Here is a 49,805-nt window from a genome sequence, read left to right on the forward strand (position 1 = left end):
GATATTTTGAGTCTCGGCGTTTTTTTGTACCTTTTTTGCCGATTTTCAATTCATCTTAGCGAGCCCAATACCTACCTAGTTTCTCATGGTTCATATCTAGCAAGGTTTTTGGCTTTTTTTAACCGTCGAACTCACGTTAAATTAAACTTGAATCAAGTGTGTACAAAAGATTAGATTTTTATCCGGTGGGTATCACAGCGTCGAAAACTTGTTACCCACCGATACCACTTTTATCAAGAGGTAATTCTATTCTATGTTTACGCGTTCTGAACTTGAAATCAAAACCATCCAGGAATTACGTGACTTATGCCGTAGATATGGCATCAAGCCAACTGGTAACGCAGGTTACAAAACCTCATTCATAACATCCTTGATGGCGTTTCCATACTTAGCACTTCAACAGATGAAGGAACACAGGGGTTTAAAGCCACTTGGTTTTGCAAATTTTCAGTCCTTTGCTTCTGGACTAGATGAAATAGGAATACCCACAGACGAGCAATCGGCTTTAATTCGCATCACAATGGAAGGGCGTAAGATGAGCTACCCAGAACGTTATGAGCAATCACAGTTAATGAACTTGTACAAAGCTAAGTTGCTACTTGAGCAAGTCATTGATTTGTTGAATCAGTAAAAAATGGGGCGGGCAAGATGTTATTGGTGTCAAGTTAAGTACTTTATATCTTGCACCAGGCGACTGGAAGTCGCGGCTACACAGGCAAAACCCGCCTACGCGGGTTGAAAACCTTGATTTTTCCTTAGTCCGCGCAGGCGGTGAGTCCAGCGCTGCGGTTTCCCTCCGCAGGCGACTGGCGAACCCGGAGGGACTTCGTTTGTATAGCCGCGATTTCTAATCGCTGGGGCTAGGTGCAAGATGTGAACCTACAGAATCTCTCTTGACTTTCTTCTCTCCGCGCTCTCTGCGTCTTGGCGATTCGTTTGCAACCATTGAATAATTTCCCCAGGCAATTCCTGCTTACTTCTACTACTCACATCAATACAAACATGCCTAGTAATTGCCTTAGCAACCACCACTTTTGTAACAGAAATTTCGTAATTTACTTCAAACTTATCAAGACCCAATTTTTGGGGAATCAAACTAATTACTAAACTGTCCCCACAAAACATCGGGCGAAAAAAATCTACATTAGCATGAACAATGGGAAAACCTACAGATGGATTGGTAAAAAAATCTTTGAGATTAATACCTGATGCTCTTAAGGATTCTTCATAAGCTTCATGACAAATTCCTAAAACATTAGCAAAATAAACTACTCCAGCAGCGTCGGTATCTTGAAAACGAACGATGCGATTGTAAGTGAAAGACATTTTTGAAAATTAAAAATGTAAAAAGAGCAGGCTTATAGCTTGCTCTATGAATTAATTTTACTGTAAAAACAAAATTTATCACTTCAAAGGGTAATATATATCCTCAGAACTAGGATTGAGGTAAGGGCGCTGCAAATCAATTAAATGTTGTGCAAAATGCCCATCGATTATTTTCATCCTCTCTTCAATTGCATTCTTACCTTTTTGCCAAGCTTCTAACAAAGCATTAGCTACAATTTGGCAGCGGTTCATACCAAAACTTTCCCGCGCTGCAAATTTTTGAGTTGGTTCTTCCGCCAAACCCAGCCCAGGTGCTAAAAACTTGGTGAACAAAGGAATTTCAGCTTGAAAATAGGATTGATGCTCTGTATACACAGCTTGAAGGATTTTGTGGATAGCTGGATAGTCGTGACGTTCAAAATAGAGTAACCCTGAGTCATAGCGTCCGTATGCACAGGGATTGTAAAGAACCTGAAATGTAAAGGGAATGGCAGCTGCATTTAGTTGCTGCGTCAAACTATCCATGAGCGCGATCGCACCAGATGCAGCGAAATTAAAATAGATTCTTCCTGTACCTAGATCGGTGTCTGGGGTACTCTGCTTTTCCTGTCCGATATTGCTCAATGCTAGGTAAAAGCCGTTTTGCAGCCGATTTTTAGGCATCCAAATGGCGACTGATTCACCAGCTTTGGTAGATTTTTTACTCGGTTTGAGATGGCAATCTGGCTCAATATATAACGTCAAACCACCTTTAGTCACTGCCATACTACCATCAGGTTCTTGGCGCAACACTTGCCAACTAGGGTCAAAATAACCTCTACCGTGATTGCTAGCGTGCAGTTGCTCGTAAAATTCCCAATCAATTTCCAACATAGAATTGTTTTCTAGATTTTGGTATGTTGGGCGATTGGCAGTATCAGTTTTGGCAGATAGAACACTTTGCAGAGAACCATTGTGATAGATTCCATGCAGGAAATTTCGCAGTAATAGAGTCAGATATTTATGTTGGAGAGCAGTAGAATTTTGCTGAAATCTTTCAGCAACTTTAGTCGGCAGGGAAAAAGGTTGATAACTAGGATGGTAAATACAAAAATTTGGCTCAATCTGGATATTGTTAGCAATGTCGAACAGAGAATTTAGCAGTGTATTGGTAGAAGAATCTAGCATTATTCAATTCAGAACTCAAAATTTATAATTAAAAATTAGACGCAGATTATTTATATGTGTGTTCGCCAAGCATTAACCAAGAGAATAATGACAAATTCAAAATTCAAAATGCAATATTCACGATTTTGCTTTTTGAATTGTTCAGCTTTTTCTTGTTAACAACCACGCAGGCGAGTTTTTTCGTAATAAAGACGAACTAACTGTTGCTCTTTTTCCGGCTGAGGAAGTTGATGCAGCTTAGCCACAGGACTGACGATTTCTGATTCACTGATGCCGAAAATACTCATCACAGATTGCTCAGGTATGGTGAGGAGATTTTTAGCTACCTGAAGCATATAAATGTCAGCATTGTCAAAGCATTTGTGACACTTAATCGTTTCTTGAATCTGATTAATCAGTGTCAGTCCCGCAAACTGGATAACTCGCACCAGAAAGTCACTACGGTAATCCAAAATCATCGGAAAAGCATTCAAATAAGCCCGAATAAGAGCTAGCAGTGAAGGTTGAATAACTTCTAGCGGTGTCATCGCCAGATGCAAAGATTCTTCTAACTCAATGGAGGAATCTACTACAAGGCTCTTAAGCCAAATTCCTAAATAGCTTGCTAGTAGAGTTCCTAAATCAAAAGCTGGATCTCCCCAACTACAAGCTTCCCAATCAATCAACCTCACTAGACAATTGTCTAATTTGTTCCAACGAGAATGAATTAAGATGTTGCTTAATTTCAAGTCGTTGTGAGTCAAGCAGCAGGGTTGCCATTCATAAGCCAAATCTGCGATCGCAGATTCTAAACTTTCATAACGCTGGTAAAGAACATAAAATTTCAGCGCATCCGTGGGAACCATACCAAAAATTTCGGGGCTAATTGACCCTATCCCTTGTGCCGGATTATAAAAATTATACCTAAATTCTCCTTCAGGAGCAGCGGACATAAAATCACGATATTCTCGGCGTTGGAAGGTAGCACGATGTAGCCCCGCTAAGGTAGCACCAATAGCAGTAGCAATCTCCGTGGGAAAAATATCCTGATGGCGATAAAATTTGCCAAGTTCCACATATTCACTTAAGTAGTTGCGGACAAGGATAGAATTTTCCTCGTCAAAATGCTGTATTAATGGTGCGATCGCAGAAATGTTACCTAGAACTGGAAACTGCTGAAGCAATTGGTGAAACAGCCACTCATTAAAAAATTCATGAGGAATTCCATCATGTTCAACACTACGTTTTTGTTTAACCAGCAGTTTGCTATTACCTGCTATCACCAGTAAATTCAAATTCTTCTTGCCACTTTCTGGCAACTCAGATGCATCTAATAAACCATCTTCTGAGCTGCACAGACATTCATCTTGCAGATACTGGATAACGTTGTGAGAAGACAATGGTAATAACATGTATTATGTCCTACTTCGTAAAATTGCTGAGAAAATTACCTAACGTCCAGATTGATTCAGCTTTGGCAGTTTCGGTAGACAGCAACAACTTTGCAAATAACAATAACGATCGCTCCCATTTATTAATATCTCATCTATCTAATAAAATCCTGCCAAAATGGCAATATAAGCTTTATTTTTACTTTAAATTCTACGGTACACACTATCAAATCTTTAAAATTATTTAGTTACTTACTTACATAGTTCTAAAGTTTTTAGTCAAGATTTTGTCGTAGTGACCTATCCAGATTTTTGGAGATAGAGAAAAACGAACGGTTAATTAATGACATAATTTTTACCAACTAAATTCAGTAGCCAGCAAAATCCCAAATCCAATAATATTATTAGCCGTCAAGCTAGATCCAGTAAAGTATTGCTGCCAATAGTCCATAGTTCTTTCCAGCGTTCCAGGGCACTTCTGGATGGCATCAATATAACTTGTTTGTAATTTAGGCAACATTATTCTTCTTTTTGCAATGAACAATTGAATTACAGTGCTTTACTGCTTTTTAGAATTAGAAATTTTGTGCCATCGACTAAACAACTTACCAAAAAACTGTCTTCAGGTGGATGTTTTTTGATAACAAGTATTTACTTCTCAATCAGAATTTTTTCGGATCTTGAGATAATATTGCTAAATGCAGCATAAACAACTATTCATGTCATGGCGAGCGTGGCTTCTCATACTCCGTTCAGCAAAGCTGTTCTCGTAGAGAAGGGTTAGTAGAACCTCTTAGCTCCTCAACCCTGTGTAAACGAAATGCAATATTATTTTTATTTATCATTACAAATTGAAAAAAACCGGATATTTTAGTTAGGTAATAATTAATTTATTTTTGTTCAAATATTAAGAATCTATGCTTCAACCTTCCCCAGTGCTGAGTTAGAGTTATTTCTTCCCACGCTTTCCCCACTCTCCACTCTATACCGATGTCATAAAATCACTTCTACGGTAATATATTTGTACTATATAGAATGATTTAGGACAGGAAGAGCCATAATTGTGTCAAAACCAAAAGAGGATAATTGTTACTTGCCCGTGACAAGTTGATTTACCATGACCGTTAGTGCCAGCATACCCAAAATAGTCATTAATCCCGCAGGCATAAACTTGCGCGTTTTAGCCAATCTGAATGCAAAGACAACCACTAAGACAGCAGTAATGAAAGCTGCTAAAATCAAAGCCCAACCTTGTCCTTGTAATTGAAAGTAAGCGGTAAAAATCAGTAATAAACCGCTAATACTACCACTCAAGAGCGAAACTTGACTATTAGCCTGAATGTAGCCAATGATGCCACCAACAATCGCTAAGATGCCGTAGCTAAAGACAGCGATTATACTTAAATTCATTGTTAAAACCTATGTAGATTTTGATTTTGCCCCAAAGGTCGGCAGACAATTTACCATAGCTGTTTAGCTACATCACCCAATTGATTGATGGATAATCAAGCAATGCCAGCAGCAAGTAGTTCATCCTATACCCAAATTCAATTCCTCCAGCGTCAAGCAGCTTCACTTTTACTTTACCAATCCGTCCTCCAAAGCGAAGTAGGAGTGGCATTTCTTGATTTGTTGCAAGCTATACGTTACGCTGATGCCGATGCACGGGGTTGCCTCCAAGCCTACGGCAGCTACTTCCACGCTTTGGCTGCTAGAAATCAAAATTGGGAGGAATATTTAATTACTCAAATTCTTAAAGATGAGAATCCTTTTAGTCGGCTTGCTCAACAGAGAGAATTTAAGGATTTACCGCCTGCTTTAATAGCAGCCGTTCAGCATGATTTACAGGTGTTGCAGAGTGTCTATGAATGTAGCAGCGCGTCCTTGAGTGAGTGGGTACAAAATGTAGCTCATTTGCCTGTATCACCTGTTGTATGGTATCAGGAACAAGATGGGGTAAACGCAGAGAAAACTCTGTTTTTACAACATTTAGAACATTGGGCTGATGCTATAGAAGAATTAGCAGCTTACTATCGGCAATTTGGCACGGGTTTATTTGCAGAATATCACGCCTTGCGTTGGCAAGCTGGGGAGTTTATTGGCATTCGGTATCCCGACCCAGTTAAGCTGAACGAGCTTGTAGGTTATGAGTCTCAGCGAGATGCCTTGTTAAAAAATACAGAGTTTTTATTATCAGGAGAGATGGCACTGCACGTATTACTTTATGGTAGTCGGGGGTCGGGAAAATCTTCTCTGGTAAAAGCTTTGTTGAACGAGTATGCTGATGTCTGTGATAACCTCCGTTTGTTGGAAGTAGCAAAATCTGACTTAAAAGATTTATCAAAAATCGTAGAACAATTGCGGGGCGTACCCCAGAAATTCATCATCTTTGTCGATGACCTGTCTTTTGAAGAAGATGATGATGCTTTTAAAGCACTCAAAGTGGTTTTAGAAGGCAATTTAACCGCACGACCCCAAAATGTAGTAGTGTATGCTACTTCTAACCGTCGCCATCTAATTCGAGAATTTTTCGCAGACAGACCTACTCCTAAGGATAACGAAGAAGTCCATGCATGGGATACGATGCAGGAGAAACTTTCGTTTAGCGATCGCTTTGGTCTAACTTTAACCTTTGAGGCAGCCGATCAAAAAACTTACTTAAAAATAGTTAAGCATTTAGCGGCACAAGCCAAAATCAATCTTAGCCAAGAAGATTTAGAATATCAAGCATTACAGTGGGCAACTCGCCACAACGGTCGTTCTGGACGCACAGCACGCCAGTTTGTTGATTTTTTTAAAGCAGATTTAGCGTTATTTGGTGTAAATAATAATACATTTAAAACTTAATTAGTAAATTAAATTGATTGGCTGGCGATCGCACTTTTTTATTACTTAGAGTCAATGTTATACACAAATATTTACAACCGGAGATATCACAACAAGAATGTGAGGAGTAATGAGCTTAAGAACTAACGATCCTGACAACTTAACTACGCTAAAAACAAGCAATATGCAAACAGTAATAGTAAGTAATAGATTTATCTTAGGCATAATTGCCTTTAGTGTGAGTTTTGGTCTTAGTCTCGTCCCCAACTGGGATTTTAATCGCTCCTTTATCACAGGTGTAATTACTGTAATTGCTACCTATGCAGCAGCATTGTTTGTAGATAAGCGACGTAGAAATTATGAAATGCTGGTTTTAAGTTCACTCCGCAAGCGAATTAAAGAGATGGAGGGATTAAAATCTCGTATTGTTAAAGAAATCAACCAAATAGAAGAGCATCGCAGCTTATTATATACAGAGTCTAAGCAACTACAAAATCAGATATTAGAATGCCGTAACCAGAGAGATAGTCTTCACAGAGAGTTAGGAAATTTTGCCGGACAAAAAAAACAATTAGAAGCGGAATCTAGCAACCTCAAAGCTGAAGTGCATACTCTAGAAAATCATAAATCAGAACTAAATAATTCATTTTCTAACCTGACAACAGAAAAACGCCGTTTAGAATTGCATTGTAATACTTATCGCTCGGAAATAAGTCAATTACAAAATAAAATTTGCGAAATCCAGCAAGAAAAACAAGAATTAGAGAGTAATTTAACCCTACTAGGCAGACTCAAACCTCAACTTGAAGAAAAACTGTACGAGTTGCGAATTAAACTTCAAGACTTGGAAATTGAGCTTAATCAGCAAAATCAATTACTTGCAGCTACAAAACTTGAAAAAGATAATACAGCAGCTAGCCTCAATTCTTTACATACGCAAATAGTAGAACAACAAACTGAGTTAGAGCAGTTACAAGGCGAATTTTCATTATTACAAGAGGAACGCGACCTGTTGCAAACTCAAGTTTGGGACTTACTGCAACAAACAGAAACACTCAATCAAGAAACCTTACCTGAAACCACTCCAGCAGATGAAATTGAGTTGTTTCCTTTTTCCGAATTAGTCGAACCCATAACATCAACAGATATTACAGCCGATAGATCTGAAAGCTTACCAGAAGAATGGGCTAATTTTATGGAGAAATTACCAGGGCATGAAATCCAGGTATTAAAAGCCGTAGTAGCTCAAGATAATACCAATGCGCTCCTTAAACAGATTGCCGAGGCACATATTACAATGCCGAATTTGTTAATTGACTCTATCAATGAATGTGCAAATGATACTATTGGCGAATTAATAATTGAGCCAAGTGTAGAAGTTCCCAAAGTTTATCAAGAGCATATAACCAACGTAAGAAAAATGCTCGATATGTATGAAGATCTCATGGCTAGACACGCCTCATCCAATTAAATGTTCTGGTAAATTGTAAAATCATTAATCATTAGGCATATGACTAACTATCTGTGTGCCTCTGCATTGAAAATCCAGTGAAGTGAATTACATGGCAAAGCTCAAAATCTCGAAAAAAATTTCCACTGCTTTAATCAATTCCCTAGGCGCAGGAGTAGTGCCCAGAGTGGGAGTAGAACACATAGCAGTTGGTCGGGAACAAGAACTTAAAAGCCTATCACAAAATCTTGATGACATTGCAGAAGGTGTAGCCGCATTTCGCTTTATAATTGGTAACTATGGTTCGGGGAAAAGCTTCATACTACAAATGATTCGCAATCGCGCTATGGAGCAAGGTTTTGTAGTAGCTGATGCTGATTTATCTTCCCAACGCCGACTTGCAGGAAGCAATAATGAAGGTTTAGCAACCTATCGAGAATTAATGAGCCATCTGGCTACAAAAACTCGTCCTGATGGTGGTGCTTTAGTTTCAATATTGGAAGGATGGATTAATAAAATTCAACAAGAAGTAGCAAAAGAATCTAGCTTACGTCCAAATGATGATGGTTTTGATGACCAAGTTGAAGCAAAAATTAGAGAAGTAGTTCAATATATTGAAGATTTAGTTCACGGATTTGATTTTGGTAATGTTATTGTCGCTTATTGGCGCGGCTACCGATTGGATGATGATGAATTAAAAAATGCGGCGATGCGCTGGTTGCGGGGAGAATTTAATACTAAAGTTGAGGCCAGAACAGCCTTGGGAGTACGTGTTATTATTGATGATGAGAGTTGGTACGATTACATCAAGCTAATAGCTAAATTTGTAGCTGAAATTGGTTATAAAGGATTGTTAGTTTTAGTTGATGAAGCTGTAAATTTATACCAAATAACCCCTACAGTCACTCGTGAGAAAAACTATAACAGACTCTTAACAATGTTTAATGACACCATGCAGTGCAAAGCAGAGCATCTTGGCATTTTCATTGGTGGTACAACTAAATTTTTAGAAGACCCAAATCGAGGGCTTTTTGCAGACCAAGCTTGGCGAAGACGTACAAAAGAAAGCCGTTTTGTCACGCAAGCAGGTGTGCAAGAGTATATGGGGCCAGTAATACGTCTTAACCCGTTAAGTGAGGCAGAAATTCTAACACTTTTACAACGTTTAACTGAGATTCATGCACTCAATTTTGGGTATGAAAATATTTTAACAAATAAACAGTTGCAAGAGTTTGTAAAAGAAATTGTCAATCGTCTGGGTGCAGAGGCGTTGCTGACACCAGGGGAAATTGTTCGGGATTTTCTTAGTGTGCTGAATATTCTCCATCAAAATCCATCACTGGCATTTGGTAAATTAATTCATGATTCTAAATTTAAACCCACTCCTGTTGGTAAAGATGCAGATGTGGATGAGGATAATGCAGCAGAATTTAGTTTGTGAATTAATTAAAATACACTTTATCAAATATACTTTTTAGTAATTGGCAACCCTAACCAATTACTAAGTTCATCCGCGAGCAAGTCTAATTCTGGGTTGGTGACTGAAAACAAATGTGATTCATTAGTACAAATTTCATACTTTTGCCTACCTGCCCAGATTGTCAAGTAAGTTTTATTGAACATATCTTGGTTTAGTTCTAGACAAATAATTTCTTTATCATAACTATTTGTATTACCTATTACTCGTGACAAAACATGAGCGATGCCTTCAACAAACTCGCACCCTTCATCCAAGAATATATCTATGCTCATAACTGGACTGAATTACGACCAGTGCAAATTGCAGCTTGTCAAGTTATATTTGACACCGATGCTCACTTGTTAATCGCTGCTGCCACTGCTGCGGGGAAAACAGAAGCAGCATTTTTACCAGTTTTAACTCAGTTATATGAAAATCCTGTAAATACTATAGGTGCATTATATATTGGCCCAATCAAAGCTTTAATTAATGACCAATTTGAGCGCCTCAACAACTTGCTAAAAACAGCGGATATACCTGTTTATCATTGGCATGGTGATGTTACTCAAAGTCGCAAAAATAAGCTTCTAAAAAATCCTCAAGGAATTCTACAAATTACGCCGGAATCACTAGAAAGTTTACTAATTAACAAAAATAGCGCTCTAATACGCTTATTCGGGGATTTGCGATTTGTAATCATTGATGAAATTCATGCTTTTATGGGTTCTGAACGCGGTTGCCAGATTATCTGTCAATTGCAGCGTTTGGCAAATTTGACGCATACACAACCCCGCCGCATTGGTTTATCAGCAACTCTTGGCGACTATTCTCTGGCTGAAGATTGGTTGCGTTCTGGAACTGAAAAGCTAGTGATTACTCCAAAAAATGATGCAGGAAAACGCCAAATTAAACTAGCTGTAGAACACTTTTATCTGAAAAATGAACTTGACAAATCAGAAGTAACAGCATACGAACAATATATTTTTAATCTCAGCAAATCTCGTAAATGTCTTATCTTTGCAAACAATCGCACCCAAACCGAATCTATAATTTCATCTTTGCGACAAATTGCCACAAAACAAGCATTACCAGATATATATCACGTACATCATGGCAGTATATCTGCTAGCCTGCGGCAAGCTGCTGAAAATGCGATGCGCGAACCCAACAATCCAGCTGTTACTGCCGCTACACTAACTTTAGAATTAGGTATAGATATCGGTCATTTAGAGCGGGTAATTCAGTTAGAATCACCCCTTTCAGTAGCTAGCTTTCTACAGCGTTTAGGACGCGCTGGCAGAAGAGGCGCAGCTGCTGATATGCGCTTTATCTGCGCTGAAAATGAACCCTTATCAGACGCATCTTTACCTGAGCAAATTCCTTGGCAACTTTTGCAATGTATTGCTATTATTCAACTTTATTTAGAAGAGCGTTGGATTGAACCAATAAAGCCTATTAAATATCCTTTGAGTTTGCTATATCACCAGACAATGAGCATTTTAGCAGCGACCGGAGAACTTTTACCTGCTGCTTTAGCAAAACAAATTTTAAGCCTACCACCATTTGCAGCTATTTCACAAGAAGATTTGAAGTTACTATTGCGCTATTTAATTGATATTGACCATATTCATCAAACTGAACAAGGTAAATTAATCATTGGTTTAACTGGAGAAAAGATAATAGGTAAATTTCAATTTTATGCTGTGTTTCCAGACAATCCTGAATATGTGGTAAAACAAGCAACGACGGAAATTGGCAGTATTGTCACACCACCTCCTGTTGGCAATCAGTTCGCTTTAGCAGGAAGAACATGGGAAGTGTTAGAAGTTGACTTTAGAAAAAAGTCAGTTTCTGTGAAGCAGGTAGAGGGTAAAGCTACTATTTATTGGCGTGGTGGGAGTGGCAGTATCCATACAAGAGTTTTGCAACGAATGCGGCAGGTTTTACTAGAAGACATAGAATATAGTTACTTGCAAGATAATGCTAATCAATGTTTGCAAAAGGTTCGTCAACTCGTACAAACTGCTGGGTTAGATAAACAGAATATCTTGCAATTAGAAAAAGGTAAATGCTGCATCTTTCCCTGGATGGGTACAGTAGCTTACCGCACTTTAGAAAGATTGCTCAACTCCTTTTGCCGAGAATCTTTGGAAATTAACAGTATTGGTGGGGTGAATCCCTATTATTTGAAAATCAAATTAGGTAAAGATAAATTTAAATATTTTCGTCAAGAAATAGTTTCATTATGCGAGCAAAGGATTACACCAGAAGATTTAGTAAGTTCTTCAGAAGCACCAGAAATTCAAAAGTATGATGAATTTATTCCTCATCCACTTTTACGGAAAGCTTTTGCTAGGGATTATTTAGATATTGTAGAACTCAAGCAACAAGTGGCACTGTGGTAAGGTAAACAGGGACTAGGGATTGGGTAAAGATATATGCTAATTTTTTTTCAATATACTGAGCGGATCTCCCAACCACCACAAGACACTATCAAAATTTGGAAAAAAAACAGACTCTATTTCGACATTTGACATTATTTCATTAAGTTCAGTATCACTAATCGGTTCATCCCATAATCCATGTTCAACAAGGTTATCAGTATGAAAAATAATGCGATCGCGCAAAAAACTTAACTGCTCATCTTTTGGGGCGGCAGGCAGGCGGATAGTGAGGGGAAAATTCCCGAATAACACTACTACTTTCCCTGGTTTATGATGGGGCATATTTTTTGTAATTTTTCAGCGATTTTAAACTTATTAGCTGCTAACCTGCTTTTTTGCTTTGCAAATCTTGATAGAAAATACTAGCGTATCCTGACAAATCCGGCCTTATTAAGCAACTGTTGTCCTTGATTTGTTAATAGCAAGTTAGCATAAGCTTCACCTGCTTGTCGTTCAAATTTTGCATTTTCTTTCACAACCACCACTAATCGACGACTCAAAGGATATTCCCCACTGCGGAAAGCATCGGTATTTACTTGATTGCGCTTTCCGGGGCATTCAGTGGTTGGTACTAAGGGTAGTTTATAAGGGGGAATGAGTTTACTAGAGTCACGACCTATCGGTAATGATTTTACACCGCACTGCGGAACCAATAGCGTTGCTGAAGACCAATAAATTCCTGCGGGATCGGCAGCAACTTTACGTAAAGCCTCAGTTGTAGTTTGTGTTAACTTGAAGCGATCGCCACCATCTCTATCTTTTTTACCGTATAGTTGGATTTTTAAATCTGGCCCACCTACCTCTCGCCAGTTAGTAATTTTACCTGCAAAGATGTTTTCATATTGATCTACAGTCAGACCAGGAATATTCAAACTGGGATGGACAACTGCTACCAGTCCATCAATTGCCACTGGAATTTCTCTGATTTGAATGCCTCGTTTTTGCGCCGCCTCATACTCGTTGTTAGCAACGGGTCGAGAAGATTGAGCAAAATCCAGTTGACTTTTTAGTAACATTGAAATGCCTGTTGCAGAGCTAGGTGCTTCCTTTTCAGGATTAGCATAGCGTAACTGAAACTGGGGCCAGACGTTTTGAATTATTGGGTCTATTTCTTTGCGGACAGGTGCCCAAGTCGTACTACCACCGTAACTTATTAAACCACTGGGAACATTCTGTACTTGAGCAAAGGTTTGAGGAGTAGATGCTTGAGATTCAGGAGAATTATTGCTGGATTTTAGTGGACTGGTGGTAAAGCCAGAGGATTTGACAAACCACCAAACACCACCTCCAACTAGCCCAACCGTAATTAGGAAAGCTAAGACGAGAAGGGTGGTTTCATTCTTTTGTGACATAACTTGTGGATAATTCTGTATTTACCGCTTCTCTTCTTATATTGCCCAAGTACTTTTACGAAAAATATATTACTCCATACTTGACATAGTAGGAATTACACAGTCTAACTCTAGGCTACGGACAAAATAATGTGTCGCGCGTATCCCGTCCTGTAGCTGGATTAGTCCCTTTGGCAACCTTGCACAATTTTTTTTGTTCGTCCTCACGCAGCAGTACATCTGTAAAATCTGCTCCATCAACGATCGCACCATCAAACTTGGCATTAGCTGCAAACGCACCCTCTAACACCGCATTTGTTAAATTCGCATTTATCAAACGAGCTGAGTCTAAAGTGGCGTTTGTCAGATCGACTCCCTCCAAATTCGCAGACTCTAAATTTGCAGCAAAGAAACTTACACCGCGCAAATTAGAATGACTGAAGTTACTCTGGCGGAGATTAGCTTTCGTAAAACTTGAATCTGTGAGATCGCGTCCTGAAAAATCAGCTTCTATTAAGATTTCTTTGTTGTATTCGAGGGCTAAAGCTGTTGGAATGTAACCTATTGCTGTGATACCAACTACTACCCAAAGCAATAAACTGAGTAAGCTTGCCCAAATCTGATTACTTAATCTAAAATTCATGCTATTTTTAGCCAATGGCGAATCTTCCTCCCTCTCATTATCTCGATAGTGGTCAATTAGGAGAAGACCTAGTAGCAAAATGGTTAGAGTCTACAGGTTGGGTGATTCTGCATCGACGCTTTGCCTGCCGATGGGGAGAAATTGATATTATTGCTCAAAATCCTGGCAGCCCAGAGGAGCAACGGGGCAAGGGTGCAGAGGCAGATAATTCTTCACTCAGAACTCAGAACTCAGCACTCAGCGAGAAGTTGCAAGGAGGGTCTCCCTCCGGGCAAACTTCGGAGACTCAGCACTGTATCTTAACGTTTGTCGAAGTTAAAACCCGCAAGTTAGGTAGTTGGGATGCAGGGGGAAGAAGTGCAATCACCCTACAAAAGCAGGTAAAAATCTCAAGAACGGCTGGGATATTTTTAGCTGAGTACCCTGAGAAAGCAGATTACATCTGTCGATTTGATGTTGCTATTGTCTCCTGCCAACGGTCGCTACAGGGAACGAGGTCTAAAGTTCCTCAAGAAGCTCTAGCTAGCTCATCAATCGCTGGATATCAATTTTATCTACAAGAATATATTCCGGCAGCTTTCGACGTTTTGATTGATAGCTAATGTCTTAAAGTTGCAATATTGCCTCCAGTAGATTGTTGACTATTAACTGTCAAAGGTCAACAGTCAACGACTACTATGAGTATTTATACAAATTAAATGCTTTTAGCTGATACCAATTCTTTGGTACTAGTGTTCCAACTAAAAGTTATCACGCTAAAGTTTCTGGACAATAACCCAGACCACGGACAAACTGTTGGCGGAAAGCCTCAATTTCTTCTCTCTCTGGGCTACCGTGAGAAACGATCGCTACTTGGTAGCGGCGCATCACATCCACCGGACACTGTCCTGCTTCCAAACTCCAAAGTGCCATTTGCACCCGCATTGGCGGCTCATAGCTAATTCCTAATTCATTTAGAAAAGCCCGAAAGTCGCCGTCCTCTTGGGGTGAGACGTGACCTTTAAGTTTGATCCTAACCACCCAGCCATCAATCTGATGAATCACGGTGACGAACGAGACATGCATCTGGGGTCTGCCATGCAGGTATTGAACAACCCTCAGGGTTAGACTGGCATTTGCCAGGTAATACAAGTATTCCATGTTGGTGCTTGGGATCAAAGCCAATCCTACATATCTATATTCGTAAATAGATCCCTGTTCCCGGTAGGGTAGAAGCCCCCGTTTTTGTATGGGGAGGTTTACCCAATTTTCATCTGAATTTTTGCGTGTTACCTAATAGTGTCAATCTTATAGTCTAAGAGATGAAATTGAGTATTTCTCTAGGAAATCTTAAACTTAGTTGTTGAAGGTAGTATTAACTTTTATGGAGCAACAAATAGCACATCCAAATTTGGATCGTTCCTCTATTTCAGAGGCAAAAGATATGAACTTAGACTGTTTATCATCTGGGTATGACTACGAACTACCTTCAGAACTTATTGCCCAAAATCCGGCATTTCCTAGAGATAGCTCGCGGTTATTGGTAGTCAATTCTCGCGCTACAGATAATGAAACAGCACCGTTACACCAGATTTTTCGCGATTTACCTGAACTACTGCATCCTGGTGATTTGTTAGTAATGAATAACACACGAGTTATACCAGCACGACTGTATGGTCGTAAATCTACAGGTGCAGAAATAGAGGTATTGCTATTAGAGGAACGGCAGTATAACTGTTGGTTAGCCTTAGTCAAGCCAGGAAAGCGTTTCAAACGGGGAGCAAGGATTATCTTTGAAGCAGGGGGAGTAGGGGAAGGGGAGCAGAGGAGCAGGGGAGCAGAGGAGCAAGGAAGTAAGGGAGGAAGTTCTTCTTCATCTTCCTCATCCTCATCTCCTTCATCTCCTCATCTTCTCTCGGCTACGGTGTTGGAAACAGACGAGGCGACTGGAGGGCGTTTGTTGCAATTTGATGTGCCGGAGGGAAAGCCTTTGGTACAACTGTTGGATACATTTGGTGAAATACCTCTACCACCCTATATCACTGCATCTGTTGCTGCTGACGAACAGTATCAAACGGTTTACGCTCAACAGCCAGGAGCGATCGCAGCGCCTACAGCAGGGTTGCACTTTACTCCAGAATTACTAGAAAAATTGCGCGATCGCGGCATCAATCAAGCTTTTGTCACACTGCACGTTGGTGTAGGAACTTTTCGTCCAGTGGAAGTAGAAGACGTAACTAGCCACCACATGCACGAAGAATGGATTGAAGTCCCTGCTGCCACAGTAGAGCAAATCCGTGCTACGAAAGCAGCTAGCGGTCGAATTATTGCTGTGGGAACAACGGCAGTACGCGCTTTAGAAGGAGCGACTCAATCTGGGGATTTACAACCATTTTGCGGCAAGACAAACTTGTTTATCTATCCGGGTTATCAATGGCGGGTAGTAGATGGTCTGATTACTAATTTTCATTTGCCACGTTCTAGTTTGCTAATGCTGGTCAGTGCCCTGATCGGCAGACAACGGTTGTTAAATATATACAAGCAAGCGATCGCTTCTCGATATCGCTTTTATTCTTTCGGTGATGCCATGCTAATTTTGCCACAAGCTGTAAGAGTGCTGAGTTCTGAGTGAAGAATTTCTAATTTTTAATTTTTAATTTTTCATGTAGTAGTGGGTACTCTGACTTAGTAAGGATCTAACAACAAGTACAGAGCCGCTAATTATGTATAAACAGCATCAAATTCGCCAGTGGTTTTGCTGCTTTCCTACGGTGGTATTCCACCAAGTTGTCGATTGGCAGAAGCCGCATCTAGGACTTCTCTGTGCTGCTTCTGCGTTTTTGGTGTTGGCTGCACCAACAATTATTGATTTACCAGGAAGCAAGCTGCTAGCACAAACTCCAATTTCTCAGGATTTGGAAACAGCTATCCTTTACCAGCAGGGAGTCACGCGCTATAACCGCAACGACTTACAAAGTGCAGAATATGCTTTTCGCCAAGTGTTGCAGCGAGATCCCAACATAGGAATGGCACGGAATTATTTAGGGAATATTTTCCTGATGCAAAATCGCCTGGATATAGCGGTGCAGGAATATGGAGAAGCGGTTAGAATTAACCCCAATCTGAGTGAAGCTTATTACAATTTGGGGTTAGCATTGTACCGACAAGGGCAAAAAGAGGCAGCAGTTACTGCTTATCGCCAAGCCTTAGTGATAGATCCTACAAAAGCAGCGGCGCAATACAACATAGGTTTGGTACTGTCCGAACTAGGACAGTCACAAGAAGCGATCGCCGCATACCAGCAAGCAATTAATCTAGATACTAGCAATGCTAATGCTTACTTTAACTTAGCGATCGCTCTGCAAGAACAAGGTCAAATAGAGCCGGCGATCGCTGCTTATCGACAAGGCTTGCAGCTAGATCCGAAAAATGCCATGGCTTACAGCAATATGGGAAGCTTAATGGCAATTCATGGCCAAACCTCAGAGGCTATTTCCGTTTATCGGGAAGCTATTCGCCAAAATCCCAAGAATGCCTCAGCCTATTACAACTTGGGAGTAACTTTATACAATCAAGGCGATTACAAGAAAGCTAACGGAGTATTAAAACGTGCCCGCAACGAGTTCCGCGAGCAAGGCAACATGGAGCAAATTGCAAAAGTTGAGCAATTAATTCAGCAAATTGCCCAGAAGACAGCACCGCAGCAACCTCAACCCAGTCAAACAGCTACTACTCCCTCTGAGACTCCAAACCAACCAGAAACGCTAGTCAATCCAACTGATGTGCCAGTTTCTGTTAAACAACAGCCTAGTTTAATCAGTCCAGCTCAATAGATTTATTGCAACCCTTGATTTAGGGTATGTGGAAAAAGACAGGGTGTGGGGTTTATTAAACTTTCATAATTTTCCCTACATCCTATCCCCAGCCTTCACCATCGTTTGCAGCTTCGTAATCTTCTAAAGCTGCCTTTGCTCCAGCTTCTATTATCAAACTCAAATCACATCCATACTCTCCACTACAGCTAAACGAACCCAGTTCTAGTACATGAAGTTCGCCTTCAGATTCGCAGATGTCCACTGTGTAAAGAGATTCGGGATACCAGTTTACTGCCTTTAACACGTTACTCAAGTAGCTTTCTAAATAGCCTCCCTGAATCGTTTCATCAATCCTTTCTTCTCCGACTAAATAGAGCGAACCAGTGATAATTTGATTTTTATAAACGAAGAATCTCCACTCTTTCGCGATCGCTCGCTTACCACTGACTAGTATTAAAGTTGTCTCATCTCTTTTCAGTTCGCTTCCTAAAGACTGCATAGTATTTAAGACATTTAGATTAAAAACTCCAGCCCGAAACGATTTCATATTGCTATCAGGTCTGACAAATAGATCGCCATCAGAACCTAAATATTCAAGAATCTCTTCTCTTCTGCGAATTAGTTCACCTAAAGAAAGAATAAAATATTTGTTATTGAGCAAATATTGACCAAAATAAGTGTAGTAGGTAGTACAACGAAGATTCTTTTCATCCATATATGCTCCAGGTATCCAAGAAGTTCGTAAAATATTCCTACCTAAATTTAGAGTTCCTCTGAATAAAACACATTCATCTTCGGAAAAATATTCATTAGCATCTGTGGAATGGAATCTCAGGTAATTTGTCTCTTTCCATGAGTATCCTTGCCTCTTCAATTCTTCTAAGAATTCCTCATCGCAATCGAAAATATTTTTTTCAATTAGCCAATTTACTTTTTTCATCTTTTTATCGGTCGTTCAAAGTCTACAGAACTCGAACAATCTTTCTTGAATTAAGATTACTGTAGCGCGATCGCCAAGCTAAAAACTTTGCCAGCCAGCAATACTAAAAATACGTTCGTCCTCAGACTCGATCTTTATCAAAAGTTCGTTAATTAAATGATTCATCGCTTTTATATGTTGGTAATTGTCTCCATAGCTTTTGACTATTCAACCATAAGTATTTTAGGATCTTGCACAATGGCAACTTTGTTTAGCCAAAGGTAAAATGACACCCCTTTTTGAAACCGAACGCTTGACGATTCGCAGTTGGATACCCGAACACGATGCCGAACAAGTGTTTGAAATCTATAGTGACCCCGAAGTTACCTACTTTCTCGGCAACGCTTCTCGTACTACAAATATTGAGGCAACGCGTCAGCGCTTAATTGACAATATTGAGCGATCGCAACGACGCAACAATGGTACTGGGTCTTGGGCAATTGTGGAAAGGGCAACTACAACAATTGTGGGAACTATCCTTCTCAAACCACTTCCTGATAAAGATGGATTGCCTACAGAGGATTATGAGGTAGGCTGGCACTTGCGGCGAGCTTCTTGGGGTAAAGGGTATGCAACAGAAGCAGGACGAGGTATGCTCGACTACGGATTTAGTGTCTTGAACCTGCCAATAATTTATGCCGTGGTCAAGCCAGAAAATCATGCATCAATTCGTGTAACCCAAAGACTCGGTATGAAACCATTAGGACGGACAAAGCAGTATTACAATATCGAACTACTGCTGTTCCAACAAGATGCGCCTGGAAGAAGAACAGGGGGATAAGGGGCGGAGAGGGTGGGGACAAAGTAGACAAGGTAGATAATTTTTCCCTTCTGCCTTTTAACTCTTGTACAGACGCGATTAATCGCGTCTGTACTCATGCCTCCTGCCTTCTACCTCTTGACTAATGACCATTGACAACTGACTATGACTAATGACTAAAAAGTGGTTCCAGATTGGGCTAGCGAGTATATTTCTCTTCTCACTTGCCTTACGCTTTTGGGGATTGGGAAGATTTAATACCTTGGTATTTGATGAAATTTACTACGCTAAATTCGGCAATAACTATCTCAGCCATGTTCCATTTTTCGATGGTCATCCACCACTAGGTAAATACATGATTGCGGTGGGAATATGGGTTGGTAGTCATGTTCCCTTTTGGCAAGATACGGTAAATGGGTTAACAGGTTCGCTCTTGTCGCCTTGGAGTTACCGTTGGATTAATGCATTCTCAGGCTCATTTATTCCATTAATTATTGCTAGTATTGCCTATCAGTTAAGTTATCGTCATAGCTTTGCTTTACTTGCTGGTTTCTTCACAGCTTGTGATGGTATATTTATTGTAGAATCGCGCTATGCCCTGATTAATATTTATATAGTTTTGTTTGGGTTATTAGGACAGTGGTTATTTTTATTGGCATTGGCTAATCAAAGACAAAGACCAATTTATTTAGTACTTGCTGGTATTGGTTTTGGTGCGTCAGTTGCTACAAAATGGAACGGTTTATTTTTTCTGCTAGGTATATATCTAATTTGGATAATAGGGTGGATATGGCAATGGATAATCAAAGCAAAATCTCAGGCAAAAGATGTAATAGATGATTTATCTGCCAGTCTCACACGTAACTCAACGATTACACTGATTAGATATCAGCAAACTAATGCTCAAATATCGCTATTACAAAATTTAACACAAATAAATATTTGGCAAATTGTATTTTTTCTAGGAATTATCCCACTCGCAGTCTATAGTTTGATTTGGATTCCTCACTTACAACTAGATACAAAATACGGATTTCTAGAAGTACACCAACAAATATTGGCGTTTCATGAACGCCTTGGTGGTAATAATGCCAAAGTACATCCTTACTGTGCTGCTTGGTATAAATGGCCTTTGATGAATCGACCAATGGCGTATTATTACCAAACAACTCAAAGTGTCACCGACCCATTACCTGTATTTGGGCCTGCTTTACCTGCTGGTGTGGGAAAGGTTATTTATGATGTACATGCGATGGGAAATCCTTTTTTGTGGTGGTTTGGTGCAGCTGCCATCCTATTTTTGATAGGTATGCTGATAATACAACTGGTCATTCCTTGGGTGAAGCAAAAGCGTTTTTCTCTACCTACAAAGCTGAGTATTGATACCTGGATCGCCCTGTACTTAGTTGTAAATTATGCTGTCAACTTAGTACCTTGGATGAAAGTAACGAGGTGCGTTTTTATTTACCACTACATGACGGCTGTGGTATTCGCTTTTTTAGCGATCGCTTGGTTTGTAGATCAGTGTTTTCGTAGTTATTATCGCCCGCTCCGAGCATTAGGCATCACAATTTCTTTTCTCATTCTGCTTGCTTTTGTTTTCTGGATGCCTATTTATTTGGGTTTACCTCTCTCATCTGGAGGTTATAAAGTGCGGATGTGGTTTAACTCTTGGATTTAAACATACCCGATATGAGAAATAAGAAAGCAGGGAAGGCAAAGGGGGCAAACATAATTCCTGACTCCTATCTTCTACCTCCTAAATTTCTCTAAATATGCAGTTTTAATGCCTAATTTAGATTAATATTAATTAATATTGATGTATTCTCTTTATTTACTGGCAAAATATCGCCTTTTGAAAGAATTACACCTTCTACACTTCAGGCTTAATCCTTACTTTACATAGCTATACAAAAAACGGTTTAGTTAATCACTGATTTTTTCATATTTCTTATCTGTATACAGGTTTACTGCTTGTTAAACTGTAGAACGCAATCAGCTTAGGGAAATACTGGAAAAAAGACTGAACTGAGTAAGCGAAAGCTAGCCTTCTAACAAAATTCTTATTGGATAGAGATAGCAAATTAAAAATTAGATTAAGTATGATGAACGAGGAAGTATAACAATTGGATGGAGCCTTCATCGTTATCAGTTACGGCTAATAGATATTTATCAATTTTTTTTGCTACTGTACCCAGGCAAAATACTACAAAATAACATCTAAGTAGTGTAGTAAACCTAATAGGTTAAGAAAATCTGTATACTCTACTTTTGATGCTCCCAAACAACAGAGGAGGATCTGATGGGAATAGACTTACAATCGCCAGAAATTAATGTCACTAGCTTAAAAGAAGCTCCTATTCATCTTTTTAAGCAAATTCAGCCATATGGGGTGCTTTTAGTCTTAGAAGAGCCTGAACTAAAAATATTACAAATTAGTAATAATACATGGAATGTTTTTGGCATCAATCCCGAAAATATTTTGCAAAAAACATTAGACGACTTACTCGATCCTTTCCAAGTTGAAAATATTAAAGCAGGATTATTTGCAGGAAATCTTGAATTCATCAATCCTACAAAAATTTGGGTGAGAAAAAAAGGTGATGACTACGCAGTATTTGATGCAGTTTTTCACCGAAATTCCGAAGGAATTTTGATTCTAGAGTTAGAACCAGCTTTTTCCAGAGAAAATATCCCATTTTTAAGCTTTTATCATCTAGCTAAAGCTTCCATTAACCAGCTAGAAAAAACATCAAATCTGCGTGATTTTTGTCAGATAATTGTTCAGGAAGTCCGAAAAGTCACGGGTTTCGATCGGGTAATGCTATATAAATTTGATGATGACGGGCATGGTTCTGTTGTCGCTGAAGAAAAACTAGAAAGTATGGAACCTTATCTAGGACTGCACTACCCTGAATCAGATATTCCCAAACCAGCAAGAAAATTATTTGCTTCCAACTTGATTAGATTAATCCCGGATTCTTATGCTGAACCCGTACAAATAGTACCTGCCATTAATCCGGTTAGCGATCGCCCGGTTGATTTAACTAACTCAATTCTCAGAAGTGCCGCTTCTTGTCACATGGAATATCTACACAATATGGGTGTAGGTGCTTCGTTGACTATCTCTTTGATTAAAGACCAAAAACTCTGGGGACTAATTGCTTGTCATCATCAGGAACCTAAACATGTTTCCTACGAATTGCGGAAAGCGTGCGAATTTTTGGGACGAGTGATATTTGCGGAAATCTCCGCCAGAGAAGAAACAGAAGATTACGACTATCGCATGAGTTTGACGCATATTCAATCACTTTTGATTGAATACATGTCCCAAGAAGAAAACTTTATTGATGGTTTAGTTAAACACCAGCCGAATCTCCTCAATTTAACTAGCGCTCAAGGAGCCGCTGTCTGTTTTGGCGACCATTGCACGGTAATTGGCGAGACTCCCAAAGAAGAAGACTTGAATTTTTTAGTCCAATGGCTGAAGAATAACGTCGATGAAGAAGTTTTCTACACAGATTCTCTGCCACAAATTTATCCAGATGCAGAAAGGTTTAAAAACGTTGCCAGCGGTTTATTAGCTATTCCCATTTCTCGGCGGAATTTTGTTTTGTGGTTTCGACCGGAAGTAATTCAAACTGTAAATTGGGGTGGCGATCCTAACAATGCGTTTGAAGTCAGCCAGTCCGAGGGTAATGTACGGCTGTGTCCGCGTAAATCATTTGAACTGTGGAAAGAAACCGTTCGCCTCACATCTTTACCGTGGCGATCTGTGGAAGTAAAAGCAGCGCTAGAATTGCGGAAAGCGATTGTTAATATCGTTCTGCGACAAGCTGATGAACTGGCCCAGTTAGCTCAAGATTTAGAACGTTCCAACGCCGAACTGAAAAAGTTTGCTTATGTTGCTTCCCATGACTTGCAAGAACCGCTTAATCAAGTAGCGAATTACGTGCAACTGCTGGAGATGCGCTATCACGCAGAACTGGATGAAGATGCCAAAGAGTTTATCACTTACGCTGTAGAAGGAGTCAGCCTGATGCAGACGCTGATTGATGACGTGCTGGTATACTCCAAGGTAGATACGCAAGCGATCGCCTTTCAACTAACTGAGGTAGAAACAGCTTTAGACCGTGCCCTCAGCAATTTGCGACAACGCATTTTGGAAACTGGAGGTACTATCACACACGACTCCTTGCCAACTGTCATGGCTGGTAGCACGCAACTAATGCAGCTATTTCAGAACCTGATTGCCAACGCTATCAAGTTCCGCAGCGACCAAGCACCACAAATTCATGTGGGAGCAGAAAGGCTAGAGGATGAGTGGTTGTTCTCGGTGCGGGATAATGGTATTGGCATTGACCCACAGTTTAGCGATCGCATTTTCGTCATCTTTCAACGCTTGCACACGCGAGATGAATATCCAGGCACAGGTATGGGTCTGGCTATCTGTAAGAAAATCATTGAGTGCCATCGGGGGCGGATTTGGGTAGAGTCACAACTAGGAGAGGGCGCAACCTTCTACTTTACGATCCCAGTGGGAGGACGTGAGCGTGAGCGTAGAAACGGAAGAAAAACACAAAACAATCTTTTTGGTCGAGGACAATAAAGCCGATATTCGCCTGATCCAAGAAGCATTGAAAAATAGTGTAGTGCCGCACGAGGTAGTGACGGTTAGGGATGGCGTGGACGCTATGGCTTTTTTACGTCAAGAGGGCGAGTATGCTGATGCACCCCGCCCTGACCTGATCCTGCTCGATTTGAACTTGCCTAGAAAGGACGGTCGAGAGGTACTGGCAGAAATTAAAGCCGACCCTTTACTGAAACGTATTCCAGTAGTAGTACTGACAACCTCCAGAAATGAGGATGACATATTTTACAGCTATGACCTGCATGTGAACTGCTACATCACTAAATCTCGCAACCTCAGCCAGCTTTTCCAAATCGTCAAAGGAATTGAAGATTTCTGGCTGTCTATCGTCACCCTGCCATCGCAATAAGAGGATAGGGGGATAAGGAGCGGAGGAGATAGGGGGAAATCAGAGGATGGGGGAATAGGGAGCAGAGGAAATAGGGAGACACAGAGTGATATAAATGCAAACTCTTTCCTCTCTGCTCCTCCGCCCCTCTGCCCCTCCGCCCCTCCGCCCCTCCGCCCCTCTGCTCCTCTGCCTCCTCACTCAGCACTCAAATTATGGTTGCAAGCTCAGTAAAAATCTTGTTAATTGAGGATAACTCAGCAGAAGCTAGGCTGTTGCAAGAGTTGCTGAAGCAAGCACAGTCTAAGGAGTTTAGTCTGGTTCATGTGAAGCGATTGCAGGCAGCCCTGCAAGAACTTAATCAAGACACTTATGATGTAATTCTGTTGGATCTCACTCTACCTGACAGCCAAGGGTTATCATCTTTGCCACGTTTGATTAATCATGCTCCCAGCCTCCCGATAGTTGTACTCACCAATACCAATGACGAAGAACTGGCAATTGAGGCAGTACGACAGGGGGCGCAAGATTATTTACTCAAGCGACAGGTAAATGTAGATGTGTTGGTTCGCTCTGTGAATTATGCGATCGAACGCAAGCAGGTTTTGGAAACATTACGCACAGTTAATGAGACATTACAAATCAGAGTAGAGGAACGAACTGCTGAACTGGTGAAAGCAAAAGAACTTAACCAGTTCAAATCTGAATTTGTCTCAATGCTCTCACATGATATCCGTAATCCCCTCAATACTATTCTCTTAGCTGCTGGATTGTTGCAAAACAATGATGAACAATTGTCCAAAGAGAAAAAACATAATCATTTACAGATGATTCGCTCAGCAATCAAAAACGTGGCACAACTGTTAGATGAGGTGTCATTAATAGGTAAAGCTGATTCAGGTAAACTTCAGTTTCAACTCAGTCCTCTGGATTTAGAAGCATTCTGCCGTCAACTGGTTGAAGAAGCTCAACTGACGCTAAAAGACAAGCATCTAACGCTGATATTCACCAGTTTTGGGGAATTAGGCGAAGCCGTATGGGATGAAAGCCTACTACGCCACATATTGGGTAATTTACTTGGCAATGCTATTAAATATTCGCTACCAAACGGTAAAGTAATATTTGAACTAGTTGGACAGGAAAACACAGTAATTTTCCGGATTCAAGATTGGGGAATAGGTATTCCCGAAAACGACCAAAAGCAACTGTTTCAGCCTTTTCATCGTGCAGAGAATGTTGGTAAAATTCCTGGCACAGGCTTGGGACTAGCAATTGCTAAAAAGTGTGTCGATGCATATGGTGGTGAGATCGCAGTCAATAGTGAAGTTGGAGTTGGTACGACCTTTAGCGTCACCCTCCCTTTAATCAAAATTTAAGTACAGACGCGATTAATGAGCCAACGCGTTGCGGTGAATCAGCGCTGCGGGAGGGTTTCCCTCCGCAGGCGACTGTGAACCCGAAGGGGGGTTCCCACGCCACTTGTTCCACTTGGGGAAACCCCAAGACCACAGTGGCTCCCTGTTGTAGCGACTGGTGTCGCGTCTGTACAAGGGAGTGCTGAGTATAACCTCACAACTGAAATCAGGAAAATTTAATACAGTCATCATTCATCCTTAAAATTTTTCTCTGATTACAAAAAATTAGGTTACAAAAATACTTAATCAGATTTACGGAAATTTCATTTTTCTGCCTGTATTTACAGTCCGATGCAGTTCACTCCAGCGCGATGAATACCGCGTTGGGAGTGGAAATTTTATGCATACAGCTTGCAAAAGAGAACTCATAAATCTTTCATAAGTCCTAATGCAATTTGCTTATGTCGTACTACCAACTGAAAATTGATATTAAAGACTCAACTACAACTGGTGGTAAGTACTTAACACCATTTCAACGCAAAATTCTGCAAAAAAGTTTGGAAAAAAATTTACCCGATTCCTACCGCCAGCGTATTGAAATCATGTTGCTGGCAGATGAGGGCAAATCTCAAACCAAAATTTGTCAAACTTTGGGATGTTGTGCAGCAACGGCAAGACATTGGATACACATAGCCCGTACTGGCATGGCTCACCAATGGCAAGATTGTCCGATTGGTCGTCCTAAAGCAGTAAATGAGGAATATTTAGAGCGGTTGAGAGAACTTATTACCAATAGTCCCCGCGATTATGGTTATGCTTTTCGGCGGTGGACAGCAACCTGGCTTCAGAAACATTTAGCAAAGGAATTTGGAGTTGAGGTGAGCGATCGCCACATCAAGCGACTGCTCAAACAGATGGGCTTATCTACACGACCACAACCCAGCAATGCCATAGAAAACAGCATCGAACAGGCTAAGGATGCGAAAATTTTGATTGCTGACCTCACAGCTACTATTGCTACTATTTCAGATAATTCTGATAATTCCGAATTCTTGCCCCTAAATTTAGCAAAATAATGATTCTCTGATTTTTCTGTTTCAAAAGTTGCAGCAGGTTAGCGAATTGAGGGGCAAAATCATGTTACAAACCATTACTATTAGCAACAAAGATATTCTTCATCACGTCCAGATAAACTGCCAAATTCCTGAAATTATTGAGCAGATTGTGACTCGTAATATCATTATATCTGCTATTGAAGAAGCTGGCATAAAAGTAGAAATAAAGGAACTTCAGAAAGCAGCCGATCGAATACGGTTAGCTAACAAACTTCAAAGTGCTGAAGACACCTGGAAATGGTTAGAAAAGTATTGTCTATCTTTAGCAAATTTTGAAGAAATTGTCAGCAACAGTTTAATATCTGGAAAGTTAGCTGCTCATCTGTTTGCAGATAAAGTTGAATCCTACTTCACAGAACACCAACCAGATTATACGAGTGCAGTAATTTATGAAGTTGTTCTGGACGATCGAGATTTGGCGTTAAAACTTTTCTACGCGATTCAGAAAGGGGAAATGAGTTTTTATGATATCGCTCATAAATATATTCAAGATACAGAGTTACGCCGCACTGGCGGATATCGAGGTATAGTTTGCCGACAGGATTTACGACCAGAGGTTTCTGCGGCTGTTTTTACGGCTAAGCCACCACAGGTTTTGAAACCAGTTATTACCTGTCAAGGGGTACATTTGATTTTGGTTGAGGAAATTTCTCAACCTGAGTTAGATCGGAAGCTGCGTTCTGAAATTATGGCTCATTTGTTTAGTGAATGGATTAAACAACAATGCCAGCAAGTTGAAATCGTTAAAAAAATCGATCTAGATAGCAATACTTTGTAAAATAATTGCAGCCTTAGTGCTAGCTGAACATCCTGCGATCGCCTCAATTCACAACTTGTTGTTTAATAAACAAGGCGCGATAAACAGGTTCACCCTTTTTTTGAGTAGTAATTTCCCGTTCTGTGGGAACTGGTAATGGATTTTCCATCAGCCATTCTTCTGTACCAAGTTTCTCAAAAGCTGGGTGAGCAGCAAAGCGATCGCGCATTTCCACTGCTACAAATTTCATATCTGATTGTAAAAACACCACCCCTCCAACTGCCAGATAATTAGCTAATTCTTCTACTAATTCTGGTTGCACTACACGGCGTTTAGCGTGGCGGGTTTTAAACCAAGGATCGGGGAATTGAATGGTAACGTGCTGTAAAGCCCCACTAGGAAGGGAAGATAACAGCGAGCGCAATGAGTTGTTCGCATTGCAAAATAAGTAGTGCAGATTTGTTAAACCCAACTCAGAACGTAACTTATTCGCCTCTACAACCAGCGGTTCCCGAATCTCTAAACCCAAAAAATTCCAGTTAGGTTCTATCTGAGCCATATTCAACAAAAACTGTCCCCTAGCGCAGCCTATATCTAGATGTAGCTGTTGATTTGGCTGTACATAAACTTTTTTCCAATCAAGGGGACTCGCTGGTGTTTGATACTTTTGAGCAAGTGGATTAACGTGTTGGCGGACTCTGACAGCAGCCAAAGTTGATACTCCTTTAACTGACAAAATAAAATGGCAGGTTGAGATAAATAGCAAAGGCTAACATCAATGTGAAACTGAATTATATAACAATTTTATATTTGCTTGAAACTGAATTCTTAGTTTAAATATAAAATTAACTGAAATTTGTTAGTTATTAAGCCAATATAGAAAAGTGTTTTAAAATAATTATTAATAACATTAATTTTAGCTTTGATTATAAAATTTAAAATATACTATCCTAGTTTTTGCATATCAATGGTTGCAAATTTTGGTCAAGTGTCACTGTGTGATGCGATCGGTAGACGCGAAATGTATATAAATGTTAAGTTTACGCGCTCCTACGCAGCTTGACAAAGCAAGGTTATACTTTGTGGAAAAGAGCTTTTTTAACCCCTATTTTTAAAATTCTCCAACAAATCAATGTCCCTAAATTTTCGCTTTGCCGTAGTCAGCGATTTACATATCGCGCTTCCCCACACAATCTGGGATCATCCGAGTCGTTTTCATTTGGTGGAAGTTAGTATCCCAGCCTTTGAAAGTGCAATCGAACATTTAGCACAACTCGATTTAGATTTTCTCTTACTTCCAGGAGATTTAACCCAACATGGTGAACCAGAAAACCATATCTGGGTGCAAAAACGTTTAGCAAAGCTACCTTTTCCAGTTTATGTTGTTCCTGGTAATCATGATGTTCCTGTGCTGATGGCAGATAAGCAATCAATTGCTTTTGCTGATTTCCCAAACTATTACCGCCAGTTTGGCTATGACGATCCCAAGCAGCTTTACTATACTCAACAGTTGCTACCTGGAGTTAGATTGATAGGTCTGAATTCTAACTTTTTTAACGAGCAGGGTCAGCAGGTAGGGCGTTTAGATAGCAGACAGCTAAGGTGGTTAGAAGAAGTTTTAGCAGCAGCATCTGATGAATTAGTACTAGTAATGGTGCATCACAATGTTGTTGAGCATATACCCCAGCAATCGCGTCATCCCATTGGCAATCGCTATATGTTGGAAAATGCGCCCCAACTTTTGCAGATGCTACAGCGCTATGGAGTAAAACTAGTATTTACAGGGCATTTGCACGTTCAAGATGTTGCCTGTTCGCAAGGAGTATACGATATCACCACTGGTTCTTTAGTCAGTTATCCTCATCCCTATCGCGTTTTAGAGTTTCAGCGGGATAACTACGGCAGGGAATGGTTGCAAATCTTATCTCATCGCGTGGAATCGGTACCAGATTTCCCTAATTTACAAGAGTTATCAAGGCAGTGGATGGGCGATCGCTCTTTCCCCTTTTTAGTCAAGCTACTAACTCAGCATCCATTAAACTTACCATTGGCACAGGCAGAAGAACTAGCCCCTAGTTTGCGCGATTTTTGGGCAACCATTGCCGATGGAGATGCGCTATTAGACTATCCCCACTTTCCCCAAAAAGTGCGGCGTTATATTCAGACTTATGGAGCGATCGCAACTGGTGGAACTCCCACCTTGATTGATAACAATAGCACCCTGCTGCTAACAATGAGTCAGGAGTCAGAATTCAGGAGTCAGAAGGTAATTCATAACTCCTAACTCAGCATTCAGCACTCATTTGGCGGCAAATGCCAAATACTGATGTGTAACCGTGAATGAATGTATTACCACCGACAGGGCCAATTTCTCCTCCACAGAAAAAACCACCGATGGGGATATCTTGGATGTAGCGCCTAAATAGCTCAGAATCAAAATTGGGTTTTCCGTAAAGTCCCTCACCACGACCCACACAGGAAAACATTAAGGCTGCAACGGCAGAGGATTCAGATAATTGTTGATTTTGATACTGCTCTAGGAGTAATTCTAGGTCTTCTGCGGATGCTTGGGCATCGCGCAGGTGGAATTGCAGGCGTTGACCGGGACGGACAAGATCGCCAATGGCGATCGCTCCCCCTGCGGGGTCTACTCCCAGGATACTGCGAATTAAAAAATCTCCCTGCTGCAAAGACAGCTTGAATTCATCCATGGCCATTCCCACAAACAGAGAATGCTGTGCTAGCATCCGCTCTTTTTCAGTGAGGCTGGCAATCAAATCTCGCAATACCACCAACGGTACTTGCTCATCGAGTTCTAGGATGATATTACGTTCGGCTTTAGTGACTTGCATTGGCTCGCCAATTGGTCGGCATCCTTGCGCCACAATTGTCTCTAGCACAATATTGCCACTTAAAGCCAAGCCAACCGTTCCTTCGCGATACAAGCGATCGTTACAAAATAGAGCAGTACGCCCACCCAAACCCCCAGCACTGGCCTGACCGCCCACGATCGCCGATCCAGGATAAGCAAAATCTAGCCCTTGCAATAGATTGTTGATTCCCGAAGAGAAGGCACTAGACAGCAAAATGAACTGGGGTGCTGGTGATGGCGATACACCAATCAGATCGATCCAAGTATCTGGCGAACTATCCAAGTCCGGTAATCCTTCGCCAAGAACATGAAAAGTTTGTAGGTTTACTCCTGGTAGGTGCGCCAAAGTTAGGCTAAGGGCTGCTTCTGCTTCTAATTCTTGGGTGTGTCCTTTAGCTGTAGTACCAATCACACCGCCACCACTACACCCTATAATTACCGACACAGAAAGCTTTTCAGCCAGCAAGGGTAAAAGCCGGGAATACTCACTTGCAAAAGCAGACGAAATGAATACCAGTCCTAGATCCGGAGGTGCTGTTAACGATGAGACAGCCCTTTCTACCACATCTGCTATTGCTGCTTCCAAAGAAGGGCGGGTTGACAGGGCATTTGCCCACTGCATTTGGTCTGCCATGAGTTTTAGGCTTCTTTCTTTTTTGGGCTAGTAGTTTTCGATTTTTTATCCTGGGAAGAATCGCATCTTCACAGTAGATTTATGCCAGCCTTTTCTATCTTCCCTCAGTGCCTGCTCTATCTCAGGCAGTTAGGATTGCCATTTTCTACTACATGCACTAAATATAATGTATTGTTACGCCTTTGCAGTACTGACCTATAAAATCTTAAAAGATCCACAGGAATACAGGATAGATGCAGTTACTTGCTGTAATAGTTATCGATCGTTAGGTCACAACATCAATTGAAACAGCTAATTAGGTAGAATGATCATTGATAGAACAAAAAACAGCCATTTTTGAACCTTTTCTATACTGGTATTAACACCACACAACGAGACTAAAGGTATGAGCGACATCCAAGAACAAATTCAAGCAGAAGTTGAACAAGCTCGCGCTGTCTGTGATATATCAGGTAGCAACTCCGCTGAGTGTGCCGCCGCTTGGGATGCAGTTGAAGAACTGCAAGCTGAAGCCTCCCACCAGCGCCAAAGTAAGCCAAAAAATTCTCTGGAAAAGTACTGTGATGAGAACCCCGAAGCAGTTGAGTGCAAGGTTTTCGATGAGTAAGAATTGATTTGAGCAATTTTCTTTTTGTCTGAACAAGCAAGCAACCAGAATCCGATCGCTAAATATCTTGTACCTTTACCAAACTCCCGTATCAAACCTCAATCCATCCTCTTTTTTTATTTTTTCTCCTACCGACAGGAGTTAAGTAACAAAGTTATGGTTGAGACGAGTTTAGGAGTTCTTCTTTGACGTTTATTTTTTTCAAAAAGAACTCTTAGCTCTAAAAAACTTGAGGTTTGTCTATGCGTACTAGCTCATACCTTCGGGTAGATTCCGCAACTCTCCCGGAGGCTGCTTTAGGTTTGTACAAAATGTTTAAGTAGAGGATCTGTAAGTTGCTTGTTTTTTTGTCAACTAGAGATGGTCAACTCCAAGATGAAGTGTTAAATATAGGTGGGACTGGGGAGCCAGTTGTGTGCGGTGAGGCAGTCCGGTCTTGGGGTCTCCCCAAGTAGAGGAACCGCCGTTAGCGCAGCGAAGCGCGAGTCCTCTCCCAAGGGGAGCCACTGCGGTCTTGGGGTTTCCCCAAGTTAAGCAAGTGGCGTGAGACGCTAAGAGCGAACGAGCGTCACCCAGAGGGAGGTTCCCTGCGTTGAGCGAACTGGCGTGACTGGGGAAGAATCCTTTTAATCTCTACTTCCTACAATCTCTAATTCTCGATCCCCGATCCCTTTGTATTATTTATCATCTGACAAACACTATGGAAGTTTGGTTTCGTCCTTACGTTTGGACTGATTATTGGCTTGCAGTATTATTCACGGTGGTGATTCCTTTAATTCTGCTAATTTGGGCGTTTGTGCAAAAAGCAGAAGGCATACAACGGCTGTTAATGATTTACTGGCGAGTAGCTAGTCTCCTACTCATCACAATCTACTTGATGATTGCTAGATATCCAATTAGCTTTATCTCTGGGTTAATGGCACTTGTCTTGATTCCTATTTCTCTATGGTTTTGGGTAGATCTCAACGATGAAATCGAGTATCAGCCAAGTGGTTCTTTAAAATTGATTTTTAATTCTTGGCGCTGGGCTGCGACAGTTTACTGTATTTTAAGCGCGATCGCTTTTGTACCTTTTTTAGGTTGTGCTTTGTCAGAAATTGCCATCAAAACCCCCTATTGTACGGTCTGGTTTGAGGCCCCCTTGTTATTTAAAGAAATGTTCCATCTCAAAGACTTGGGCTTTATTAGCATATTTGCTTTAACGATTTATGTGCTTTACTTAAGCTACTTTGTTTTAGTTAAGCTGGGTAAGCAAGGACGTTCAGCTACACCCCAGTAACCAAGTTAATGACTAACTCCATTGGCAAACGGCTGGAACAATACACCACCAAACGCCCACAAGAAGTTTTACTTGTAACGGTGGAAATAGCCGACGAACAAGATAAAATTGCTATTTTTAAAGGCTTTTCTAGTTCTTTAATGCGTCCAACTGCATTTGATCCCGATGTGCCAGTTATACCAGATGGGGCAACAATTATCAGTATTGACCGCATAGGAAGTCCATACAATCCTGAAGCACCTCGTTATATTCAAAGAGAACTCTCTTGGGAACAGATGCAAGCTTTGCTATCAGAAGTGGGAGTTTAACTAAATTTTGTTGCAAGTTACATGACCATCAGTCAGAGAGATATCAAGCTTCTTTGGGGTAGAGCTGCGAGCAGATGTGCTTTTCCAAGTTGCAGACTTCAATTAACTCAGGACAGGGAAACCACTTCAAGTAGTATTCTAATTGGTGAGCAGGCACATATTGTTGCGAAAGAATTAAATGGGCCTCGCGGTAATAGCCTTCTTACACCGGATGAAAGAGACTCTTTTGAATTAACCAAATGTCCCGTTCTGGATATACACTGCCGGTATTTGCCTGTGCTTCAGCTGTTGCAGCTTTACATTGGTTGCGCGATCGCCAACCTTTAAAAGTTGTGTCAGTGGATCTGATTGAACCAGCACAAATAGTAAAAATACCAATCGAACAGGTAGCGGGACTATCTGAAAATATGGCTTTGGCAATTACCCACAGTGACCCAGGTGATAATCTCGACCTGACTAGGAATACACCAATTTGGGCAATGGTGGAATGGCGAGAAGAGGGTGAAGAGGCTGTAATTATTCAAGGAGGGGAAGGAATTGGCAGACAACTTAATGCTGATGACAAGCCTGCTATTTATGCTTATGCTCAAAGGCTCCTAAAAGAAAACTTGCATCGGATGCTAGCACTAGGAGAAAAAATTACTGTAACAATTATCCTACCGGAAGGGCGATCGCTTGCTGTTCGCACCTCTAATGCTGCATTTGGTGTTGTTGAAGGACTTTCTCTTCTGGGGACAACGGGCATTTCTCAACCTTTAAGTACACCCGATCAGCTTGACGCTTTTCGCAGCGAATTGCAGCAGAAAGCTAGCCGTTTTGAGAGTTTGGTATTCTGTATTGGCGAGAACGGCTTAGATTTAGCGCCAAAACTCGGTATTAATCCCGATAGACTAGTAAAAACTGCTAACTGGCTGGGGCCAATGTTAGTGGAAGCGGATGTTTTAGGTGTTAAAGAAATCTTATTGTTTGGCTATCATGGCAAGCTGTTGAAACTGGCTGGAGGAATTTTTCACACTCATCACCACCTTGCTGATGGTCGGCGAGAAATTCTAGCAGCGCACTGTGCTTTAGCCGATTTAAAGTTAGCAGATATACAAGTAGTGTTTAACAGTGCTACCGCTGAAGCGGCACTAAAATACCTACGATCGCTCGACGCTTCAGCGGGTAGTAATTGGGTTGAACGAGTTTATAGCGCGATCGCTCAGGCTATTGATACTCGTTCCCAAGAATACATTCAAAGCCACAGTAGTAGGGGTGCAGCAGCAACAGTTTGTGGCTCGATTCTCTTTGACCGCGATCGCAAAATTATTGTGAAGAGCAAAACTGGCTGCATCTTAATGGGAAAATTATGTTAATTTATTATAAATAATCATAAATAATCCAAATAAATATCTTTTCAGTAGCCACTCTAAGATAAGTTATTCTTTCTAATACCATGCCATATGCTTGATCTTAGCAAACGCATTCTACCTGGCGTTTGTCGGGGATTTATCTACCATTTACCAGCCTGACCAGGCAGAGAAGTGGTATTTAGTTAGACCACAGAGCGAGTATCTACCTTACATTTACACCCCCCATCATGAATACAGCGGTGACTCTACTAACCGAACAAGCGCCTCAAACTGTTGAACCTTTGGGGCGACTGGATCGGCAAATGATTGTGATTCTGGACTTTGGTTCTCAGTATTCCGAATTAATTGCCCGCCGCATCCGGGAGACTCAAGTATACTCCGAAGTTCTTTCTTATCGCACTACATCTGAACAATTGCGGCAGCTAAATCCCAAGGGGATCATTCTCTCTGGTGGGCCGAGTTCAGTTTATGGTGATAGCGCTCCCCATTGTGACCCAGAAATTTGGAATTTAGGAATTCCCATCTTGGGTGTCTGTTATGGTATGCAACTGATGGTCAGCCAACTCGGTGGAGAAGTAGCAAGAGCCGATCGCGGTGAGTACGGCAAGGCATCAATATATATAGATGACCCAACAGACTTGCTGACTAACGTCGAAGATGGCACCACGATGTGGATGAGTCATGGCGACTCAGTTACTCAAATGCCGCCAGGATTTGAATTATTGGCCCATACAGAAAATACTCCTTGTGCTGCCATTGCTGACCATGAAAGGAAACTTTACGGCGTGCAGTTCCATCCAGAAGTGGTGCATTCCATTGGCGGTTTAGCATTAATCCGCAACTTTGTTTACCATATTTGCGATTGCGAACCCACCTGGACAACAGCGGCTTTTGTAGAAGAATCCATTCGCGAAATTCGTGCCAGAGTTGGTGAAAAACGGGTGTTGTTGGCGCTATCAGGGGGAGTCGATTCTTCGACTTTGGCCTTCTTGCTGCACAAAGCCATCGGGGATCAGCTGACCTGTGTGTTTATCGACCAAGGCTTTATGCGAAAGTATGAGCCAGAACGGCTAGTGAAGTTATTCCAAGAGCAGTTTCATATTCCGGTAGAGTATGTGAATGCCCGCGATCGCTTCTTAGCTACAATTGCTGGTGTCACAGATCCCGAAGAAAAACGCCGTCGCATCGGACACGAATTTATTCGCGTATTTGAAGAAACATCTAAACGCCTCGGTCACTTTGACTATCTCGCTCAAGGTACTCTGTATCCAGATGTGATCGAATCTGCTGATACCAACGTTGACCCCCAAACTGGCGAACGGGTAGCGGTGAAAATCAAGAGCCATCATAACGTTGGTGGGTTGCCCAAAGACTTACGGTTTAAATTGGTGGAACCCTTGCGGAAACTTTTTAAAGATGAAGTCCGTAAAGTTGGACGTTCCATTGGTTTGCCAGAAGAAATTGTCCAACGTCAACCTTTCCCCGGCCCTGGTTTGGCAATTCGTATCTTGGGCGAAGTTACTGCTGAGAGGTTGAATATTCTGCGCGATGCCGATTTAATTGTCCGGCAAGAAATTAACCAACGCGGTTTGTATCACGATTTCTGGCAAGCCTTTGCTGTATTGCTACCAATTCGGAGTGTTGGTGTAATGGGCGACCAACGTACCTACGCTTTCCCCATCGTCTTGCGAATTGTCAAGAGCGAAGATGGGATGACTGCTGATTGGGCACGAGTACCTTACGATGTTCTAGAAGTAATTTCTAACCGAATTGTCAATGAGGTAAAAGGCGTTAACCGTGTGGTTTATGACATTACTTCCAAGCCGCCTGGAACCATCGAGTGGGAGTAGAGATGCGATTATACTCTGACGAGAAGCCGCTCTTACGAGCGTCTACGCGTCTGTACAGGAGTTATGAGTTGACTCAAAGCTCATAATTTCCTTCTCTGTCTCCTCTGGGGTTTAAATTTATCTACCTCATTCAGCAATGTGCAAAACCTGAGTACTGCTTTCAATAATTTTCCGCAACTGACAACTGAAAATTTAATTTTGCGGGAAACCACACTAGCTGATGCGCCAGCAGTTTTTCAAATTTTTGCAGATGATAAAGTAACTAAGTATCATGACTTAGAAACCGCCACTAGTTTAGAACAAATTCAGTTGCTAATTGAACGCCGTATGGAGCGGTTTAAAAATCAACAAGGTATTCGTTGGGGAATAGCTAGGAAAGAAGACAATGTAATTATTGGTTCCTGTGGCTATGGTATTAAAAACCGCTTTCAGGCAGAAATTGGCTACGAACTGGCTAGGGGATATTGGAGAAAAGGCTTGATGACAGAAGCCTTAAAAGCTATTATTAACTGGGGTTTTCATCAGTTAGATTTAAATCGAATTGAAGCATTTGTCATGCTAGAAAATACTGCCTCTATTAAGTTGTTAGAAAATTTGAAATTTGTAGAGGAAGGACTTTTAAGAGAGTATGGATTTTGGAAAGGACAATTCCACGATTTGAAGATATTTTCTCTATTAAAAAGAGACTATAGTAATCCTGTGTAAGTAAGAAACTGAGCCACCAAGAGTGCCAAGAAAAGATTGCTACAACGGTAACTTGATGATGAAAGTAGATCCTTGTCCTTCACCAGGGCTAGTAGCATGAATAGTACCACCATGAAGTTCCACTAGATGACGAGCGATCGCTAAACCTAGTCCTAAACCAGCTTGTTTGTGAATGCTACGTGCCTGACGATAGCGCTCAAAAACGTAGGGCAAAAACTCAGGGCTGATACCGATACCTGTGTCACTCACCTGTATCAGTGCTGAGTCAGAAGAATTTGGTTCGGGACAGATGCAAAGACGCACATCTACTCTTCCCTGTGATGGGGTGAATTTAATAGCATTCGATAGTAAATTACCTAGAACTTGTAACAAGCGGTTGATATCGCCCGCAATGGGTGGAATTGACTCATCAAGTACAGACTCCAAATGAATACCCTTAGCATTTGCGGATGGATAGGCAGTTTTAATCGCCATTCTCACAATATTAGCTAAATTTACTTGACTGACTTCCAGCTGTAACTTGCCTCGGAGAATGCGGGAGATATTTAGCAAGTCTTCTAGGAGTGATGCCTGAGATTTAGCATTGCGTTCTATGGTTTCCAAAGCAGTGGCGAAGGTGTCTGCATCTAGTTTCCGAGTCCGCAGTAGTCCTGACCAGCCGATAATGGCATTGAGTGGCGATCGCAGATCGTGAGATACCATGGCCACAAATTCATCTTTAGCTTGGTTAGCTGCCTCTGCTTCCGTACGGGCGGCTTGCTCAAGTTGCAAAAGTCGGTCGCGTTCGGCTTCTAATTGTTTGCGATCGTCAATATCTGTACTTGTGCCAAACCACTTAATAACATGTCCTTGCTCATCCTTCATGGGGACTGCTCGTGCTAGATGCCAGCGATAAGTGCCGTCACGACTTTTATAGCGGATTTCCTGTTCGTAAGGGTTCCCTGTCTGCAAAGCTTCTGTCCATGTCTGTATAAATACTTGGAATTCATCTGGATGTATGACTGGCTCTATGACTTTTCTCCAGTCAAAGTTCATCGCCTGCTCAACCGTTTGCCCGGTAAATTCAGACCATCGTTGATTAACATGCTCGTAGTTTCCATTAGCATCACAAATCCAAACAAGTTGGGGGATAGCATTTGATAAGTAGCGGTAGCGTTCCTCGCTTTGGCGCAGCGCTGCTTCAGCACGTTTGCGTTGGGTGAGATCGAGAACGAAGCAAACGCTATAGCCTTTCTCTTCTTGGCCTTCAATGCAAGCAATGCCCAAAAGAATTGGCACACGAGTACCATCTTTGCGACAATACTCTTTTTCAAAGGGAGTGCAAACTCCAGAGATTTGCAGTTCTTGAATTTTTTGTTGGTCGAGGTCTTGGTATTCTGGTGGTGTCATCCAGTCCCAGCGAATACTTCCTGCTTCTAGTTCCCGACGAGTATAACCAAACAAATCCAGAAAAGCATCGTTAGCTTCATAAATGCGACCATTGAAATCACCGAAATAAATGCCAACTATATTAGATTCCACAATGCGGCGGAACTTAGCTTCGCTTTGACGCAGTGCTACTTCAGCATGTTTGCGATCGCTAATATCTGTCGTACTGCCCACTGCTCGCACTGGTTGCCCACAAGCATCTCGCGTAATCACTCCTTGATCGAGTACATGCAGATATTGGTTATTTTTATGACGTACTCGATATTCAGCAGCATAGTGATTTTGATTGGCAGATATAGTCTGGAAGTATTTACCTAGGCAGTCTCTATCCTCAAAATGGATTTGCTCTTTCCACCATTCATGGGTTGCTTCTGCTTCTTCCTGGGAGTAGCCCAAAATTCGCGTTAGTCCTTCAGTTCTGTCAACCGTATTTTTTTGTATATCCCAGTCATAGATTAAACAATTGACCGCAGCCGCCGCCAGTTGGAAACGCTCGTTGCTTAAGCGTAGCTGCTCTTCTGTATGTTTGCGATCGGTGATATCAAAGCTTGTACCAACAATCTGGTGGGGCGAACCGTCGGAATTCCTAGTGAATACAGTATCCCGACTACAAAACCAGCGCCATTCACCATTGGCATGTCGCATTCGATACTCATTTTCTAGAATGTCGCCATCCCGAGCTGAGTTAATTTGTTGCTGGTACGCAAAGAATCGAGCCAAATCATCAGGATGCATTAATTGTGGCATGAACTCAATGCCCATATCCTGAATTTGTTGGGGTGTATAACCAAGCAGTTTGGTAACCTGATGATTGATATAAATGCTGCGCTGTTCAACTAAGTCGTAAACATACAAAATTCCCGGAGTTGTTTCCGCAATACGTTCGATGAATTGTCGGCTCTCCCGCAACCGTTCTTCGGCCTGCTTTTTTTCAGTCACATCTCGCCAAGAAGCAACAAAGCCATCTCCCATTTTGGTGATACGAATATCAATGGCTCTGCTTAACTGCTGGCTACCACAGGAAGTGCTAGTAAGTGATTCTTTCACCGAAGGCTGACCTGTTTCCACAACTTGGCAGCATTCATCAAACAAGCCATTTTTGCGAATATTAGGGAAAATTTGACACATTCCTTTGCTTCGCTGTTCTTCCTTACTCATCTGGCTAAATTCACAAGCAGCAGCATTCACATAATCAACGCGAAAATCTACGATTTTACTCGTTTCATTACGAATAGCTGAGTAAATGCCGAAACAGTCCAACATATTCTCAACTGAAGTGCGGAAACGCTCCTCACTTTGTTGCAGTTCCTGGCGTAGCCGTACATTTTGAATTGCTGAGTGGATAGTAGAGCGCAAACGTTCAGCAGTCGTCTGTCCTTTAACTAGATAATCTTGGACACCACTTTTCATCGCCTGTACAGCTAAGGCTTCATTGCCATACCCTGTCAACATGATTGCAGCAGGTATTGCTTGCTTTGCCAGAAGTTGTAATTCTGCCAGAAATTCCAGCCCATCCAAGTCTGGTAAGATAAAGTCTAATAAAATACAGTCAGGCTGAAATTGCTTACATAATTCTAACGCTCCTTCTCCTGATTCTTCTTCGAGAATAGTGTAATTGTGTTCTTGGTCTTGCAGCAAATAGCGACGATAAACCTCGCGGTCTTCAAGACAGTCGTCGATGATTAAAACAGTTAGCGGTTGTGCCATGACTAATTGCTAACAGCATCCGGGAGAATTACAAGATCCAACCAATAATTTATAAACCCTTGAATTGTTTGTACCAATCTTTTAATGTCGATTGGTTTCAAAATATAACTAGCAACACAATATCGGTAACATATTTCTATATCTTTAGGGTTAGAAGATGTAGTAAATACAACGACAGGAATAGTTTTGAAGTTCTCATCCTGTTTGATTTGCTCTAAGACTTCTCGCCCATCGGTTCCTGGTAAATTCAGGTCAAGCAAGATAATCGAGGGACGGGGAGCAGTTTCGGCATCGCCATAGGGCCCAGTGTGGTAGAGAAAATCAAGTGCTTCATCACCATCGGTACAGCGAAAGATAGGATTGACAACAGCTTGTCGGTATATGACTCGGCATAAAGCTTCAAAGTCTTCATCGCTGTCTTCAATTACTAGCAAAGTTTGGGTAGGATTACCAATCATGGGTTCAATCTACTCCCGGCAAGGTGAAATAGAAGGTACTACCTTGGCCATAAGTTGACTCCACCCAGATTTTACCTCTATGCCGTTCCACAATTTTTTTGGCGATGGTTAATCCCGCCCCAGTACCACCGCCATATTTACTCGGACTGTGCAGTCGTTTGAAGATCCGGAAAATTGCCTGAAAGTGTTTTTCTCGAATACCAATGCCGTTGTCTCGCACGTAGAATGTAATTGGTGCAGGTGGATTGTCAATATAGCCAATTTCAATCCATTTTTTGGCTTTGTCATTGTATTTAATGGCGTTGGCAATCAAATTATTAAAGACTTCGCCTACCTGGATGCGATCGCAATACACTGCTGGTAGCAATCTGGGAATACGAATTTCTACATCCATCTCCTCAATTCGCGCACTTAACAAATCTAAACTTTGACTTATGACACTATTGAGGTCAGTCTGCTGCATAGAGAGATCCACCCTTCCCAAGCGGGAAAAGTGCAGTAGCGAATCAATTAAATCCTCCATCCGCTGGGTAAGACGAATTAAGGTGAGCAATTTTGCTTTACCTTCTGCGTTGATAGTTTCGCCATAGTCTTCGATCAGGAAATTGGAATAATTATGAATACCGCGCAGTGGTTCTTTCAAATCATGAGAAGCAATATAGGCAAAAGCATCCAATTCATTATTGCTGCGTTCTAGTTCGATATTGATCTGTGCTAGTTCATCTGCCTTCCGCAGCACCACACCAATAATTGCACTTCTCAAGTCCAATGCCGCACTCACTTCACAGGATTTCCAGGGAAGAGACTTCAACAGCACCGTTTCTTTCCATAACTCAAAGGACTTGCGGGGTGATAAGCGGATACTGCCGTTTGCAATTACCTCTACAGGTTTATTCGGGTTACCTCCCCAATTTACAGTTCGTACTACCTCTGGGCGGAACCACAAAACATAGTTTTTCTGAGTTTTAGAGATAGAAATTGCTACCAAACCACTGGCAACATCTCGCAATTTTTCCGCCTCTGGGTAAAATTGTGCTAACGAATCAGTGTAGAAAATCTCCTCATGCTGGTTTTGAGTAATCCATTCCACTAAATTTTGAATATCTTGTTGTTCGGGAGTGTTACCAACAGTAAAATAGTTGCCATTAAAACAAACCACAGCTCCTTGAGCATTCACAAGATGCAGTAGATTTGGATTCTTGTTAATTAACCCATCAATAAAGTTATTTTCTAATGACATGTACTCCATTAATTTTGTATTGACAGATTTCAACTGGATTTTGTATTCAGTATCTTCAATATCCTCTCTAGCACTCATTTCTAAAGATGTCATTTGCGCCAAAAACTCACAATTGCTGCGAATTTCATAGGGAATATATTTAGGTGTTTGATGATGACAGGCAATTAGTCCCCACAGTTTTTGGTTTTTCATAATGGAAATTGACATTGATGCTGCTACGCCCATATTGTGCATATACTCAACGTGTAAAGGTGAGACGCTCCGCAACACCGACCTACTCAAATCTAAAGGCTGGTCATTTAAAGGGTTATTCGTTGGCACAATTGCTATTGGTTGATATTTAGTATCTGGTATTATCCTCAACCAGTTTTGGCTGTAGAGTTTTCTGGCTTGTTGGGGAATATCGGAAGCGGGGTAGTGTAGGCCTAAATAAGAAGTGAGATAGTCTGGCTTTTCTTCAGCAATAATTATACCGTTCCAATTTTCATCAAATCGATAAACCATCACCCGGTCAAAGCCCGAAATTTTTTTCACTTCTTTGGCAAGTATCTGACTGAGTTCTGTTACAGTCGATGCTACCTGTAACTTTAACATTGCCTGTTTCACTAGGTGATAAAATTGAAAAAACGCATTACTTTTTGCTGAGGACAGAGGTTCTAACTCTAAGAGCAAAATTTCATTAGAGCGATGAATAATTCCATCAAAGTGCAAAATTTTATCATTATTTTTGATATAAAAATCGAGGGGATTAACTATTGGTAAATCTTCTTGAGATAAACAATCTTTTAATAAATCGACTTGCTCTGATTCGAGCAAGTTGTTCAAATTTTGATTGATTAATTCTTCGGGATGCAGCCCAAATAAATTGAATGTGTTCTCGCTGACTTGCAGTATAGTTAAATCTACTTCTTTTAACGCTAAAAGGACTCCATGCGGCTGAATCAAGCCAGGAATATGAATTGGCTCTTTGTTGCAGTTACTGAGGTCAACGGGGAAGGGTATAGTAATATCGTTGCTATTCACGTTCGAGTTCCCGTATTACAGTCTTGAAAATGGGTGTAGGGGTGTAAGCAAAAGACATTTGTCTGCCCTGTTTGTGCGCGAACCACCCGTGGAAGCATAGCTTAAAAGTTCTGAGTGTTGAGTGAGGACGGGCGGAAGGTCTCGCACTCGTATTGAGTAAAAATACTAGTTCCCAGTCCCCCTTCGGGTGACGCTCGTTCGCTCTTAGCGTCTCACGCCACTTGCTTAACTTGGGGAAACCCCAAGACCGCAGTGGCTCCCCTTGGGAGAGGACTCGCTACCGCTGACGCTAACGCAGTCGCCTGCGGAGGGAAACCCTACCAAGAGCGCTGTCTCACCAGTCCCTTATTAGGAAACGAATCTTTTTTCCATTTTCCTATCTAAATGCTATGACTTAAAACCTTTGAACAGGGAAGTTTGCTATCTTTCTCCTTACTCCCCTCTTTTGATATCCACTACTTTTTTGGTTAATAGGCTACAGTCCAAGCATAACTATAGTACAGGTATAGTTAATAGCGTTTGTAATAATGACCCTGGACAGCCTGAACGAGTAATTCACAATTCCTTTAAAATTGCTAGATTGTTGCATAAATCTCTGTTTACAGCAATATGAATAAAGCTTTAAGTTTATTAAATTAAATTACATTATTATGCATCATATTACTTGCTAAATTTTTCTGTATAAGAAGTTACAGAAAACAAATTTTTTCAAAATTTCTAATGGGTAAGAACTACAAATACTAGCTATCGCTTTTGAATAAGTCGAATTGTTTAGCAATAACAATTGGCGCGATCGCAGTAAAATTGCCATTGAGATGGTCAGTGAGGAAAAAAGAAATAGTTCATTTAAGTTGTAATTATCTGTTTTCCAACAACAATGGAGATTTTATGGAACCTCCTCTTCCTCTAGCTGGCTTAAACATCCTCGTAGTTGACGATGATGATGATAGCCGCTTTTACATTACTACCGTATTGGAAGCAGATGGAGCCAACGTCACAGCAGTTGCATCGGCAGTGGCGGCGCTGGAAGTGCTAGCTGACTGGCAGCCAGATGTCTTTATCTGTGATATAGCCATGCCTGGTGAAGATGGCTATACCCTGATTCGTAAGATACGCGCACTGAAAGCAGATAGAGGTGGACAAGTCCCCGCAGTTGCTTTAACTGCCTATGCTGATAGTGAGGATCGTATCCGTGCCCTAGAAGCTGGCTTTCAAACTCATGTGCCTAAACCAGTAGACCCAGGAGAACTAGTGGAAATTGTAGCAAATGTAGTTGCTTCTTGTGGGAGTTAATAAGGCAGGAGCCAGAAGGAGAGACGCGATTAATCGCGTCTGTACAATAGTTATTATTCTCCTCTTGTCTCCTTTGTCTGTCCGTTCGCGTAGCGTCTCCGATAGGAGAAGTTCGCCCGGAGGGAGACCACGCCAGTTTGCACAACGGGGGGAACCCCCGCAAGCAACTGGCTCCTCCTTACGACTTCTCTCCTTGTCCCCTCTCATTTCCCCCAAGAACCACTTTCGCACTTCACCAAACGGTCAAGGGTGGCAGTATCTTTTTTATTGCCTGAAGTGCGGATTTGTTTTTCTCCAGCGATGTTAATTAGTTCCATCGCCAAGCGCCTGAGATAAGCTTGCTGTTCGTCTGTTTGAAATTTAGGGCTATTTAAATTCTTTAAATTTTGCAAAAAGGACTTTTGCCGATCTAACTCAAATCTATTGACTAAAGAATTAACTACATAGCGCTGTTCTGGACGAGCTGTCTGTAAAATTTTGCTAATAGGTTGACTAAGAAGTGCTTTTTCTTGTGTTCGAGTAAATTTGCGCTGCAACCAAGCTTCCGAAGTAGATAGCGGCAAATCGATAGATTCTTCATCTACCTTGGCGAAAGCATGGGCTTCAGCATAGGCTACCCGTCCATCTTTGTTGTAGTCGGCGGAAGTAACAGTCTTACCGATGCGATCGCGTCCACTCAACCCAGCAAAAAAGCTAGAACTATAATCTCGATAGTCTGCTTCATTTACCTCTGGTGTACAGCCTACTGAAGGTTGAGTCTTAATAGTGGCAAAGAAACCACAACGAGTCTGAAGCGCTACAGGACGTTTAGCATCGCCCCCTTCGTAGATAAAATTAGCAAAGGAACCAGAAAAACATTGAGCCATCATAGTGACAACAGATGTCTTGGGAGGCATTTTGTCTAGCATTTGGGTAAACTGCTTGACATTCAATTGTTCTTCATTCCACAAGTAGAAGGAATTATTATCTAAGTCTTGTTTATTTTTTCCTCCATGTCCTGTGAAGTATAAAAATGATTGAGGATTTGGCTGTTGTGCTAACTGTTGAAAATAACGCTGTAAGTTACTTAAGGTAGTAGCACCTTTGAGATTGGGAATTTCTGGTTGTTTAAATTCTTCTTGTCCTTGGGGATTGATATAGCGGACAGAAGCTTGTCCATCGTTACCGTTGGCAAAGAAAATGGAGGCAACTTGCTGTGCGTTGTACCCCAGAAATTGTAGGGTGCGCTGAAAGTAAAGTACATTTTTCTCTAAAGCGATTTCGTTGAAATAAGGCGCACCACCGCCACCCACAACTAAGAAATTCGGTGAAGACTGAGTACGTTGACAAGTATTAGAGTGTTGTAGAATGGCTTGATTTTTGGCAAAAGTGCCAGAGCTAGGAAGTAAAATTAGTAAGCTACAGGTAAAACTAACGAATAAACGCTGCATTGGCAAATTATGCTGCATTATTTGATTTTTACAGCACCTCTAATATTATTTATACTTTGTAGAAATAGACTGAACCTCGTCTATCTTGAGAACTATAATTTTTTACCAAGATACTGAGATTGCTTCCTTACGTCGCAATGACGCATCTGAATTATTGTCAACTCCAGGTTTCAGGACAAGGTTTATTTAGCTCCAGATTCAAAGCTAATTTGCTCAGACTTATAAGTTGATGGCTCAACGTGAATTGAAATCCTCACGGGATTGAAGCGTTCTGCTAGCCGTCTTTCTACCTCTTCGGTAATGCGGTGGGCTGTTTCTACATCTGGTGCATCTACTATTAAATGCATTTCAATAAAGACTTGGCGACCAAGAAGACCGCGTGAGGCGATGGCATGACAGTTAATTACTCCAGGTACAGAAGTTGCGATCGCATGTATTGCTTCCGGTGCGATCGCCATCTCATCCACAAGCCAAGGTAAATTATCTTTTAAAACTGACCAACCACTCCAAAATACCAATAAAGCCACAGGAAAAGCTAACACCATATCCAGCCATTGATAACCCAGCCACACTCCTATCAAGCCACCGATCACAGAAATTGTCACCCAAACATCACTCATGGTATGTTTGGCATCAGCTATTAAAATTGGGCTATGTACCCGCTGACCAACACTCCGTTCGTAAAACGCTACAAAAATATTTATACCCAATACAAGCAGTAATAACCACAATTCAGATAGTGATATTTTTACAGGTAGACCACCTTTGAGAATGCGCTCAATGGCTCCTTGGAGGATTTCAAAGCAGGCTATTCCTAAGAAAGCAGCAATTCCTAAAGCTCCCACGGCTTCAAACTTTTGGTGTCCGTAGGGATGTTCGCGATCGGGTTGTGGTGAAGAAAACTTACTCGCAACTAATCCTAAAACGTTGTTGGCACTATCTGTCACACTATGCAACGCATCAGCAAGCAAGCTTAAAGAACCTGTCCAGTAGCCTACAACTGCTTTCAAACCCATGACGAACAAGTTGAGCAGTAAGGTAATAATTAAAACCTTTCGCACTGCGGCGCGATTATCGTATGTCATAGAAAATTTTTAACTTATGTTCTATGACTTCTAATGTAAAACCTAGAACACAAGTAATACAATTTTGAATTTGAGATTTTGCGGAAATTCTTGCATCTATTAGATATTCTTCGCAAGAGTATACTTTGTTGAAACGAACTGGCGCGATCGCCTAATCCCTACAGGCATCGACGCGAATCCAATTAAAATTTGTTAAGTCGAGGGCGTAATCAAATAAGTTGTCTAAATACTCTTGTTCTTCACCAACCGTTACACATACTTTACCGCCAGCGATCTGGATTTTATTTGGTTCTTTGTAAAATGCTTTATGCCTACTTATCCATCCAGGTTTTTCGCCAGTAGTTTCAACTTTTTTTATTTTGAATGTGTCGCAATGTAATTGATAAACTGGTGTTTCACCAGAGATTCTTTCATTGTAATAACCTAAATTACCAATTATGTATATGTATTTTCCAACTAATGTTGCCGAATGGAAGTCAGTCGGAGGAAAAATCTCTCTAGGATAACCAAGAATTTGGAAATTACCATCACCTTGATAAACTACAACATCGTTATATATACAAAAATCCGGGTCATAGTAATCTTCGTGTTCGCCACCAATCTCAACAATTGTGCCATCTGGTAATTGTGTAATTGTTCTGCCAAAACGTTGATAGCACCATACTAGTTTATTCCTGTTATCATTATCGGCATCGCCAAACATAGATTTTGCGATGTAAGCAGAATCACCATTACAAACCATTGCTTTCCAAAAATCGATTTCCATGATTTCTGGATTTGTTTTCCCAAAACGCGGATGTTTTCCTACTGAATAGTCTTCTGCTGATACTTGGATGGCACTATGACTAACTCCTGTCAGTAACCGTCGCATCTCATCATTAATTTCATTTAAATCCTCGCCCGCCTCAACAAGCATTCGTAAGATTTCGATATTACTCGCCATAGTAATAACTTTCAGAACATCAAAAAAAAATTTTTGATCGCTTCTACCGAGTCGATCGCGATCGTCCAAGCACACAAAGGCACTATTCGCATTCAAAGTCTACCTGATACCAATTCGTAATTCGTAATTCGTAATTCGTAATTCGTAATTAAGAAAGTCCCATTTAGTCTAGGTTTCTGGGTTTGGATCTGTATCATTATTTTTGGGAAATGGTATGATTGGGTAGAACATTTACAATTCGGCTTCCTTTTTAGCGCTCTTTAATCACTCTCACTAGAGAATAAAGAGTGCTAATTGCTGTCCTCGGACAATATCTGCTGTCAAAATAAGCTCTAGCATTAAACTGCTAAAAACCTTTGAATCACATCCTGGCTAAGTTCGTTGGTTGAACCAGAGGCAACAATACCACCTTTTTGCATGGCGTAATAGTAATCGGCCTGACGGACAAAGTGTAAGTGTTGCTCTACCAATAAAACAGAAATGCCTGTGGTTTCAACGATGCGACGGACTGCGGCTTCAATTTCCAAGATAATTGAGGGTTGAATACCTTCAGTGGGTTCATCTAATACGAGTAATTGAGGTTGTCCCATTAAAGCACGAGCGATCGCCAATTGTTGCTGCTGTCCACCACTCAAATCTCCACCCATCCGCGAAAGCATTGTTTTTAACACAGGAAATAAGCTAAAAATTTCTTCTGAAATTTCTGCTTTTTTTACTGGTTTCTGCCTAGCTTCTAACCCCAGCAACAGATTTTCTCTGACTGTTAAACGGGGGATAATCTCTCGTCCTTGGGGAACATAACCAATTCCCATTTTTGCTCTTTGGTCTGGAGATTTAGAGTTAATTAATTCCCCAACTAAGTTAATTGTGCCGCTGCGGGGTTTGAGTAAACCCATAATTGTTTTGAGTAGGGTTGTTTTACCTACACCATTGCGTCCAATTAAGCAGATCATTTGCCCATTAGGTACGCTTAAATCTACATTGCGAAGAATGTGGCTTTCGCCGTAGTAAACGTTAAGGTTAGAGATTTTTAGCATAATAAAATTTAGTATGGCTCATTTTTTGGACTGCGTTTGCAACAATCTGACAATAGGCTCGCTATTTTGACCTAACAACCAACTACTCGCGAGCTTGCACCCCAACCGCTGTAAAAACTCATGAATTGATAAAACCACAAGAAGCGTAAGCTTTTGCCAAGTCAGCAGATGGAATATTTGTATAAAGCATCTATTTTAGATAAATAGCGATCGCAAGCATTATGTATTCAAATTCTGTGATAAGTTTTTTTGGTGGATGCGTTATCGCCACAAATCGGCGCACCCTTCGGGATTTTGCTACTGTAGCGACTACTCCCAAGTCTGTAGCGGCTTCTCTCGTGTTTCCTACCTTTTGCCTCTTGCCTTCGTACATGAGTAATTATATACCGAGATATTACTCATATGGCTATAGTTGATTCTTCTTTAACAGAAGTTGAAGAGATGGAAAAAGACTTGAAGCAGCTTTCTGAGAAAATGTTAATGGTGGTTGCTATCAAGTACGGCAAAGACAGCGCTGAATATGAAATGGCGGGTGGTATTCGCAATAGCGATCGCGTCTGACATTTGACATTTTGGATTGAAGAATCTAAGAGGTTGTTTGAAAAGTGATTAGCTGTGATTTTAGGCACTTGTTGATCCCCCCTAGCCCCCCTTAAAAAGGGCTACGGTGTACACACAAGTCGAAGTAAAGTAATAAGAGCAGGGGTTTTGAGGAGTAAAAGGCAGTGGAAAATCCAATCAGAATACACGCGCAAGCAGTTAAGGGGAAAGCATTTGGAGACGGGCGACTCTCTAAAAG

43 protein-coding genes and 1 pseudogene are annotated in these 49,805 nt (G+C 41.2%); 24 read left to right on the plus strand and 20 right to left on the minus strand.

All coding sequences use genetic code 11. The features are described from left to right. Positions 1 to 253 precede the first annotated feature (253 nt). Complete coding sequence (locus tag RMY31_RS23945) at positions 254 to 631, plus strand: hypothetical protein (protein WP_322663550.1); 378 nt, start codon at positions 254 to 256, stop codon at positions 629 to 631. Between the two features lie 248 nt (positions 632 to 879). On the opposite strand, the gene RMY31_RS23950 is transcribed toward RMY31_RS23945, so the two are convergent. From RMY31_RS23950 to RMY31_RS23970, 5 genes are all read right to left on the minus strand, one after another. Beyond that, positions 880 to 1,326, minus strand: coding sequence for a thioesterase family protein (locus RMY31_RS23950; RefSeq protein ID WP_322663552.1), 447 nt, complete (start codon positions 1,324 to 1,326; stop codon positions 880 to 882). Positions 1,327 to 1,404: 78 nt separating this feature from the next. After that, the gene (locus RMY31_RS23955) at positions 1,405 to 2,493 is read right to left on the minus strand and encodes a T3SS effector HopA1 family protein (protein ID WP_322663554.1); all 1,089 of its coding nucleotides are present in this window, start codon (positions 2,491 to 2,493) and stop codon (positions 1,405 to 1,407) included. A gap of 155 nt (positions 2,494 to 2,648) precedes the next feature. Further along, entirely contained in the window at positions 2,649 to 3,884 is a 1,236-nt protein-coding gene (locus RMY31_RS23960; RefSeq protein WP_322663556.1) for an aminoglycoside phosphotransferase family protein, read from the minus strand. A gap of 334 nt (positions 3,885 to 4,218) precedes the next feature. Continuing rightward, complete coding sequence (locus RMY31_RS23965) at positions 4,219 to 4,383, minus strand: hypothetical protein (protein WP_322663558.1); 165 nt, start codon at positions 4,381 to 4,383, stop codon at positions 4,219 to 4,221. 569 nt (positions 4,384 to 4,952) lie between these two features. Further along, positions 4,953 to 5,273 (minus strand): TMEM14 family protein, encoded by a 321-nt coding sequence (locus tag RMY31_RS23970; protein ID WP_322663559.1) that lies wholly within the window; start codon positions 5,271 to 5,273, stop codon positions 4,953 to 4,955. 87 nt (positions 5,274 to 5,360) lie between these two features. On the opposite strand from RMY31_RS23970, the gene RMY31_RS23975 reads away from it, so the two are divergent. From RMY31_RS23975 to RMY31_RS23990, 4 genes are all read left to right on the plus strand, one after another. Then, positions 5,361 to 6,710, plus strand: coding sequence for an ATP-binding protein (locus tag RMY31_RS23975; RefSeq protein ID WP_322663561.1), 1,350 nt, complete (start codon positions 5,361 to 5,363; stop codon positions 6,708 to 6,710). A 163-nt stretch (positions 6,711 to 6,873) separates the two neighbouring features. Further along, complete coding sequence (locus RMY31_RS23980) at positions 6,874 to 8,160, plus strand: tellurite resistance TerB C-terminal domain-containing protein (RefSeq protein WP_409878286.1); 1,287 nt, start codon at positions 6,874 to 6,876, stop codon at positions 8,158 to 8,160. 91 nt (positions 8,161 to 8,251) lie between these two features. Then, entirely contained in the window at positions 8,252 to 9,580 is a 1,329-nt protein-coding gene (locus tag RMY31_RS23985) for an ATP-binding protein (RefSeq protein WP_322663566.1), read from the plus strand. Positions 9,581 to 9,834: 254 nt separating this feature from the next. Then, a complete protein-coding gene (locus RMY31_RS23990) occupies positions 9,835 to 12,003 on the plus strand; it encodes a DEAD/DEAH box helicase (RefSeq protein WP_322663568.1) in 2,169 nt (722 codons plus the stop codon). Between the two features lie 36 nt (positions 12,004 to 12,039). On the opposite strand, the gene RMY31_RS23995 is transcribed toward RMY31_RS23990, so the two are convergent. The 3 genes from RMY31_RS23995 to RMY31_RS24005 all read right to left on the minus strand — a co-directional run bounded on the left by RMY31_RS23995 (position 12,040) and on the right by RMY31_RS24005 (position 14,016). After that, positions 12,040 to 12,324: a hypothetical protein gene (locus RMY31_RS23995; RefSeq protein WP_322663569.1), complete on the minus strand. Its 285-nt coding sequence runs from the start codon at positions 12,322 to 12,324 to the stop codon at positions 12,040 to 12,042. 80 nt (positions 12,325 to 12,404) lie between these two features. Next, a complete protein-coding gene (locus tag RMY31_RS24000; protein ID WP_322663574.1) occupies positions 12,405 to 13,394 on the minus strand; it encodes a substrate-binding domain-containing protein in 990 nt (329 codons plus the stop codon). 115 nt (positions 13,395 to 13,509) lie between these two features. Further along, positions 13,510 to 14,016: a pentapeptide repeat-containing protein gene (locus RMY31_RS24005; RefSeq protein ID WP_322663576.1), complete on the minus strand. Its 507-nt coding sequence runs from the start codon at positions 14,014 to 14,016 to the stop codon at positions 13,510 to 13,512. Between the two features lie 14 nt (positions 14,017 to 14,030). On the opposite strand from RMY31_RS24005, the gene RMY31_RS24010 reads away from it, so the two are divergent. Beyond that, a complete protein-coding gene (locus tag RMY31_RS24010) occupies positions 14,031 to 14,618 on the plus strand; it encodes a YraN family protein (RefSeq protein WP_322663577.1) in 588 nt (195 codons plus the stop codon). 148 nt (positions 14,619 to 14,766) lie between these two features. Here the strand turns inward: RMY31_RS24010 and RMY31_RS24015 are convergent, their stop codons facing one another. Next, the gene (locus RMY31_RS24015) at positions 14,767 to 15,156 is read right to left on the minus strand and encodes a hypothetical protein (protein WP_322663579.1); all 390 of its coding nucleotides are present in this window, start codon (positions 15,154 to 15,156) and stop codon (positions 14,767 to 14,769) included. Between the two features lie 223 nt (positions 15,157 to 15,379). On the opposite strand from RMY31_RS24015, the gene queA reads away from it, so the two are divergent. Both queA and RMY31_RS24025 read left to right on the plus strand, forming a co-directional pair. Continuing rightward, positions 15,380 to 16,627 (plus strand): tRNA preQ1(34) S-adenosylmethionine ribosyltransferase-isomerase QueA, encoded by a 1,248-nt coding sequence (gene queA, locus RMY31_RS24020; protein ID WP_322663581.1) that lies wholly within the window; start codon positions 15,380 to 15,382, stop codon positions 16,625 to 16,627. 91 nt (positions 16,628 to 16,718) lie between these two features. Continuing rightward, a complete protein-coding gene (locus RMY31_RS24025) occupies positions 16,719 to 17,828 on the plus strand; it encodes a tetratricopeptide repeat protein (protein ID WP_322663583.1) in 1,110 nt (369 codons plus the stop codon). Between the two features lie 82 nt (positions 17,829 to 17,910). Here the strand turns inward: RMY31_RS24025 and RMY31_RS24030 are convergent, their stop codons facing one another. Then, a complete protein-coding gene (locus tag RMY31_RS24030; protein WP_322663585.1) occupies positions 17,911 to 18,750 on the minus strand; it encodes an ATP-grasp domain-containing protein in 840 nt (279 codons plus the stop codon). A 265-nt stretch (positions 18,751 to 19,015) separates the two neighbouring features. Here RMY31_RS24030 and RMY31_RS24035 point away from each other — a divergent pair, with 265 nt between their 5' ends. From RMY31_RS24035 to RMY31_RS24065, 7 genes are all read left to right on the plus strand, one after another. Continuing rightward, the gene (locus RMY31_RS24035; RefSeq protein WP_322663587.1) at positions 19,016 to 19,570 is read left to right on the plus strand and encodes a GNAT family N-acetyltransferase; all 555 of its coding nucleotides are present in this window, start codon (positions 19,016 to 19,018) and stop codon (positions 19,568 to 19,570) included. 151 nt (positions 19,571 to 19,721) lie between these two features. Continuing rightward, entirely contained in the window at positions 19,722 to 21,230 is a 1,509-nt protein-coding gene (locus RMY31_RS24040; RefSeq protein ID WP_322663589.1) for a dolichyl-phosphate-mannose--protein mannosyltransferase, read from the plus strand. Between the two features lie 621 nt (positions 21,231 to 21,851). Further along, the gene (locus tag RMY31_RS24045; protein WP_322663591.1) at positions 21,852 to 24,158 is read left to right on the plus strand and encodes an ATP-binding protein; all 2,307 of its coding nucleotides are present in this window, start codon (positions 21,852 to 21,854) and stop codon (positions 24,156 to 24,158) included. Then, positions 24,103 to 24,549, plus strand: a complete 447-nt coding sequence (locus tag RMY31_RS24050; protein WP_322663593.1) for a response regulator — start codon at positions 24,103 to 24,105, stop codon at positions 24,547 to 24,549. Before RMY31_RS24045 ends, RMY31_RS24050 begins: the two co-directional genes overlap by 56 nt. A 194-nt stretch (positions 24,550 to 24,743) precedes the next feature. After that, positions 24,744 to 25,904, plus strand: coding sequence for a hybrid sensor histidine kinase/response regulator (locus tag RMY31_RS24055; protein WP_322663595.1), 1,161 nt, complete (start codon positions 24,744 to 24,746; stop codon positions 25,902 to 25,904). Between the two features lie 440 nt (positions 25,905 to 26,344). Then, a complete protein-coding gene (locus RMY31_RS24060) occupies positions 26,345 to 26,959 on the plus strand; it encodes a helix-turn-helix domain-containing protein (protein WP_322663597.1) in 615 nt (204 codons plus the stop codon). A gap of 61 nt (positions 26,960 to 27,020) precedes the next feature. Continuing rightward, entirely contained in the window at positions 27,021 to 27,776 is a 756-nt protein-coding gene (locus RMY31_RS24065) for a peptidylprolyl isomerase (protein ID WP_322663599.1), read from the plus strand. Between the two features lie 43 nt (positions 27,777 to 27,819). On the opposite strand, the gene trmB is transcribed toward RMY31_RS24065, so the two are convergent. Continuing rightward, the gene (gene trmB, locus RMY31_RS24070; protein ID WP_322663601.1) at positions 27,820 to 28,467 is read right to left on the minus strand and encodes a tRNA (guanosine(46)-N7)-methyltransferase TrmB; all 648 of its coding nucleotides are present in this window, start codon (positions 28,465 to 28,467) and stop codon (positions 27,820 to 27,822) included. Between the two features lie 420 nt (positions 28,468 to 28,887). Between trmB and RMY31_RS24075 the strand changes: the two genes are divergently transcribed. Beyond that, on the plus strand, positions 28,888 to 30,039 hold the full coding sequence (locus RMY31_RS24075; RefSeq protein WP_322663603.1) for a metallophosphoesterase: 1,152 nt from the start codon (positions 28,888 to 28,890) through the stop codon (positions 30,037 to 30,039). Between the two features lies 1 nt (position 30,040). Here the strand turns inward: RMY31_RS24075 and RMY31_RS24080 are convergent, their stop codons facing one another. Next, positions 30,041 to 31,261, minus strand: coding sequence for an FIST N-terminal domain-containing protein (locus tag RMY31_RS24080; RefSeq protein WP_322663605.1), 1,221 nt, complete (start codon positions 31,259 to 31,261; stop codon positions 30,041 to 30,043). A 385-nt stretch (positions 31,262 to 31,646) separates the two neighbouring features. Here RMY31_RS24080 and RMY31_RS24085 point away from each other — a divergent pair, with 385 nt between their 5' ends. The 6 genes from RMY31_RS24085 (at position 31,647) to RMY31_RS24110 (ending at position 37,362) form a co-directional block, all read left to right on the plus strand. Then, complete coding sequence (locus RMY31_RS24085) at positions 31,647 to 31,868, plus strand: Calvin cycle protein CP12 (RefSeq protein WP_322663607.1); 222 nt, start codon at positions 31,647 to 31,649, stop codon at positions 31,866 to 31,868. Between the two features lie 700 nt (positions 31,869 to 32,568). Next, complete coding sequence (locus RMY31_RS24090) at positions 32,569 to 33,147, plus strand: DUF3177 family protein (RefSeq protein WP_322663609.1); 579 nt, start codon at positions 32,569 to 32,571, stop codon at positions 33,145 to 33,147. Between the two features lie 8 nt (positions 33,148 to 33,155). Continuing rightward, positions 33,156 to 33,455 carry a hypothetical protein gene (locus RMY31_RS24095; protein ID WP_322663611.1) on the plus strand — a complete coding sequence of 100 codons (300 nt, stop codon included), beginning with the start codon at positions 33,156 to 33,158 and terminating at the stop codon, positions 33,453 to 33,455. Positions 33,456 to 33,694: 239 nt separating this feature from the next. Continuing rightward, complete coding sequence (cbiD, locus tag RMY31_RS24100) at positions 33,695 to 34,810, plus strand: cobalt-precorrin-5B (C(1))-methyltransferase CbiD (protein WP_322663613.1); 1,116 nt, start codon at positions 33,695 to 33,697, stop codon at positions 34,808 to 34,810. 224 nt (positions 34,811 to 35,034) lie between these two features. After that, positions 35,035 to 36,657: a glutamine-hydrolyzing GMP synthase gene (gene guaA, locus RMY31_RS24105; protein ID WP_322663618.1), complete on the plus strand. Its 1,623-nt coding sequence runs from the start codon at positions 35,035 to 35,037 to the stop codon at positions 36,655 to 36,657. 138 nt (positions 36,658 to 36,795) lie between these two features. Beyond that, positions 36,796 to 37,362, plus strand: coding sequence for a GNAT family protein (locus RMY31_RS24110; protein ID WP_322663620.1), 567 nt, complete (start codon positions 36,796 to 36,798; stop codon positions 37,360 to 37,362). A 39-nt stretch (positions 37,363 to 37,401) separates the two neighbouring features. On the opposite strand, the gene RMY31_RS24115 is transcribed toward RMY31_RS24110, so the two are convergent. The 3 genes from RMY31_RS24115 to RMY31_RS24125 are packed head-to-tail and all read right to left on the minus strand — an operon-like array spanning position 37,402 to position 43,218. Continuing rightward, positions 37,402 to 40,497, minus strand: coding sequence for a PAS domain S-box protein (locus tag RMY31_RS24115; protein WP_322663622.1), 3,096 nt, complete (start codon positions 40,495 to 40,497; stop codon positions 37,402 to 37,404). Between the two features lie 2 nt (positions 40,498 to 40,499). Further along, the gene (locus RMY31_RS24120) at positions 40,500 to 40,955 is read right to left on the minus strand and encodes a response regulator (protein WP_322663624.1); all 456 of its coding nucleotides are present in this window, start codon (positions 40,953 to 40,955) and stop codon (positions 40,500 to 40,502) included. Positions 40,956 to 40,959: 4 nt separating this feature from the next. Next, positions 40,960 to 43,218 carry an ATP-binding protein gene (locus RMY31_RS24125; RefSeq protein ID WP_322663626.1) on the minus strand — a complete coding sequence of 753 codons (2,259 nt, stop codon included), beginning with the start codon at positions 43,216 to 43,218 and terminating at the stop codon, positions 40,960 to 40,962. A gap of 888 nt (positions 43,219 to 44,106) precedes the next feature. Between RMY31_RS24125 and RMY31_RS24130 the strand changes: the two genes are divergently transcribed. Then, positions 44,107 to 44,511 carry a response regulator gene (locus RMY31_RS24130; RefSeq protein ID WP_322663628.1) on the plus strand — a complete coding sequence of 135 codons (405 nt, stop codon included), beginning with the start codon at positions 44,107 to 44,109 and terminating at the stop codon, positions 44,509 to 44,511. Positions 44,512 to 44,714: 203 nt separating this feature from the next. Here the strand turns inward: RMY31_RS24130 and RMY31_RS24135 are convergent, their stop codons facing one another. The 5 genes from RMY31_RS24135 to RMY31_RS24155 all read right to left on the minus strand — a co-directional run bounded on the left by RMY31_RS24135 (position 44,715) and on the right by RMY31_RS24155 (position 49,379). After that, positions 44,715 to 45,959 (minus strand): C13 family peptidase, encoded by a 1,245-nt coding sequence (locus tag RMY31_RS24135; RefSeq protein ID WP_322663630.1) that lies wholly within the window; start codon positions 45,957 to 45,959, stop codon positions 44,715 to 44,717. A gap of 164 nt (positions 45,960 to 46,123) precedes the next feature. Continuing rightward, positions 46,124 to 47,026 carry a cation diffusion facilitator family transporter gene (locus RMY31_RS24140; RefSeq protein ID WP_322663632.1) on the minus strand — a complete coding sequence of 301 codons (903 nt, stop codon included), beginning with the start codon at positions 47,024 to 47,026 and terminating at the stop codon, positions 46,124 to 46,126. Between the two features lie 151 nt (positions 47,027 to 47,177). Next, positions 47,178 to 48,065 (minus strand): hypothetical protein, encoded by an 888-nt coding sequence (locus RMY31_RS24145; protein ID WP_322663636.1) that lies wholly within the window; start codon positions 48,063 to 48,065, stop codon positions 47,178 to 47,180. Between the two features lie 242 nt (positions 48,066 to 48,307). After that, a complete protein-coding gene (gene urtE, locus RMY31_RS24150) occupies positions 48,308 to 49,006 on the minus strand; it encodes an urea ABC transporter ATP-binding subunit UrtE (RefSeq protein WP_322663638.1) in 699 nt (232 codons plus the stop codon). A 190-nt stretch (positions 49,007 to 49,196) separates the two neighbouring features. Continuing rightward, positions 49,197 to 49,379 carry a hypothetical protein gene (locus tag RMY31_RS24155; protein WP_409878288.1) on the minus strand — a complete coding sequence of 61 codons (183 nt, stop codon included), beginning with the start codon at positions 49,377 to 49,379 and terminating at the stop codon, positions 49,197 to 49,199. Positions 49,380 to 49,408: 29 nt separating this feature from the next. Between RMY31_RS24155 and RMY31_RS24160 the strand changes: the two are divergent. After that, positions 49,409 to 49,567: pseudogene (locus RMY31_RS24160) on the plus strand (hypothetical protein); the annotation flags it as partial. Positions 49,568 to 49,805: the final 238 nt, after the last annotated feature.

Source organism: Dendronalium sp. ChiSLP03b (assembly GCF_034531165.2).
GTDB lineage: Bacteria > Cyanobacteriota > Cyanobacteriia > Cyanobacteriales > Nostocaceae > Dendronalium > Dendronalium minutum.

Excerpts from the sequence above, each read along its gene's own strand:
- RMY31_RS23980 (WP_409878286.1), top strand. The coding sequence starts at position 6,874 with ATGCAAACAGTAATAGTAAGTAATAGATTTATCTTAGGCATAATTGCC.
- RMY31_RS24035 (WP_322663587.1), top strand. The coding sequence starts at position 19,016 with ATGACACCCCTTTTTGAAACCGAACGCTTGACGATTCGCAGTTGGATA.
- RMY31_RS23985 (WP_322663566.1), top strand. The coding sequence starts at position 8,252 with ATGGCAAAGCTCAAAATCTCGAAAAAAATTTCCACTGCTTTAATCAAT.
- cbiD (WP_322663613.1), top strand. The coding sequence starts at position 33,695 with ATGTCCCGTTCTGGATATACACTGCCGGTATTTGCCTGTGCTTCAGCT.
- RMY31_RS24065 (WP_322663599.1), top strand. The coding sequence starts at position 27,021 with ATGTTACAAACCATTACTATTAGCAACAAAGATATTCTTCATCACGTC.
- RMY31_RS24000 (WP_322663574.1), bottom strand. The coding sequence starts at position 13,394 with ATGTCACAAAAGAATGAAACCACCCTTCTCGTCTTAGCTTTCCTAATT.
- RMY31_RS24060 (WP_322663597.1), top strand. The coding sequence starts at position 26,345 with ATGTCGTACTACCAACTGAAAATTGATATTAAAGACTCAACTACAACT.
- guaA (WP_322663618.1), top strand. The coding sequence starts at position 35,035 with ATGAATACAGCGGTGACTCTACTAACCGAACAAGCGCCTCAAACTGTT.
- RMY31_RS24005 (WP_322663576.1), bottom strand. The coding sequence starts at position 14,016 with ATGAATTTTAGATTAAGTAATCAGATTTGGGCAAGCTTACTCAGTTTA.
- RMY31_RS24140 (WP_322663632.1), bottom strand. The coding sequence starts at position 47,026 with ATGACATACGATAATCGCGCCGCAGTGCGAAAGGTTTTAATTATTACC.
- RMY31_RS24155 (WP_409878288.1), bottom strand. The coding sequence starts at position 49,379 with ATGTACGAAGGCAAGAGGCAAAAGGTAGGAAACACGAGAGAAGCCGCT.
- RMY31_RS24085 (WP_322663607.1), top strand. The coding sequence starts at position 31,647 with ATGAGCGACATCCAAGAACAAATTCAAGCAGAAGTTGAACAAGCTCGC.
- RMY31_RS23990 (WP_322663568.1), top strand. The coding sequence starts at position 9,835 with ATGAGCGATGCCTTCAACAAACTCGCACCCTTCATCCAAGAATATATC.
- RMY31_RS23965 (WP_322663558.1), bottom strand. The coding sequence starts at position 4,383 with ATGTTGCCTAAATTACAAACAAGTTATATTGATGCCATCCAGAAGTGC.
- RMY31_RS24115 (WP_322663622.1), bottom strand. The coding sequence starts at position 40,497 with ATGGCACAACCGCTAACTGTTTTAATCATCGACGACTGTCTTGAAGAC.
- RMY31_RS23975 (WP_322663561.1), top strand. The coding sequence starts at position 5,361 with ATGGATAATCAAGCAATGCCAGCAGCAAGTAGTTCATCCTATACCCAA.
- RMY31_RS24080 (WP_322663605.1), bottom strand. The coding sequence starts at position 31,261 with ATGGCAGACCAAATGCAGTGGGCAAATGCCCTGTCAACCCGCCCTTCT.
- RMY31_RS24055 (WP_322663595.1), top strand. The coding sequence starts at position 24,744 with ATGGTTGCAAGCTCAGTAAAAATCTTGTTAATTGAGGATAACTCAGCA.
- RMY31_RS23955 (WP_322663554.1), bottom strand. The coding sequence starts at position 2,493 with ATGCTAGATTCTTCTACCAATACACTGCTAAATTCTCTGTTCGACATT.
- RMY31_RS24015 (WP_322663579.1), bottom strand. The coding sequence starts at position 15,156 with ATGGAATACTTGTATTACCTGGCAAATGCCAGTCTAACCCTGAGGGTT.
- RMY31_RS24040 (WP_322663589.1), top strand. The coding sequence starts at position 19,722 with ATGACTAAAAAGTGGTTCCAGATTGGGCTAGCGAGTATATTTCTCTTC.
- queA (WP_322663581.1), top strand. The coding sequence starts at position 15,380 with ATGGAGCAACAAATAGCACATCCAAATTTGGATCGTTCCTCTATTTCA.
- RMY31_RS24120 (WP_322663624.1), bottom strand. The coding sequence starts at position 40,955 with ATGATTGGTAATCCTACCCAAACTTTGCTAGTAATTGAAGACAGCGAT.
- urtE (WP_322663638.1), bottom strand. The coding sequence starts at position 49,006 with ATGCTAAAAATCTCTAACCTTAACGTTTACTACGGCGAAAGCCACATT.
- RMY31_RS24030 (WP_322663585.1), bottom strand. The coding sequence starts at position 18,750 with ATGAAAAAAGTAAATTGGCTAATTGAAAAAAATATTTTCGATTGCGAT.
- RMY31_RS23995 (WP_322663569.1), bottom strand. The coding sequence starts at position 12,324 with ATGCCCCATCATAAACCAGGGAAAGTAGTAGTGTTATTCGGGAATTTT.
- RMY31_RS23945 (WP_322663550.1), top strand. The coding sequence starts at position 254 with ATGTTTACGCGTTCTGAACTTGAAATCAAAACCATCCAGGAATTACGT.
- RMY31_RS23960 (WP_322663556.1), bottom strand. The coding sequence starts at position 3,884 with ATGTTATTACCATTGTCTTCTCACAACGTTATCCAGTATCTGCAAGAT.
- RMY31_RS24095 (WP_322663611.1), top strand. The coding sequence starts at position 33,156 with ATGACTAACTCCATTGGCAAACGGCTGGAACAATACACCACCAAACGC.
- RMY31_RS23970 (WP_322663559.1), bottom strand. The coding sequence starts at position 5,273 with ATGAATTTAAGTATAATCGCTGTCTTTAGCTACGGCATCTTAGCGATT.
- RMY31_RS24135 (WP_322663630.1), bottom strand. The coding sequence starts at position 45,959 with ATGCAGCATAATTTGCCAATGCAGCGTTTATTCGTTAGTTTTACCTGT.
- RMY31_RS24075 (WP_322663603.1), top strand. The coding sequence starts at position 28,888 with ATGTCCCTAAATTTTCGCTTTGCCGTAGTCAGCGATTTACATATCGCG.
- RMY31_RS24130 (WP_322663628.1), top strand. The coding sequence starts at position 44,107 with ATGGAACCTCCTCTTCCTCTAGCTGGCTTAAACATCCTCGTAGTTGAC.
- RMY31_RS24090 (WP_322663609.1), top strand. The coding sequence starts at position 32,569 with ATGGAAGTTTGGTTTCGTCCTTACGTTTGGACTGATTATTGGCTTGCA.
- RMY31_RS24045 (WP_322663591.1), top strand. The coding sequence starts at position 21,852 with ATGGGAATAGACTTACAATCGCCAGAAATTAATGTCACTAGCTTAAAA.
- RMY31_RS24010 (WP_322663577.1), top strand. The coding sequence starts at position 14,031 with ATGGCGAATCTTCCTCCCTCTCATTATCTCGATAGTGGTCAATTAGGA.
- RMY31_RS24025 (WP_322663583.1), top strand. The coding sequence starts at position 16,719 with ATGTATAAACAGCATCAAATTCGCCAGTGGTTTTGCTGCTTTCCTACG.
- RMY31_RS23950 (WP_322663552.1), bottom strand. The coding sequence starts at position 1,326 with ATGTCTTTCACTTACAATCGCATCGTTCGTTTTCAAGATACCGACGCT.